Annotated in this window: 50 protein-coding genes; 21 read left to right on the top strand and 29 right to left on the bottom strand. The window is 48.4% G+C overall.

Translation table 11 applies throughout. The features are described from left to right. A partial coding sequence (locus P8P30_07035; protein ID MDG1287306.1) for an IS1595 family transposase occupies positions 1-102 on the top strand: 102 nt, incomplete at its 5' end. Positions 103-350: 248 nt separating this feature from the next. Here the strand turns inward: P8P30_07035 and P8P30_07030 are convergent. Beyond that, positions 351-839 (bottom strand): GNAT family N-acetyltransferase, encoded by a 489-nt coding sequence (locus P8P30_07030; protein MDG1287305.1) that lies wholly within the window; start codon positions 837-839, stop codon positions 351-353. 190 nt (positions 840-1,029) lie between these two features. Here P8P30_07030 and P8P30_07025 point away from each other — a divergent pair, with 190 nt between their 5' ends. Then, positions 1,030-1,737, top strand: a complete 708-nt coding sequence (locus P8P30_07025; protein MDG1287304.1) for a hypothetical protein — start codon at positions 1,030-1,032, stop codon at positions 1,735-1,737. Between the two features lie 50 nt (positions 1,738-1,787). Here the strand turns inward: P8P30_07025 and cysD are convergent, their stop codons facing one another. From cysD to P8P30_06995, 6 genes are all read right to left on the bottom strand, one after another. Next, on the bottom strand, positions 1,788-2,645 hold the full coding sequence (cysD, locus tag P8P30_07020; GenBank protein MDG1287303.1) for a sulfate adenylyltransferase subunit CysD: 858 nt from the start codon (positions 2,643-2,645) through the stop codon (positions 1,788-1,790). A gap of 238 nt (positions 2,646-2,883) precedes the next feature. Continuing rightward, complete coding sequence (locus tag P8P30_07015) at positions 2,884-3,612, bottom strand: phosphoadenylyl-sulfate reductase (GenBank protein ID MDG1287302.1); 729 nt, start codon at positions 3,610-3,612, stop codon at positions 2,884-2,886. Continuing rightward, positions 3,605-4,153: an NAD(P)-dependent oxidoreductase gene (locus tag P8P30_07010; GenBank protein MDG1287301.1), complete on the bottom strand. Its 549-nt coding sequence runs from the start codon at positions 4,151-4,153 to the stop codon at positions 3,605-3,607. The genes P8P30_07015 and P8P30_07010 overlap by 8 nt, the downstream gene beginning before the upstream one ends. Next, positions 4,153-5,883, bottom strand: coding sequence for an NADPH-dependent assimilatory sulfite reductase hemoprotein subunit (locus tag P8P30_07005; GenBank protein MDG1287300.1), 1,731 nt, complete (start codon positions 5,881-5,883; stop codon positions 4,153-4,155). Before P8P30_07005 ends, P8P30_07010 begins: the two co-directional genes overlap by 1 nt. A gap of 79 nt (positions 5,884-5,962) precedes the next feature. Next, complete coding sequence (locus tag P8P30_07000) at positions 5,963-6,511, bottom strand: hypothetical protein (protein MDG1287299.1); 549 nt, start codon at positions 6,509-6,511, stop codon at positions 5,963-5,965. Positions 6,512-6,520: 9 nt separating this feature from the next. Next, entirely contained in the window at positions 6,521-6,913 is a 393-nt protein-coding gene (locus tag P8P30_06995) for a response regulator (protein ID MDG1287298.1), read from the bottom strand. Between the two features lie 149 nt (positions 6,914-7,062). On the opposite strand from P8P30_06995, the gene P8P30_06990 reads away from it, so the two are divergent. From P8P30_06990 to putA, 5 genes are all read left to right on the top strand, one after another. After that, positions 7,063-9,966: a hybrid sensor histidine kinase/response regulator gene (locus P8P30_06990; GenBank protein MDG1287297.1), complete on the top strand. Its 2,904-nt coding sequence runs from the start codon at positions 7,063-7,065 to the stop codon at positions 9,964-9,966. Next, positions 9,959-10,456: a chemotaxis protein CheW gene (locus P8P30_06985; protein ID MDG1287296.1), complete on the top strand. Its 498-nt coding sequence runs from the start codon at positions 9,959-9,961 to the stop codon at positions 10,454-10,456. Before P8P30_06990 ends, P8P30_06985 begins: the two co-directional genes overlap by 8 nt. Before the next feature lie 92 nt (positions 10,457-10,548). After that, positions 10,549-11,160: a CheB methylesterase domain-containing protein gene (locus P8P30_06980; GenBank protein MDG1287295.1), complete on the top strand. Its 612-nt coding sequence runs from the start codon at positions 10,549-10,551 to the stop codon at positions 11,158-11,160. A 7-nt stretch (positions 11,161-11,167) separates the two neighbouring features. After that, the gene (locus P8P30_06975; protein MDG1287294.1) at positions 11,168-11,992 is read left to right on the top strand and encodes a CheR family methyltransferase; all 825 of its coding nucleotides are present in this window, start codon (positions 11,168-11,170) and stop codon (positions 11,990-11,992) included. Between the two features lie 50 nt (positions 11,993-12,042). Further along, complete coding sequence (gene putA / locus P8P30_06970) at positions 12,043-15,102, top strand: bifunctional proline dehydrogenase/L-glutamate gamma-semialdehyde dehydrogenase PutA (GenBank protein ID MDG1287293.1); 3,060 nt, start codon at positions 12,043-12,045, stop codon at positions 15,100-15,102. Between the two features lie 65 nt (positions 15,103-15,167). On the opposite strand, the gene P8P30_06965 is transcribed toward putA, so the two are convergent. From P8P30_06965 to grpE, 5 genes are read right to left on the bottom strand one after another with little or no spacing between them, the layout of a single operon-like run. Then, complete coding sequence (locus P8P30_06965; GenBank protein ID MDG1287292.1) at positions 15,168-16,826, bottom strand: glycosyltransferase family 87 protein; 1,659 nt, start codon at positions 16,824-16,826, stop codon at positions 15,168-15,170. Beyond that, positions 16,810-17,514 (bottom strand): lysophospholipid acyltransferase family protein, encoded by a 705-nt coding sequence (locus tag P8P30_06960; GenBank protein ID MDG1287291.1) that lies wholly within the window; start codon positions 17,512-17,514, stop codon positions 16,810-16,812. Before P8P30_06960 ends, P8P30_06965 begins: the two co-directional genes overlap by 17 nt. Beyond that, on the bottom strand, positions 17,486-18,112 hold the full coding sequence (locus P8P30_06955; GenBank protein ID MDG1287290.1) for a YdcF family protein: 627 nt from the start codon (positions 18,110-18,112) through the stop codon (positions 17,486-17,488). The genes P8P30_06960 and P8P30_06955 overlap by 29 nt, the downstream gene beginning before the upstream one ends. Positions 18,113-18,146: 34 nt before the next feature. Then, entirely contained in the window at positions 18,147-19,049 is a 903-nt protein-coding gene (locus P8P30_06950; GenBank protein MDG1287289.1) for a hypothetical protein, read from the bottom strand. A 6-nt stretch (positions 19,050-19,055) separates the two neighbouring features. Next, the gene (gene grpE, locus P8P30_06945; GenBank protein ID MDG1287288.1) at positions 19,056-19,793 is read right to left on the bottom strand and encodes a nucleotide exchange factor GrpE; all 738 of its coding nucleotides are present in this window, start codon (positions 19,791-19,793) and stop codon (positions 19,056-19,058) included. Between the two features lie 121 nt (positions 19,794-19,914). Here grpE and rph point away from each other — a divergent pair, with 121 nt between their 5' ends. The 4 genes from rph to P8P30_06925 are packed head-to-tail and all read left to right on the top strand — an operon-like array spanning position 19,915 to position 23,862. Then, positions 19,915-20,652 (top strand): ribonuclease PH, encoded by a 738-nt coding sequence (gene rph, locus P8P30_06940; protein MDG1287287.1) that lies wholly within the window; start codon positions 19,915-19,917, stop codon positions 20,650-20,652. Next, complete coding sequence (rdgB, locus tag P8P30_06935) at positions 20,653-21,249, top strand: RdgB/HAM1 family non-canonical purine NTP pyrophosphatase (protein ID MDG1287286.1); 597 nt, start codon at positions 20,653-20,655, stop codon at positions 21,247-21,249. Between the two features lie 5 nt (positions 21,250-21,254). Further along, positions 21,255-23,261: a protein-disulfide reductase DsbD family protein gene (locus P8P30_06930; GenBank protein MDG1287285.1), complete on the top strand. Its 2,007-nt coding sequence runs from the start codon at positions 21,255-21,257 to the stop codon at positions 23,259-23,261. A gap of 1 nt (position 23,262) precedes the next feature. Continuing rightward, a complete protein-coding gene (locus P8P30_06925; GenBank protein MDG1287284.1) occupies positions 23,263-23,862 on the top strand; it encodes a redoxin domain-containing protein in 600 nt (199 codons plus the stop codon). A gap of 3 nt (positions 23,863-23,865) precedes the next feature. Here the strand turns inward: P8P30_06925 and P8P30_06920 are convergent, their stop codons facing one another. From P8P30_06920 to P8P30_06900, 5 genes are all read right to left on the bottom strand, one after another. Further along, positions 23,866-25,719: a hypothetical protein gene (locus tag P8P30_06920; protein ID MDG1287283.1), complete on the bottom strand. Its 1,854-nt coding sequence runs from the start codon at positions 25,717-25,719 to the stop codon at positions 23,866-23,868. After that, complete coding sequence (locus P8P30_06915) at positions 25,716-26,762, bottom strand: hypothetical protein (protein ID MDG1287282.1); 1,047 nt, start codon at positions 26,760-26,762, stop codon at positions 25,716-25,718. The genes P8P30_06920 and P8P30_06915 overlap by 4 nt, the downstream gene beginning before the upstream one ends. A gap of 4 nt (positions 26,763-26,766) precedes the next feature. Beyond that, positions 26,767-27,849: a hypothetical protein gene (locus tag P8P30_06910; GenBank protein MDG1287281.1), complete on the bottom strand. Its 1,083-nt coding sequence runs from the start codon at positions 27,847-27,849 to the stop codon at positions 26,767-26,769. Further along, a complete protein-coding gene (locus P8P30_06905) occupies positions 27,849-29,165 on the bottom strand; it encodes a hypothetical protein (protein MDG1287280.1) in 1,317 nt (438 codons plus the stop codon). Before P8P30_06905 ends, P8P30_06910 begins: the two co-directional genes overlap by 1 nt. Positions 29,166-29,281: 116 nt before the next feature. Then, on the bottom strand, positions 29,282-30,952 hold the full coding sequence (locus P8P30_06900) for an AAA family ATPase (GenBank protein MDG1287279.1): 1,671 nt from the start codon (positions 30,950-30,952) through the stop codon (positions 29,282-29,284). A gap of 93 nt (positions 30,953-31,045) precedes the next feature. On the opposite strand from P8P30_06900, the gene P8P30_06895 reads away from it, so the two are divergent. The 4 genes from P8P30_06895 (at position 31,046) to P8P30_06880 (ending at position 36,027) form a co-directional block, all read left to right on the top strand. Further along, on the top strand, positions 31,046-33,907 hold the full coding sequence (locus P8P30_06895; protein ID MDG1287278.1) for a PD-(D/E)XK nuclease family protein: 2,862 nt from the start codon (positions 31,046-31,048) through the stop codon (positions 33,905-33,907). Continuing rightward, a complete protein-coding gene (locus tag P8P30_06890) occupies positions 33,908-35,116 on the top strand; it encodes a hydrolase (GenBank protein ID MDG1287277.1) in 1,209 nt (402 codons plus the stop codon). It abuts the gene before it with no gap. Positions 35,117-35,173: 57 nt separating this feature from the next. Beyond that, positions 35,174-35,791 carry a helix-turn-helix transcriptional regulator gene (locus P8P30_06885; protein MDG1287276.1) on the top strand — a complete coding sequence of 206 codons (618 nt, stop codon included), beginning with the start codon at positions 35,174-35,176 and terminating at the stop codon, positions 35,789-35,791. A 107-nt stretch (positions 35,792-35,898) separates the two neighbouring features. Continuing rightward, positions 35,899-36,027, top strand: coding sequence for a hypothetical protein (locus P8P30_06880; protein ID MDG1287275.1), 129 nt, complete (start codon positions 35,899-35,901; stop codon positions 36,025-36,027). Between the two features lie 22 nt (positions 36,028-36,049). On the opposite strand, the gene P8P30_06875 is transcribed toward P8P30_06880, so the two are convergent. Together P8P30_06875 and P8P30_06870 are read right to left on the bottom strand one after the other, a co-directional pair. Then, positions 36,050-36,814, bottom strand: coding sequence for a DUF4332 domain-containing protein (locus P8P30_06875; protein ID MDG1287274.1), 765 nt, complete (start codon positions 36,812-36,814; stop codon positions 36,050-36,052). A 10-nt stretch (positions 36,815-36,824) separates the two neighbouring features. Next, positions 36,825-37,562 (bottom strand): OmpA family protein, encoded by a 738-nt coding sequence (locus P8P30_06870; GenBank protein ID MDG1287273.1) that lies wholly within the window; start codon positions 37,560-37,562, stop codon positions 36,825-36,827. Positions 37,563-37,744: 182 nt separating this feature from the next. On the opposite strand from P8P30_06870, the gene P8P30_06865 reads away from it, so the two are divergent. Continuing rightward, positions 37,745-37,960 (top strand): cold-shock protein, encoded by a 216-nt coding sequence (locus P8P30_06865; GenBank protein ID MDG1287272.1) that lies wholly within the window; start codon positions 37,745-37,747, stop codon positions 37,958-37,960. A gap of 36 nt (positions 37,961-37,996) precedes the next feature. Here P8P30_06865 and P8P30_06860 read toward each other — a convergent pair whose 3' ends face one another. The 4 genes from P8P30_06860 to P8P30_06845 all read right to left on the bottom strand — a co-directional run bounded on the left by P8P30_06860 (position 37,997) and on the right by P8P30_06845 (position 41,608). Beyond that, positions 37,997-38,632: an outer membrane lipoprotein carrier protein LolA gene (locus P8P30_06860; GenBank protein MDG1287271.1), complete on the bottom strand. Its 636-nt coding sequence runs from the start codon at positions 38,630-38,632 to the stop codon at positions 37,997-37,999. Next, complete coding sequence (gene ispG, locus P8P30_06855; GenBank protein ID MDG1287270.1) at positions 38,622-39,833, bottom strand: flavodoxin-dependent (E)-4-hydroxy-3-methylbut-2-enyl-diphosphate synthase; 1,212 nt, start codon at positions 39,831-39,833, stop codon at positions 38,622-38,624. The genes P8P30_06860 and ispG overlap by 11 nt, the downstream gene beginning before the upstream one ends. Beyond that, positions 39,827-40,528 carry a helix-turn-helix transcriptional regulator gene (locus P8P30_06850; protein MDG1287269.1) on the bottom strand — a complete coding sequence of 234 codons (702 nt, stop codon included), beginning with the start codon at positions 40,526-40,528 and terminating at the stop codon, positions 39,827-39,829. Before P8P30_06850 ends, ispG begins: the two co-directional genes overlap by 7 nt. 87 nt (positions 40,529-40,615) lie before the next feature. After that, entirely contained in the window at positions 40,616-41,608 is a 993-nt protein-coding gene (locus P8P30_06845; protein ID MDG1287268.1) for a nitronate monooxygenase, read from the bottom strand. Positions 41,609-42,017: 409 nt separating this feature from the next. Here P8P30_06845 and P8P30_06840 point away from each other — a divergent pair, with 409 nt between their 5' ends. Then, positions 42,018-42,830, top strand: a complete 813-nt coding sequence (locus P8P30_06840; GenBank protein ID MDG1287267.1) for a M48 family metallopeptidase — start codon at positions 42,018-42,020, stop codon at positions 42,828-42,830. Here P8P30_06840 and P8P30_06835 read toward each other — a convergent pair. From P8P30_06835 to P8P30_06825, 3 genes are read right to left on the bottom strand one after another with little or no spacing between them, the layout of a single operon-like run. Then, the gene (locus P8P30_06835) at positions 42,827-43,993 is read right to left on the bottom strand and encodes a prephenate dehydrogenase/arogenate dehydrogenase family protein (GenBank protein MDG1287266.1); all 1,167 of its coding nucleotides are present in this window, start codon (positions 43,991-43,993) and stop codon (positions 42,827-42,829) included. The genes P8P30_06840 and P8P30_06835 overlap by 4 nt on opposite strands. Further along, on the bottom strand, positions 43,993-45,069 hold the full coding sequence (gene hisC, locus P8P30_06830; protein ID MDG1287265.1) for a histidinol-phosphate transaminase: 1,077 nt from the start codon (positions 45,067-45,069) through the stop codon (positions 43,993-43,995). Before hisC ends, P8P30_06835 begins: the two co-directional genes overlap by 1 nt. Next, positions 45,062-45,793: a chorismate mutase gene (locus P8P30_06825; protein ID MDG1287264.1), complete on the bottom strand. Its 732-nt coding sequence runs from the start codon at positions 45,791-45,793 to the stop codon at positions 45,062-45,064. Before P8P30_06825 ends, hisC begins: the two co-directional genes overlap by 8 nt. Positions 45,794-45,824: 31 nt before the next feature. Here P8P30_06825 and P8P30_06820 point away from each other — a divergent pair, with 31 nt between their 5' ends. Continuing rightward, complete coding sequence (locus tag P8P30_06820; GenBank protein MDG1287263.1) at positions 45,825-46,979, top strand: homoserine O-acetyltransferase; 1,155 nt, start codon at positions 45,825-45,827, stop codon at positions 46,977-46,979. Continuing rightward, positions 46,976-47,581, top strand: a complete 606-nt coding sequence (metW, locus tag P8P30_06815; protein MDG1287262.1) for a methionine biosynthesis protein MetW — start codon at positions 46,976-46,978, stop codon at positions 47,579-47,581. The genes P8P30_06820 and metW overlap by 4 nt, the downstream gene beginning before the upstream one ends. Here metW and mutY read toward each other — a convergent pair. The 3 genes from mutY to zapE are packed head-to-tail and all read right to left on the bottom strand — an operon-like array spanning position 47,538 to position 50,669. After that, positions 47,538-48,572 (bottom strand): A/G-specific adenine glycosylase, encoded by a 1,035-nt coding sequence (mutY, locus tag P8P30_06810; protein ID MDG1287261.1) that lies wholly within the window; start codon positions 48,570-48,572, stop codon positions 47,538-47,540. The two genes, metW and mutY, sit on opposite strands and share 44 nt — an antisense overlap. Continuing rightward, positions 48,559-49,536, bottom strand: coding sequence for a 4-hydroxy-3-methylbut-2-enyl diphosphate reductase (gene ispH / locus P8P30_06805; protein MDG1287260.1), 978 nt, complete (start codon positions 49,534-49,536; stop codon positions 48,559-48,561). The genes mutY and ispH overlap by 14 nt, the downstream gene beginning before the upstream one ends. Before the next feature lie 20 nt (positions 49,537-49,556). Further along, positions 49,557-50,669: a cell division protein ZapE gene (gene zapE / locus P8P30_06800; protein MDG1287259.1), complete on the bottom strand. Its 1,113-nt coding sequence runs from the start codon at positions 50,667-50,669 to the stop codon at positions 49,557-49,559. A 5-nt stretch (positions 50,670-50,674) separates the two neighbouring features. On the opposite strand from zapE, the gene panC reads away from it, so the two are divergent. Next, on the top strand, positions 50,675-51,529 hold the full coding sequence (gene panC, locus P8P30_06795; GenBank protein ID MDG1287258.1) for a pantoate--beta-alanine ligase: 855 nt from the start codon (positions 50,675-50,677) through the stop codon (positions 51,527-51,529). Then, on the top strand, positions 51,522-52,115 hold the full coding sequence (gene pyrE, locus P8P30_06790; protein ID MDG1287257.1) for an orotate phosphoribosyltransferase: 594 nt from the start codon (positions 51,522-51,524) through the stop codon (positions 52,113-52,115). The genes panC and pyrE overlap by 8 nt, the downstream gene beginning before the upstream one ends. The last annotated feature ends 139 nt before the right edge of the window (positions 52,116-52,254 follow it).

Raw genomic sequence — 52,254 nt, 5'->3', positions numbered from 1 at the left:
CATTTTAATCTGTTCTTGAAAGAATGTGAGTGGAGGTTTAATATGGGCACACCAAGTGACTTACTGGCAGACCTGAAAAAGTTGCTCAAAGAATATTATTAGGTGTCAGCCCCAAAAATAATAAAAATAAAAAGAACTGCTTCCATCACATTAAAATGAGATAAAAGTTAGGATTTGGTACCTAGTGCAGTGTGACCATCTTCATAATTTTTCCAATACGCGCTTTACGGCGAATATATTTAGGAGAGCTACATAGTTGCAGCTAAAAATCGGGTTTATGAAGAATAAAAGACCAAGATAATTGAGAGGATTATAGCCGCAAGCGGTGAAAAAGTCATGTTACAGAATGATTACAATAGCGATTTAAACATAATATGAGCATCCACATATTCCACCTGCTGTCGGTGATAGGCTTTATGAATGGTACCGATAATTTCAAAGCCGAGAGACTGCCAAAGTTTGATCGCAATCATGTTGGTGCTGACCACAAAATTAAACTGAATGCCGTGGTAGCCTTGTTCTTTGGCGCGTGCGATAGAATGTTCGCCCAAATGCCGTCCCACGCCTTTGCCGCGCACATCTGGTGAGACAACATACCCGCCATTGGCGATATGATCTCCCAAGCCTTTTTGATTTGGCCGTTGATGATAACAGCCCAAAATTTCACCCTCTTCTTCCAGCGCCCAAACTTCGTAAGTGGAATCACCAAATAGGTAATCTTCCATTTCACTTTTATGCGCATCCCAAGGCAGGGTGAGGAATTCCTCTGCCGCAATAATGTGCTCTAACATGTATTGCACTTTCGGAAACTCAGCGCGGGTGATGATGCGGAAGGTCATAGAGTTTTGTAACAAATTTTTGAGGCGCTTTCAAACGAGTGGAAAAAATGCTATAATAGCGTTTAAATAACAGATAGTTATGTAGGAGGTTGAGATGCAAGTAGTGTCTTCCATACCCCAGTTTTCGGGGCTAAGTACCATATTGCAGGGCTTAAATGCTCTTAAGAATGGTGTATTTGAAACAGCGCAAATGAATGAGTTTACGGGCAGTACCGTTGAAGATATTATCGATATTAGCTCGGATTTGTTTCAGCAATCGCGATCATCTCAAAATTTAGAGATATCAAGTGATGCTGAGGCCACAGTGAATGATCAGGCTATTTTGGATGCTTATGCAGGGTTTGAGAGTCAAGTTTTTCAACTATTCGAAGATGTTTTTTCCAAAGCGAAAGAGCTTTTTGAATCGGGAGATATGGCTCAGTTCCATTTTGACGTGGCTGCTGCTAAAGAAAGTTACTTTGAACTTAGAGTCAGCTTGTCAATTGAAGTGACAATTCTTATTCCGGTTGAGGTGCCTGAGCCTCAGCTCCCTACGTTAACACAGCAGGCGCTTAGCACGGTTGGCAATGCAAGTATTTCAGACCGCGATAAAGAAGCGCTTATTAGCATGATTGCGATGATTGATGAGTTTGTAAAAACAGCGGCTCATGATCATTTGATGCGTAGCGTTATCCTCATTGTTCCGCTAATGGAGCAAATCACTCCTGAGACGGAAGATTTCTCCGTTATGCTTATGGGGCAAATGGAGTCACTTTATTGGAGTGAGCGTTCGGAAATGCGAGAATCTACAGGGGTCATAGCGGAAAATTATCGGAGGGATGATAAGAGCTTCATTGCCTACTCGATGTCAATGCAAGTGCAAACCCAAACACGTGTCTCTTTTAGAACTGAAGCTTAGAGCTCAACGAACTTTAGGCTGCTAAAAGCATCTTTGTGAAGTGATAGGAACTACATATATCCAGCAGCGCGCAATCTTTCAAAGCTACTTTCATCTTCGTCAGCACCCATCGGGCGGCCAGATCTCTCACTCACTTTGGTTGTGCGGAGTTCTGCGATGATTTTATCGATCGTGTCGGCCTCAGATTCTAACGGCCAAGTGATGCCGCGCTCGCCTAAGCTACGGAAGCGCATGCTTTTCCCGCCAAAGTCTTTGCCTTCAAATTCATCGTATTTCTTTGCGTAATAGAGCGGCACAATCGGAATGCCTTCGCGTTTGATATAGAGCCAAACATCCAGTTCCGTCCAATGTAGGAGTGGGTGGACGCGGATATGCGTGCCGGGTGGGAAGTCGGTTTTAAACTGATCCCAGAATTCAGGTGGCTGGTCTTTGACATCCCATTCGCCGCTCAGGCCGCGTGGGCTAAAATAGCGTTCTTTGGCGCGGGTGCCTTCCTCATCACGGCGGATACCGGTGACGATGCCGTTAAATTTATGCTCTTTGATCACCGCTGCTAGCCCCAGCGTTTTACGCGCGGCGATGCGAGCGGAATGCGGAAGAGACTCATCGGTTTCCTCGAGCGGTGGGCAGGTTGGAGAAAGGAAATTGACGTCCCATTCCTTTACATATTTATCGCGAAACGCGTAAACCTCCGGCATTTCCAATTCGGTATCACAATGCACTAATGGGAACGGAATTTTGCCAAAAAACGCCTTACGCGCGAGGTGGATCATCACGTTCGAATCTTTGCCAAAGCTCCATAACATCGCCATATTATCGATCTTGTTGAACGCCTCACGGAAGATGTAGAGGGATTGGGACTCGAGGGAGTCTAAGTGTTGAGTTGTTGAGTGGTTAGGAGTTGTCATTTGGGGTGATTCCTATCATCCGTAAGTAAGCGTTCAACATTTTCTGTGGCTTTAATAATCCGTAAATCCCGCAAAATATGAATACGGGGAATATTGAATAAAATACAATCATTAAAAACAAATCTAGGTCGGGTGTGTTCAATGTTTCTTCGTGAAATGGTTTAAACAACAATGCGGCGAAAATAATTAAAACGACCGACCAAATTCTTACTAATAAAATCATCATTTGATTGTCTCTCTATACCGACCAGTTTGTGTTATTAGCCGCCACGTGCAAGCCGCATTCGGTTTTCTTATCATCGCCGTCAAAGGTGTGCATCCAACGGCCAGCGCGTTCATCTTGCCCCTCTTTTACAATGGATGTGCAGGGTTCGCAACCGATGGATAGGAAGCCCTCGGCGATAAGTGGATGGGTTGGTAGACCACGGCGCTCAGTGAATTCCTCCAATTGCCCTTTGCCCCAATGGCTAAGCGGGTTGATGCGGAATACGTCTTTTTCATCTTGTTCAATCGTTTCCATATTGGCACGTTGAGCGGTTTGGTAACGTTTTCGCCCCGTAATCATGGCTTCGATTTTATAGTCTTCCATTGCGCGCTCTAGCGGTTCTACCTTACGCAACCAGCAGCAGCGGTTAGGTTGGTCTTTCCAAAGCGTTCCGTCTTTATCGATATTGCCGAGTAGCGTTTCATCCGGTTTGAGCCATATGACATTGGTGAGCTTGAGTTGTTCCGTTAACTCGCGCGCAAAGTCGAGTGTGGCGGGAAAATGTTTGCCGGTGTCTAAAAAGAAGATAGGCAGGTCGGGCTTCACATCAGCAATCAGTGCCAGCAGGACAGCAGAATCCGCCCCGAAAGAGGTGAGCGAGGCAATCTTTCCCTCAAATTCCTTATTCGCCATCACACGCAAAAGTGCTTGGGCTGAGAGATCTTGGTAGAAGGCTTGTAGGCGGGATAGGGATTTAGACATTACGTTCCGCTTTCTCAAAACATGGGCAGCTAACATCTAGCCAGCCTTCGTCATCAAGCAGCTTATCGGTGTTCTCAGCCAGTTCGGTGAAGCTTGCGCCGTTCGCTTTCCACTCATCGCGCTTGGTGGAGATGGTTTGCAAATTCTCTGCCCAGCTTGCGGGGAAGAGCTGTTCTAGCATCATCCGCAAACGGCGAGCGAGGCGAGGGCTACCGCCGCCCGTAGATACGGTCAGCAATAATTCACCCCGGCGTACCATGGCGGGCACGTGGAAGTCACAATAGTGTTTTTTATCTTCCACATTGACGAGGCAGCCAGCCAACTTGGCTTGATCGTATAACGTGCCTGAGGTGAAATCGTCAAAGTCAGCGATGAAGACCACGCCTGCACGCGAAAAGGTGCTTTGGGCGATATCGTCATCTTCGATATGTTCAAAACTCGTACACGCCGCTTCGAGTAATTCGATGCGGCGTGTAGTGGCGGCGCCTTCGCCGATGACGAGAATATCGGTTTTCTCTGGGTTTAGGATAATTGGGAACATTAGGCTGCCCACTTATAGTCGGTTAAGTGTGGCAATGCTTGCGCCTTCAGATCATCCCAGCCAATGCGGTGACAGAAGTCGCCAAATTTTTCACCTTCGGAGCGCTCCACAACGAAGCGTGCGAGGATGGGGTCTAGCGCATCGGTGATTTGCTCGAGCGGTACTTTATCGAAAGCGGCGGTGCCTAGGCGGGTGCCGTTATATTCGCCGCCAAGATAGAGTAGGTATTTCCCAGGCATGCGGCCAACAATACCGATCTCGCCACCATAAGGGCGCGAGCAGCCATTAGGGCAACCGGCGATGCGAATCGCGATTTCTTCATGTATCAGCCCGTGTTTGTCGAAAAGCTTTTCCAACTGCTTCACCAGTGGAATCTCAACACGTTCGGATTCTGCCAAACCTTTGCCGCACGTGGGGAGCGACACGCAAGCGTGGAAATGGCGGGCGATGTGAGTGATGTCTTCATTCAAGCGGATACCGTGATCGCGCAATATGTGTTCAATCGTCAGTTTATCGGAGGCTTTGATATCGGTCAGGATGATGTTTTGATCTGCCGTAAGGGTCAGATTCATTTGATATTTGGAGATTACCGCATGTAAGCCCGTACGATATTTCGCGCCTGCATATTCGCCGGATTCAATATCAATGATACGCCCCGAAGGGATCGGTATCCCGAGGAAATAGTTGCCGTCATTTTGAGAATGCCAGCCCATATGATCGCAGATGGATAATTTAGGCAATGGGCGTATGGGTAAGATCTCACCCTCGAAATAATCCGCTAATTTCTTGCGAACCCAGTCATTGCCATTTTCCGCTACGACATATTTGAGGCGCGCATGTTGACGATTTTCGCGATCACCATAATCGCGTTGTAGCTTCACTACGGCCTCGGCCATCGCCTGCGCATCTTGTGGTGCGATGTAAGTAATCGGCGTAGCAAGGCGCGGGTAAGTGGCGGGAGTGTTATGCTTCATCCCCATGCCGCCGCCAATCACAACGTGATAGCCGATGATTTTCTCACGCTCGATATCGGCAATGAAAGCGAGATCGTTAGTGAGTGCGTCCGTGCAATTATCACGCGGATCAATCACCGAGATTTTAAACTTACGCGGCATGTAAGTGTCGCCGTAAATATCTTCAGTCGTTGAATCAGTTTCTGGGTTAAACGGATAATTTTGCTTCTGGCCATCGACAAACATATCCCAATAAGCATCTGTGCGTGGAGCGAGATGTTTGGCAAGCTGGAGAGCGAGCGTTAGCATTTCTTCATGCAATCCGTCTTTAATCGGCGCGGGGCAGGCGGTGATATTACGCACCACATCGCCGCAGCCACCCATAGTAGAGAGAAGCTCTGCACTAATCTCTTTGATGAATGGTTTTAAATCACCTTTGAGAATCTGGTGGAATTGGAATGTCTGACGCGTGGTGATGCGGAGCGAACCATTCGCACGTGCATCACAATATTTATCGAGTGCGAGATATTGCTTCGCCGTCAAACGTCCCGCAGGCATTTTGAGGCGGAGCATGAACTCCCATTCCTTCTCCAGTCCTTGCTTCTTACGTGGGGTGGCGGTATCGCGGTCATAGCCTTGATAGCTGCCGAAAAACTTGAGGAGTTCGTAGGATTCATCCGATACAAAACCCGATGAAGTGTCATCCAGTTCACTCGCGATATTGCCACGTAAGCCGAGACTTTCGCGTTTATAGCCTTCTTGTTTACTCTCACTCATAGGCAGGATATAGTAAGTTTAGGCTAATAAAGCAATAGAATTGTGTGAATTTAAACAATTAACAAGTATTTATTGTTAATTAAAAATCATTCAGCATGGCATCGACTTCTGCTTGGCTTAGGCCTTTGCCTTCGAGTTGAGGGCCGTTCTTTAGTTCTTCATCGGTCAATTCGTGGTCTTCGTCGACCTTGCCCTTTGGTGTATCCTCTTGTGCGGGGGTGCCTTCTTTATCGAAAAACCCTTTGAGGCTTTTAATAAGCACGAGTGTTTTCTCCTCTACTTGGGCGAGGTAAGAGATTACCTTCGTCGCGCGCTGACCGGTGATGTCTTGGAAACCGCAGGAAGAGAAAATCTTGGCCGTTTCGGCAAGCACGGCTTGTTTTGCCACCTCATCTAAGCCTGCAACCGCCTTTTCGATGGCGTCGCACGCATCCATAATCTCGTTGCTAGCATCTTCCGATGCGGAAATAATGGCATTCAACTCTAATGTTGAGTCAGGAATGAGCGTTTCAACAATCTCATTTGGGTTGCTTGAGGCGAGATTCCTGCGCCCGGATTTAATAAAGCTGCCGACGCTCGCTAGCGCCGCTTGTAGCTCTTGATACTCTTTAGACTTTTCGATGCTCATGGAGATCTCCTAAAGTTGTACGTTGAAAACCGCGCCAATTTTTAATTTCATGGTTTCAAGATTGAATGGCTTAATAATATAGTTATTTACGCCGGCCTTTTTCGCCATCACCACATTTTCGGCTTTGGTTTCAGCCGTGACCATCATGAAGGGGATATCTTTATAATATTTATCGGAGTTGCGAATTTTTTTGAGAAGTTCGTAGCCAGACATAGGTTCCATATTCCAATCTGAAATCACAAAATCAATTTTTTGAGTGTTGAGGATTTCAAGAGCCTGAGTTCCATCCATGGCTTCATGCAGGTTAGTGAAGCCGATCTGGCCCAATAAATTCTTAATAATACGGATGACTGTCTTATAGTCGTCTACAACCAGAATGTGCATATTCTTGCTGAATGCCATATGTTGCTCCTTTCACGCGAGTGGGGCGCTTTTTGTTTGTCAGGCTAACGGAATATTAACCTGATGATGATTAAATCTCTTATCTAAGGCATAGATGATAAAGGTTAACAATCTACAAACGACAGCGCCTTTATTAAGGGAAAAGTACAATGGATGACTTGATTCAGGAATTTATCGATGAAACGCAGGAGAGTCTTGCGATCATTGATACGCAATTAGTGGATCTGGAAAAAGGTACGGGTGATAAAACAATCATCAATAACATCTTTAGGTTGATGCATACGGCGAAAGGAACCTCAGGGTTTTTGAGTCTTTCTAAGCTTGAAAAAGTCGCGCATGCGGCTGAAAATATTATGGATGGTTTGCGCGAAGATGATGTTGTGCCCACAAAAGCACAAGTCGATGTTATTTTTAAATCGATTGATGTCGTGCGCGATATTCTCGACAGTGTCGCAGGAACCGGGGAAGAACCTGATGCGGATTATTCCGCGCTTATTGATGAATTAAATGCCAATGTTATTGGTGTCGCTCCGACGACAGGTGCTCCGTCTGCGAGCGAAGAGCCAGCGACCGAAGAAGACGGTACGGTCGGACAAGATGTTTACGATCAGATCGAAGCTGAAATTGCGGCGTTAGAAGCGGCAGAAGCGGCAGAAGCGGCTGCGGAAGTTGCGCTAGAAGCAGAAAGAGAAGATGACGGTACGATCGGGCAAGATGTTTACGATCAGATCGAGGCTGAGATTGCAGCCCTAGAAGCGGCAGAAGCTGAGAGAGAAGCCGCAGAGCAGAAAATAGCTGCAACGGTTGTTGCTAAAAAGGAAATAGCGCTAGCGAAGAAGGCTCCTGCGAAGAAACCTCCCGTACCGGTGCAAAGCCTGCGTGTAAACGTCAATGTATTAGAAGATTTGATGACGTTGGTTTCCGAGTTGGTGTTAACGCGTAATCAACTATTACAAGTGTCTCGTGGTCGTGTCGATGGCGAGATGGTTGGGCCGATTCAGCAACTCAATTACGTCGTCTCTGACTTGCAAGAAGCGGTGATGAAAACACGCATGCAACCCGTCGGAAATGCTTGGGCGAAATTGCCGCGTATTGTTCGTGATATTTCGCACGAACTCGGTAAGAAAATCGAATTGGTGATGGAAGGCGAAGATACAGAGCTTGATCGTCAGGTTCTCGAACTGATTAAAGATCCTCTGACGCATATGGTGCGCAACTCGTGTGATCATGGAATTGAAGCGCCTGCGGAGCGTGCAGCGGCGGGGAAGCTAGAGACAGGGACGATTCATCTCAATGCCTTTCATGAAGGCGGACAAATCGTGATTGAGATTTCGGATGATGGTAAGGGCTTAAATAAAGATGCGATTGTGAATCGTATTTTAGACAGAGGTTTGGCGACAGAAGCTGAGCTTGAAGCGTTTTCGGATCAGCAAATTTATATGTTTATCTTTAAGCCGGGTTTTTCAACGGCAGAAGCGGTGACAGCTGTATCGGGCCGTGGCGTGGGGATGGATGTGGTGCGCTCTAACATCGAAAAAATTGGTGGGAGTATTGAACTGAACTCAACGCCAGGTGAGGGTAGTGTTTTCCAAATTAAAATCCCGCTGACCTTGGCGATTGTCTCTGCATTGATTGTTGAAAGCGCGCATCAGCGTTTCGCGATTCCTCAAGTGGCAATTCAGGAATTGGTACGGGTGGCGAAAAACCATGCAAACCGTATCGAAACCATGAATGGGGTGCCGGTATTGCGCTTGCGTGATGAGTTATTGCCGGTTCTGGATTTAGGGAAAATCCTCACAGGCGAGCAAAGTGAATCTGCTCCGGATGCTAAGCATGTTACGCAAACGGATGAAGAAATTAAGAACCAATATGATAGCGCCTATGTTGTGGTGATCACGGTCGGTTCGTCTGCTTTTGGTCTGCTGGTAGATGTGGTGTTTGATACGGAAGAGATCGTCATCAAGCCCACCTCGCCAATGCTCAAGGATATCAGTATCTTTTCTGGAAATACCATTTTGGGTGACGGGAGTGTGATTATGATTCTTGACCCGCAAGGGCTTGTCCGAATCTCGAATAAGAGTGCGATGGCCAGAGGAAACAGAAAAGCAGCGGAGGCCGTGAAGAATGATGCGGTTCGCCGTACGGGTGAGAAAACTGCCTTGCTTGTCATGCGCAGTTCAGCTGATCAGGAAATTGCAGTGCCACTGGCTCTCGTAAGTCGTCTTGAGAAGTTCAAAGTTGAAGATATTGAGCACACGCAAGGCGGAGCGGTGGTCCAATATCGTGATTCTCTCATGACTCTGATGGAGGTGAGTGGCGATACGGCAGTGAACCCAGGTAAGGCGGGGGATAAATACGTGAATGTTGTCGTGTTCAGTGATGATCGCTCTAAAAATGATCTGGGAATCGTGGTAGAAGAGATTGTGGATATCGTGAATGATCACCTTAATTTGGAAACCGAGGGCGTAAAAGACGGATTCTTGGGAAGTGCCATTATCACAGGTAAAGCTGTTGATGTGCTCGATACGGCTTTTTATATGAAGAAAGCGGGAGGTGACTGGTTTGGTCGCAGTGATTCGCAATTGCCTTATAAGGAAGCGATTTCACGTGAAAAGTCAGAAAAAGTAGGTGCTTACAGCACTGAAGAGATCAAAAATGTAAAACCGCGAGCGATGATTGTCGATGATAGTGCCTTCTTCCGTGGCTTGATGTTACCCATTATGGAAGGCGCCGGTTTTGAAGTGACCGCGGCGAATGGGGCGGGCGAGGCGTTGAAATGCTTCAGCGCAGAAGAGCCTTATGACATTATCGTGAGCGATATCGAAATGCCGGAAATTAATGGATATGAATTTGCCAAAATCATCAAAAAGGATGAACAGTTGAAGCGTATTCCCCTTATCGCCGTCTCATCGCATGATACGCCTGAGGATGTTGAATATGGCTTAAGCCAGGGCTTTGATTTCTATCTGGAAAAATTTGATGCCGTTAGCTTCAAAAAAGCGCTTTACGATGCGCTTAAACTAAGACCCAAGGAGGCGGTTTCCGATGAATGATCTTGTAGTTCATGAAGATGGTTATGCGGAAGATAAGGATGGTATCATCAATGATTATCTTATTTTCCACTTAGGGAATCAGGCCTTTTGTATTCATGTCGCGCAGGTGCGAGATGTGTTGCGTTTGCAGAAACTTACCCATGTGCCTTTGTCTGAAGAAGGTATCGCAGGGGTCATGAATCTTCGCGGGCATATTGTGACCGCGATTGATGCGCGTGTTACTTTGGGTGTGCCTCTTTCCGATGAGGTTGAAGATTTAAGTGTTGTGGTCGAATTCGAAGAGGAACTCTACAGTATTATTGTGGATGGTGTGCGTGATGTATTTACGTTTATGCCAGATGAGATGGACACAAACCCTTCCATTTTGGAAGGCAAATTGCGTGAGGTTGCTAATGGTGTGATTAAGCGTGATAACGAGCTAATTGTCTGCCTTGATGTGCCGAAATTATTTCATATGGTGAAGCCACTCGCAGAGGAAGTTGAAACTTAATGTATGTGATGTGCTCTCAAAAACCTCGTACGCTGTTAGCCTTAGGGTTGCAGCCGAAACAGTTTAACCGGCTGTAAGAGGATATTCCATTGATGACGCGCCCCTATCCCAAACTATCATTATTACCTAAAGTTCTGGCGATTGGGAGTTCGACGGGAGGACCACAAGCATTGATGAAAGTGCTGAAACCGTTATATGGAAAGTGCCATGTCCCCATTATTATTACCCAGCACATGCCCGCTTCTTTTACTGGTATATTTGCCAGCCAAATAGAAGAAGAAACTAGGTTCGAATCTTTTGAAGCGAAAGACGGACAAGCGCTTGAAATAGGAAAAGTCTATTTGGCGCCAGGTGATTACCACATGTGCTTTAAGCAGATGCTGAATAAGGATGTGCAGGTGAGATTGAATCAGGATCCTCCTGTCAATTATTGTCGTCCAGCCGTAGACCCTATGTTTGAATCGATTGGCGGTATCTATCCCCATAACACCTTGGCGGTGATCCTGACAGGGATGGGGCAGGATGGTTTAGAGGGGGCGCGCCAAATTGTTGAAGAGAGCAATAGCAATATACTACTTTCGCAAGATAAAGAGACAAGCGCGGTATGGGGTATGCCAGCGGCCGTCGCTGAAGCAGGATTATCGCATGAAATTTTGCCTTTAGGGCAAATTCCTCACAAAATTTTAACCATTTTAGGGCAATAATAACATTATGCTAACTGCTACCATAAATACTGGAACTTATAACTTCTATCGCGATTTCCTTTTTCAACAGTCGGGCTATGTGCTGACAGAAGAAAAGAAATATTTGTTGGATAGTAAGCTCGAACCTGTTTTGGAACATCACGATATTCCTAGCGTGACTGAATTGGCGAATCGCCTGCATACGCTCCCAACTCATATCCTCAAGCAGGATGTGATCGATGCGATGACGATTAATGAGACTTTTTTCTTTCGCGATAAATCTCCCTTTGAGGTGTTTGAAAGAGTGGTCTCTGAGGTTTTTATCAAACAGCAAGAGCGTACGACATTGAATTTTTGGTCTGCTGCATGCTCAAGCGGGCAAGAGCCTTATTCCTTCGCTATGGTGATGGAGAAGATTTCAAAAGAGGTGAAACCCATTAACTATAAAATGCTGGCGACCGATATCTCGACCGAGATTATCGCAAAGGCAAAAGCGGGAATCTATAATGATTTCGAGGTGAATCGCGGGCTTACCGATGTGCAAATTGCGTCCTATTTTGAAAAGGTGCCCCAAGGGTGGAAGATTCGGGATACTTTAAAACGCCACATCGAATATAAAGCCGGAAATCTCATTCGTGACTTTTACGCAGGTGGGCCGTTTGATGTGATCATGCTGCGTAACGTGCTTATCTATTTTGATGTAGCAACCAAGACGCGTATCTTGGAAAAAATGCATCGAATTATTGCACCGAAAGGCTATCTTGTTTTGGGCGCACCAGAGACGGTAATGGGGCTTGGAGATTATTTTTCACCCGTTCCTGAATTTAAAGGATTCTATAAGCCGAATCACTAGGGTCTTCGACTTCGCTTGACAGTTTGTCACACGGGTGGCATTAGCCGTTTATGACAACAATTATTCTGACCCCTGAACATAGAGCCATCAGCCAAGCAGCCTTTGCAGATGAGTCTGATATTTTACGTAAACTTTCCGATAGCCTCCCGCGCTATGAGAAGCTCGTACCACGCGTGATACAAGGGGCTGAGAAGATCGTCGAGAAGTTGCGCAAAGAAGGCGCTGGTCACGGTGTTGAAGCCTTCTTGCAGGAATATGGCCTCAATACCAAAGAGGGTATCGCCATTATGTCGTTGGCAGAAGCGTTGCTACGTATTCCTGATAGCCACACGGCAGATGATTTGATTCGTGATAAGTTCGATGGCCGCGAGTGGGATAAGCATCTTGGGCAGAGTGAATCTATTCTCGTCAATGCCTCTAGCTGGGGCTTGTTGCTAACGGGTAAAGTATTGGAATTCGGTAGCCCTGAAGGCCAAAAATCAAGTTTGATGCTACGCAAACTTGTTGGGCGCTTGGGTGAGTCAACGGTGCGCGAATCTCTGCGTCAAGCGGTGCGCTTTATCGGAACGCAATTTGTGATGGGTACGACCATTAAAGAAGCGATGGCACGGGCAAAGTCGGCGCATAAAAGGGGCTATATGATGTCTTACGACATCTTAGGCGAGGGCGCGCGTACCGCCAAGCAAGCTCAGAGCTATTACGAAGCCTATACGGGTGCGCTAACGGCGATTGCCAGTGCAAAAGGCGGCGGGGCAATCCAGCCGTCGCTTTCGATTAAACTCTCGGCGCTACATCCTAAATATTACACGGTGAAATATGAGCGCCTTGAAGCGGAACTCTTGCCGAAGCTGAAGGTGCTTTGTGCGCAAGCAAAAAAATCAGGTGTTATGATTTCGCTCGATGCGGAAGAAGCTGCGCGCCTCGATATTCATATGAAGCTATTTGAAGCTCTGGTGATGGATGAAGAGTTTAAAGGCTCCAATTGCATAGGCTTTGTACTGCAGGCGTATCAAAAACGTGCTCTGATGGTAGTGGAGTGGTTACAGAATCTCGCAAAGCGCAGTGGAAGTCGTATCCCCGTTCGCCTTGTTAAGGGCGCCTATTGGGATACAGAAATTAAACTCTCGCAACAGGGCGGGTTAGAAAATTACCCCGTATTCACGCGTAAAGCGAATACGGATCTTTCCTATCTTGCCTGCGCGGAGGCCATGTTGAACGATAAGCAGGCATTCTATCCACAATTTGCGACTCATAATGCGCATACCTTGGTTGCCGTACGCGAGATGGCCTCAGATGCCGGTTGGAAGACTGGAGAATTCGAATTCCAACGCCTGCATGGTATGGGCGAGAAGCTTTACGATCAGCTTATTGGTGATATTCCGTGCCGTGTTTATGCGCCGGTTGGTCGTCATAAAGATTTGTTGGCCTATCTGATCCGTCGTTTGTTAGAAAATGGTGCAAACTCCTCCTTCGTAAATCAACTGATGGATGATACTTTTCCGCTGGAAGTGTTATTGGGTGATCCGCTAGAGAAAATCCGGAATCGTCAATTTGGCTCACACCCTGATATTGTTTTGCCGAAAGACATTTACGCGGATCGTCAAAACCCTAAAGGCTATGATCTAGGGAATGTAGCGCATTTGGAATATCTTAAGGAAGCGATCCAACCGCCTCAACCGAAAGATTTAGGCGATAAGCCGGCGACTAACCCAACCACTGGTGCAGAGCTTGCGAAGCTTAGTTACACGGATGCTAAGGGTGTTGCAAAAGCGATAGAGAGTGCCAATAAAGCGCAAGTTGATTGGAATAAAACTCCTGTCAATGAGCGCGCGATGGTGCTCGATAAAGCAGCAGAATTGATGCTGGAGAATGAGGCGGAGTTGCTTTCGCTTTGCGTATATGAGGCCGGAAAAACGCAACTTGATGCAATTTCAGAGCTGCGCGAAGCGGTCGATTTCTGCCGTTATTACGCAAATCAATCTCGTAGCCAAATGGTGCCGCAATTATTGCCAGGGCCAACGGGTGAGAGTAATGAACTGCATTTCTTCGGCCGGGGTACATTCGTGTGCATTAGCCCTTGGAATTTCCCCCTCGCGATCTTTACGGGGCAGGTGGCTGCAGCACTCGTCGCCGGTAATGCGGTCGTTGCAAAGCCCGCCGAGCAAACACCGCTCATTGCATTACGCGCAGTCGAGCTCATGCATGAAGCGGGCATCCCGAAAGATGTGCTGCAATTGCAAATTGGTAAAGGCAGCGTCATTGGCCAAGCGATGATCGAACATCCTGATATTGCAGGTGTGTGTTTCACCGGTTCCGTTCCTGTAGCGCAAGGGATCAATCAAACGCTTGCCGCTCGCACTGGTGCCATCATCCCCTTGATCGCCGAAACTGGCGGACAAAATTGCATGATTGTCGATTCGACCGCACTTTTGGAGCAAGCGGTGGATGATATTATCTTATCTGCGTTCGGCAGTGCAGGGCAGCGTTGCTCGGCGCTTCGCGTGTTAATGGTACAAGATTCGATTGCCGACGAATTACAAGGCATGCTCGAACAGGCAATGGATGAGCTGAAAATCGGCAATCCGCTAAACCCTGCAACCGATGTTGGACCGGTTATCGACGTCCGGGCGCGTGAAGGTTTGTTGGCGCATTGTGCGGAAATGGAAAAGCAAGGCAGAGTCATCAAGAAGCTAGAAGCGCCTGGGCTGGGCGGCAGCTTTGTACCGCCACACCTGATTAAGCTCGATAGTATCGATCAGTTAGAGAAGGAACATTTCGGCCCGATTTTGCATGTTATTCGCTTTAAAGGGAAAGATTTTGAAAAACTTTCTGAGCGTATCAATGCGACAGGCTTTGGTCTGACATTCGGTTTGCATAGTCGTATCGAAGACCATTGGGAGCATGTGCAGAATACGATTCATGCCGGAAATCTTTACATTAACCGTAATATGACAGGTGCGGTTGTTGGAGTGCAACCTTTCGGCGGAGAAGGGTTATCTGGAACGGGGCCGAAAGCGGGTGGACCGCATTACTTGCATCGTTTCATGACAGAGCGTACGATCACAATCAATACCGCTGCAATTGGCGGCAACCTTGATTTATTGAGCTGATACTATGAAAATGACTGCCTTACTTGTGCTGACAGCTATTTTGCTCGCGGCTTGCGATGTGCCCTTTATTCCGGGAATTTAACATCCCAGACTTTGATGGTTTGTATCGCCTCGCCTAGCGGGTGAGGGGAGAGCCATGAATGTGCGTTATTCAGGTAGCTATTCTTGCGGATGTAATTCGGGCAGGCGATGACCCTATCAATCTTACGTTTTCGGATAATTTCTTTGGCGAGTGCTGGATTGTTGCTATAAAAAATACGGAGTAAATCACCCAACCCATCTACATTACGATGATTATTTGCTGATAGAATCCGGTGAGGGGTGAAGAATAAAACCTCGTAACCACGATTTGCATTAATGGCCAGAGTGAGTGGTTTATCTCCGAGTAAATTATCCCGGATGAGGGCGGTCATTTCTGTATTGCAAGGGTGTGCGCGGCGTTTTTTTTCTTCTGTGCCTTTGGCGGTGATTAGGGCGAGTGGAAGAATGATAACCGCGAAAATAATTAGCATTCGGCCAATGCGCCGGTCTTCCCATTTTGTGTCACTTAAGCCATAAGCGAGGAGCAGTAATGCGGACGGGACAGCGTAATAGGCCCAACGAAGTGCATCGAAAAATAGCACATGCATTCCGATAGTCATGAAGATAAGTGAGAGAGGTGCTAAGGGCCAATGCTCTTTTCTCATACGCATGAAAGCGAGCGGCAATGCGAGCAGTAAGGGAATAAAAGGCGAGATGTTATACCCCGCTTCGATAGGAGATTTGAGTTCACCAATATTATTGCCAAAATGTTCAACCAAGAGCGGGTCGGTCATGGTGACAAGGCTGAGTTCTAGCAATTCAGGGAAGCCAAGGAAGGTGAGCAAGAAGATTGCGACAGCGAGAAGGCCTGCCTTAATGCCGCGCCAGAGTAAGCTACATTGCCATGCTGCTTGCAGTGAAAGTAAGGTTGCAGCAATGCAGGTGAGTGTAATCATGACGAAATGGGGCCATGAGAGGCTGTCAATAATAACGCTCGTGAATTGGAGAGCGGGGCGTTCCATTAAAATTCCAAGCGCCATGCTGCATAGCATCAGGGTAAAGAAACGTCGTGGAACTTTGTGATAGTGCTCTGGGTGTTGTAACCAGCATACTCCCAGCCATAGGCTGGCAAAGAAGAGGGGAGCGAAGAACTCGATGCTTACCCAGACTCCAAGGCCTGCCAATATGCCCGCCGTTCGAATACGCTCCGTCAGCAGGTTATAAAGTACCCAGATGCATAAGGTGGCGAGCAGCGCATGATGGTCGACGCGCCCAGGCGCGAAATAGGAGAGGATGTAAGGGTTGCAATAAATGGCGAGCAAAATGCAAGGCAGTACAAGGTTTTGCAATGTTCCGCCGAGTCTTACAGTGGTGAGCGCCATTGCCCATGTGAAGGCTAGAAGCAAGGTGAATTGATAGATAATACTGGCTTTGAGCATCGGCATGATACTCGCGAAAGGTAACATGAGGAGGTCAACTGGGCGCGTCCAATGATGCTTTAACCCATGGGGCCAATTGGTACGTTCAATCAGGTGGTCATACCAGTTAGCCCCTTGCAGCAGCTTATCGAGCGTTAGAAAACGAAGGTAACTATCCGTGCCAATAATATCGGCGACAGTATTAATATCAAACCCGCTACGGCCAGCGGTAAAGACAAGGCTGAGAAGGACGATACAACAAAAGATGCTACGTGGATAAGGCACGGCTCTCGGTTTCAATCAGTGTTTGGAGCTTAGGCAGAAACTCACCGGGTTTTAGGGTGCCCACGGCAATGGCTTCTAACATCACAAGCTTAATGATACCCGCTTGTTTGGTGAAAGCGTTGCGCTGCCAGTAAGTGCCTGAGTTTAACGCAATCGGCACGACCGGACATTTAAGGAATTTGGCGAGTGCGGCGACACCGGGCAGGTAATCTTTCGTCTCCCCCGGAGCCATCCGCGTGCCTTCAGGAAAGATAATCAGGTTATAGCCTTCTGCCATGCGTGCTTTTGATTCTTTAATCAGCTTCTTCACAGTGGAAGCGCCGCCACTACGATCAATGCCGATATTACCCGCACGCCATATCCACCAGCCGATCACCGGCAGCCAATAAAGTTCTTTTTTCATCACAAAGAGTGCGTTGGGTACGAGCACCCAGAGCGCAATCGTTTCCCATGCAGATTGATGTTTGCTGGCATAGATAGCCGCTTCTTGCGGGAGTTTGCTTTTGAGGGTTACCTGATAATCCAACCCAAGTACCACACGCATCACCCATAGATACATATAGACCCAGCGGTGGATGCCCCAATGCGTGCTACGCACTGTCAATAGGCACGGAAGCATAAGCGTCGCGTAGAGGATGCTTCCAGGATAGAAGAGTAGATTAAAGAGGATTGTCCGCAAGAATTTCACTTAACTTTGTCTCCTGTGCGACCAATTTCATCACGTAGCTGATGGCTAATTTATGATATTCACTGACGAGTAATAGGGCGCTATCTTTATTGCGCCACCAATCTGCTGGGAATTTGGGAGAGAAGGCAGGCTCAGCAATGATGCGATAACTATCCGGTAAAACGCGACGGAACTCGTGCAAACTACGTGGCATATGGTAGTTGGTCGTAATAAGCATGATGGATTTGGTGCGAGGTTTTCCTTTTAGAAATTCCTTTACTTCCAATGCATTGCCACGGGTGCTTCGTGCTTTGCGTCCGATGTGGATTCTTTTTTGGAAGCGCTCATAGAGGCGTGACCCGAGTGGGTTTCCGGTATTGGCGAAGAGTTGCTTATTGCTGGTATTCTCGTTCACACCCGTAATTAAAAGCTGCGGTACGCGCCCCTCATAAAGCTTGATTAAGCCGTGAATGATACGTCCTTGTCCACCGGTGAGTACAACGCCTAATGAGGCTTTGTCTTGTGAAATAGGAGTGCCGAGTGTTTGTTTCGGAACTTGTCCGATAAACGATACAAAGCCAACCACCCAAAGCGTAGCAGCGAGTAATGATAGTATCATTAGAAGAGAAAAAAGGCGTCTCATGAGAACAGGCTTAAGCCATTTGCCTTAGCATTGCTAGTACCGTTTTACGTGCAACGAACAAAGCGAGCAATCCGGTCAGGGGGGGGAGTAAAAGCCACACGACTAGGTGCATAAGGGTAATAGGGAAATTGGGTAAGAGGCTGGTGTTTATTTCATTGATGGATAGGCCAACAAGAAAGAACAGCATAGCGGCAATCGCGACTCCCACCAGCCCTCCACGCATGCCTAACAGAAAGGCATTAAACTGGAATTGTCGTGCGATATAATCATCTTCCGCGCCCACTGAGTGTAACAGTTGAATCGCCTTCGTATGTAGTTTGAGTGCAGTTTTAGAGGTGAATATAATAATCACTGTGGTCGCGGCAACCACTAATAGCGCCAGTAAATAAGCGCCGATCTCTAAAATACGGATAAAGTTTAGATAATGTTCTAGCCATTGCTCGTGTGTATCAATTTGCACATTGGGGAAGGGTTTTTTGAGAGATTTTGTGAGCTCGTCAATGTTAAAGCGACTGCGATCCTCTAACTTTACTTCCAGCACTTTAGGGATATTCAAGGTTTCAACTAATGCCGTATCATTGCCAAACCAAGGCGAGATCATTTCTGCAACATCTTCGGTTGCGAGTAATCGAGTTTCGCTCACGCCGCCGGTCTTTTTGATGAGCCGTTCAAGGGACTCGTATTTCTTATCGCTTATATCTGCTGGGATTTGCACGGTCAGCCATTCGGAGAAATCTTGTTTTTTATCTTCCAACAAGGTGCCCACCGTAATTCCACCTGCTAAAAAGAAGGCGGCGAGAAAAATCATCAAAGCGATGAAGTACGGCAAGTAGCGATTCGCATCATCACGCGAGAAGGAGATATCGAGCCGAGGCGCGATAAACCGGCGTATTTGGCGTGTGGTGGAAGCCATGTACTTTTACGCTTCCGTTGAAATGGATTCAGCTTTATTTCCACCTTTAGCCACCGTCACCATCGCAGGCCGCAACAGGCGATCATGGATGATGTAACCGGCTTGCAGTACTTGTGTTACGGTGCCGGGTTCAGCCTCGGCATCTTCTACTTGTGCTACGGCTTGATGGTGGTTGTGGTTGAATTTCTCACCCACTGGGTCAATACGCACAATGCCATTGCCTTGGAAGATGCGGATCAACTCATTGAAGGTCATCTCCACGCCTTGCGCAAGGTTATTGAGCTTATCGTCAGATTTGCGATCTTCCTCAGAGATACTCTGTAAGGCGAGCTGAAGATTTTCAACGATATTCACCATGTCACGTGCAAAGCCGGTAACTGCATATTTACGTGCATCAGCCAATTCGCGGTCAGTACGTTTACGGAGGTTTTCCATTTCAGCCATCGCGCGGATAAGCTGATCTTTCATCATTGCGGTTTCATCTTCTGCCTTAGGCACCGCTTCGAGGGTTTCTTCACCTGCTCCAGCGAGTGCTGCAGCGATCGCTTCTTGTACATCCGCGATTTCTTCAGGCGAAGGAGGTGTTCCTTCCTCTACTGTAGGTGCTTCAGATTGGTTCGCCTGATCTTCTTCCTTGGCCGCATGCAGTGCTGCATGCATTTCCGCCGAGAGGGGATCGTTGCTAATGGAAGGTTCTGCCGAATCATCTTCAGGCATTTCAGGGGTTTCTTCTGGATTATTCATGATCTGTACCGCTCGTGATTTTTACGTTACTGACAATATCGTGATATTCGCCCAAGTTTCAAGTGCACCGATGGATAAAATTGCGTATAGCTAGTGGCAAATAATCATGAGAGAGCTTTTTATGTCTACACGTCCTTCAGGTCGCACCAATGATTCGATGCGCGAAATTACCATTATTTCTGATATTAGTCGCTATGCAGAAGGTTCATGCGAAATCCGTTGTGGGCATACCGTAGTGCGCTGTACAGCCAGTGTTGACGAGAATGTCCCTGGCTGGATGCGTGGTAAAGGTAAGGGCTGGGTGACGGCTGAGTATGGCATGCTACCACGCTCAACCCATACCCGTATGGGGCGTGAAGCTGCTCGCGGTAAACAATCGGGGCGTACTCAAGAAATTCAACGTCTTATTGGCCGTAGCTTGCGTGCTGTCGTCGATATGGAAGCACTTGGCGAGCGTCAAATCGTAGTTGATTGCGATGTGATCGAGGCAGATGGCGGCACGCGTACTGCTTCTATCACCGGTGCTTATGTCGCGCTTTACCAAGCGCTTGCACTTCTCGTAAAGCAAGGTGATCTGAAGACGATGCCATTGCGTGAGCCTGTGGCCGCTATTTCTTGCGGTATCTTAAACGGTGAATGCATTCTGGATTTAGAATATTCCGAAGATTCAATCGCTGAAGCAGATGCTAACTTTGTGATGACCGCTTCTGGAAAGCTTATCGAAGTGCAGGGAACCGCGGAACAAGATCCGTTTACCCGCGCACAGTTCGATACATTGCTGGATCTCGCAGAAAAAGGCGTGAAGGAACTTGCTGTTTTGCAAGAAAAAGCACTCGAAGCGCAAAGTTTAGCGGCGTAAATGACAGCGCCGTTCGAACAACTCGTTATCGCTAGCCATAATGCTGGCAAAGTGCGTGAGATCGATGCTTTACTCGCGCCAATGGGAGTGCAGGTTAAGTCTGCCGCTGAACTCGATTTACCTGAGCCGGTGGAAGATGGCGATACGTTCGCGGCGAATGCGCTCATCAAATCGCAATCCGCTTGCGGTAAGAGCGGTCTGGCATCTCTGGCGGATGATTCTGGTTTGGCCGTGCCGATGCTGGATGGCGCGCCAGGTATTTATTCCGCACGTTGGGCCGGGCCGAATAAAGATTTTGATGTGGCTATGAAGCGCTTGCAGACGCAAGGCTGCGAAACGGGAACTCCAGCTTATTTTATCTGTGTGCTGGCTCTAAGTCAGCCAGATGCGCAAGATGTGGTGTTTGAGGGGCGGGTCGATGGCACGCTTACTTTCCCAATGCGCGGCGAAAAAGGCTTCGGTTATGATCCGGTGTTTGTGCCGCAAGGTTATGACACAACGTTTGCCGAAATGGATGCGCAGGCGAAGCAGAGTATAAGCCATCGTTCGCTGGCATTTGAAAAATTTGTAACATTCATAGAGGCTCCAACGAAGTAATTATTATGCCGGTTTTATTCGCCCTTATATTCACGTTATTTAGTGTCTCGTTACAAGCAGCACCGTCTGCGATGACCGAACATGCGAAGGTCACGTTAGTGAGTGAAGCAGCGGCTATCACGCCCGGTCAGCCTTTTAATGTCGCTTTCGATTTCGAACTCGAAGATCACTGGCATATTTACTGGAAAAATCCGGGCGATTCCGGTCTTGCTGCCACCGTCCATTGGGAGCTGCCGAGCGGCTTTGCTGTAGGCTCGCTACAATGGCCAACCCCTGAGAAAATTGCCGTTGAAGGCTTGATGAATTACGGCTATGAGGGCAGCCCGAGCCTCATCCAACGCATGATACCTCCGAACGGATTAGAGGGGGAAGCCTTTAGCCAAGAGGGTAATGAAGTTATCCTAACCGCCAAGCTGGAATGGCTTATTTGTAAAGAAATTTGTATCCCGGAAAGTGCCGAAGTTTCGCTAACATTGCCAATCTCTACGAAGTCTTTGGTCAATGAAGGCAGTTTTGATGCGCGCCTTGCCATGCTGCCAGCGCCGCTATCTGATACCGCTTATTTCGAGCAAAAAGACGATGCCATTTATTTGCAGTTGCCTTATGAAGTCAAAGAAGGCGCGTATTTCTATCCTGAAGTGGGCGGCGTGATTGAACATGTTGAACCGCAAACTTTATTGAAGGGTGAGGGCGTAAGTGTACTCAAACTCAGCAAAGGGATGCACGAAATTGATGGCAATCTGGGCGGCGTATTAGTCGCGGCGGCAGATCGCTTTGCGGTGCAAGCCGAGCCGGGCATGGTCGTGGTTCCCCAAGCGGCAGCGCCGGTGGAAAGCTTATCTCTGGTGACGGCATTACTTTTTGCGTTACTTGGTGGGGTGCTGCTCAATGCCATGCCATGCGTCTTCCCGGTCTTATCGCTCAAGGCGCTTTCCATTTCGCGTAAAGCGCAAACGGCAACGACAGAAGTGCGTAAGCAAGGACTGGCTTATTTGGTTGGGGTTGTCGTTTCATTCCTTGTTTTAGGGGGTGTAATGATTGCTCTCAAAACGGCAGGACACACCCTGGGCTGGGGCTTCCAACTGCAATCACCGGTTTTTGTCACGGCGATGTTGTTTATATTCTTTCTGCTTGGCCTATCGCTCGTGGGGATGTTCCATCTGCCCGTATTGATGGGTAATGCCGCGCAAGATGCGGAACAAAAAGAAAGCACAAAAGGCAGCTTCCTAACAGGGGGGCTTGCGGTGTTAGTGGCGACTCCGTGTGCAGTGCCCTTCATGGCACCGGCAGTGGGATATGCCTTTGCACAACCCACGACTATTACGCTATTGATTATGGTGCTGCTCGGTGTGGGCCTAGCCTTGCCTTATCTGCTACTGGCATGGTTTCCTGTGTTGCATAAGCGTCTACCAAAGCCGGGCGCATGGATGAACAGCTTTAAAGAATTTATGGCATTCCCGATGTTCGCATCGGCCGCATGGTTGCTTTGGGTTCTGGCACAGCAAGTATCACTCGATATTCTGGCGGTTATATTATTTGCTTTGGTAGGGCTCGCTTTTCTTATTTGGATTGGTAAAGCATGGGCGAAGCTACTCGCGTTATTGCTCGTTGGTTTTACCTTATATTCAACCTATTGCGCTAGCTGCAGTAGTAATGTTGACAGTTACAAAAACTTATCCGAGCCTTTTACGCCTCAGCGTTTGAGCGAGCTGCGTGCGACCGGTAAGCCGGTATTCGTTAATGCAACGGCAGCATGGTGTATCACCTGTAAAGTGAATGAGCGGGTGGCGCTTCGCGACCCTAAAATTGCGGAAAGTTTTAAGGCGCAAGGCATTACCTATTTGGTCGCTGACTGGACGAATCGTGATGATGCGATTACGGATTGGCTGACCCGTTACGGTCGCTCCGGTGTGCCGCTTTATGTTTATTATCCAGCAGATGGGGTGCAAGAAATTGTGCTGCCGCAACTGCTAACGACCTCAACCATACTCGACATTATTAAGGAGAACTAAAATGAAAACTCTATTGAACCTAGTTGCGACTTTCGCATTGATTCCCTTTGTCGCTTTTGCAGAGGTAGAAATCGGTAAAGCCTCCCCTGATTTCAGTGCGGTAGATACGAATGGCGCGAAAGTCACTCTTTCTGAATTGAAAGATGAGATTGTTGTGCTGGAATGGACGAACCATGGTTGCCCGTTTGTGAAAAAGTTTTACAGCCAAGGCGATATGCAAGCGACGCAAAAAGACTATACCGCCAAAGGCGTGAAATGGGTGCGTATCATTTCATCGGCTGTCGGTAAGCAAGGTCATGTGACGGATATGCAGGCCAATGAAATTGCGAAAGAGCAGGGCGCTGCCGCGACCCATACGATCCGTGATGAGTCCGGTGAGATTGGCCGCCTATTCGGTGCCAAAACGACGCCGCATATGTTTGTGATCGATAAAGCGGGTAATGTGGCCTATCAAGGCGCAATGGATGATATTCGTTCGCCAAGTGCTGAGAAAATTGCCGAGGCGACGCCGCATTTGAAGAATGCGTTGAATGATTTACTCGCGGGCAATACCGTGCAAGTGACATCAAGCCAACCTTATGGCTGTTCGGTTAAATATTAGAGATTAGTGGATAGTGGCGCCTTTAGGAGTGACTTCATCATTTGCTAAGAAATCCTCTGGTTTAATCTTACCGTCTTTACCGGCGGGTAGATTATCGAGAAACCTTTTTGCAACTTTGGCTTCTTTGGGGCGCGCTGTTTCGGTCGGGGCAGCACTGGCTTTAGGCGCCGCGTTTTGATCCGTTTGATGGTCTGCTGAAACTAGGACCTCTGCGTCTTTTTGAGTGTCAGGTTGGACTTTAATGATAACCTCTAGCGGCTTATTGTCTTTGCTCGTTACTTCAGTTTCGCCTTCCTTTAGCGCGAAGAGTGCATGGGATTCAAGCTCCGTAAGCTTTGCTTCTAGCATCGTGCGTATTTCGGCACTTGTGAAATCAAGCTCGTCTAGGCTTCCGGCATAATGTGATGCAATGTTGATGATCTCCGCACGGTCTTGCGGTGGTGTGATCAGCACTTCGCTGGCAACGGCAGAGATAAACTGTTTACCGAGAAGTTCTTCACTGTTGCTGCGGCCAGATTTGGAACTGATGCCGTAAAGTGTGTTTGCAACGAGGAAGAGTAAGCCTTGAGCAAGGTTAAATATCCAGAATTTACTCGCTGCGCTTTTATTATCATAGCGTCCTTTCAGAACGGAATCTTGTTCGCCTTTGAGTTTCGTGAGTTCGTGTTGAGCCTCTCTTAGCTCTTCAGAAAGCCCAACGGCTTTGCTTGGTGCAGTCGCTGTGTCCAACTGCTGGGAGAGACGGTTTACTTTCGAGTAAGCCGTCTCATTTATATTTTTGAGTTTGTTGACTTGCCCAGCATCACTGGTGATAGTTTCGTTCATCTTTTTAGGCTCTCCGTTTAAGCCATCGGTTTTATTGCCGATTTTGTTCGCAATACTGTGCTTCTGCCAGCGATGTTTGCGCTCATCAAATGCGCCTATAATCGAAGAAACGTTATTTAGGCCAGCGAAAAAGCCAGAAATAAGGAGTGGCATTTGCTGCACTTTATAACTGAGGCGTTTCCATAGAGATAAATTTGCGAGAGCCTCTTTTGCCTCGGCTGGGGTGGTAACACCTAAATCTTCACGAATTTCAGAAGAACTTTTTTCTGGAATACTCGCACCTAAGGCAAAGCCAGAGCTGACTAAGATACCGGCTGCTTTTTTGTAAGGGTTGCTTTGCTTTTGTCCTGCGATGGCGAGGGATATTCCTGCGGTGACTTCAGAGGCAGATTTAATGGCGATGACTTTATTATGCATAAAGTTACGAACGCCTTGCCATCCACCTTTGCTGCTATGTAATCCTGTCGTGAATGCACTGCCAAAAGAAGGAGCAATACCATTTTGTTTTAAACTATCACCAAAGCCTTGCATCACGGCATCGTGTTTTTCTTTGTCGCTACGTTTACCAAACATAAGCATGGCAGTGTCCCCAACCGAGAAGGCCAAACCGCTGCGTAATTCATCATTATCGCGACGGAACCAACCACTTAATGCAGTTGCAACGTTTCCGAGTTGGTAAAATACGGCAGAGAGTACAAGGCTGTTCGCACGAACTTTTTGCAACATCGTGGGTTCGATTTCTTGACCGCTCGCTGATTTTTGGCTTTCGCCTTTGACCGCTTCGGTTTTTTGTAAGGTGGCTAGGACTTCTTTTTCATGTTTGAAATTGCCTATGCGTAAGACAGATTGCCCATCAATCAGGTCATAGCTGAGGGAAAAGCCTTGATCGACCAATGCGGTATCAAGTGTGGTTGTCTTAATGTCTTCTTGTGGGCGTAAAACAATAACAGCCTCAGCCGCGCGCCCTTTTTTAGCGGGCGTGAAGCGAACTTCTTCAACAAGTGAATCGGGTTGATTCCATTGGTATTTCACAGAGGTACCCCGACTTCATCAACAGGGTCATAATTGCGGTCGCCCCAGCGCTTCTTATCTTCCGCTGTTTCTTGCTCATCGTAAAAACGAGTAGCACCGCTAGCAGCGGCTTCATCTTTAGGGGCAATGCTTTCTGTAGTTGCCGTGACCTCACCCTTAGGTGCTGCATTGCCAGTAGTATTGGCGGCGATAGGTGTTTCTGCAAGGGTGTGATCTTTTTTATCACTCCATTTAATCACCTTTTCCATTACGGTAGACGTAATCGCCGTACACCATGTGTCAAACATGATTAACTCTGTCCAATAGTTAGTTCGCTTTGCCGCCATATCAGACATGGCTGGTTTGCCTTGGGCTTTAAGTGCTGCATTTTTTCTGTCAGTGATGCCGTTGGCGACGTAATTACCTGCAGCGCCGGTTATACGGCGGAAGCCATATCGGCCTTGGGTCGGGGCGTTCCCCATTCTTTCATCAATCGTTTCTGGGATTTGGTTGAGGGCCATACTGGCCACCATACCAGAGACACGCCCTGCAATGACTTCAGTCCATGTTTTGATGGGAGAATTTTTGACTATTTCGTAACGTGCTTCACGGCGATCAATTTCAGCTCGATCGGCTTTTGTGCCGGTGAAGGCATCGATCCAGCCATCGAAGCGTTTGCTTAAGCTTGCGCGATTATTTTCAAGTTTTTTGACAAAAATTGCGGCGATATGTCCGCCGAGATTAAGGGTGGCAACGGCGCCTGCGGTTTTGCCAAAGGTGTTATCTAATGATTCTTGTGTTTTGCGTAACCAGTCAGAACTTTTTGTCGCCCACGGTTTGTTGATTTTTTCAGCAAAGTAACTGGTAGGCTTATTAGGATTTTTCTTATCCGGCGTGCTGCCTAGAAATAAATCAACAATGGCAAGAGATAGGCCTAAATTTCCGGCAAAGTTGAGGGCTTTGTACGTAATGAAATCAAACAGGCGCTCACCGCGCGTCGGCTCCTTAGCCGTAAGAGTGCTCGCCGCCCATTCTTGTGTGGTTTTGGTTCCTTCTTCGACCATCGCTTTATCCGCCTACTTGTGTAGGGGTTAACGATTCTTCAGCGGCGACTATGCGCTTGGTATTTTCTTCGGCATAACTTGCTTCACGTGGTTGAACGTTATCACTATGCGGTTTGCGCGGCATAATGTTCGCCTCGGCTTTGACTGCAGTTTTCACCTCAACGGAAGCGGCGGGCGCTTGCACGTCATCTGAAATGTGCGACGGTGTAGCTTTCGGGGAGGGGGAGGTATTTTCTGCACTTCTTTTAGCAAAAAATTTACTTCCGACATAAAGAATAGCGATGGCAGCAATATCAGCAAAGAAATCAATTGAAGCGATTTCACCAAAAAAATAGGCACGCTTATTGTTCTTACTGCGTGTGGCGTCGGGCCCACGATCGACGCCAGGTTTGGGTTTGTCTGCAAGATTTAACTTTGCGGCAGCATCTTCAAATAGGATACCTGTCTTGTTCATGAAGTTAGGCAATGCTTTAGGACGAAGCTTATCTAGCGTGGTTAAGCTGCTAAACACGACCAACCATGCCACAACACGTCCTTTTAGCAAGCTACTCCAGCTTTGCATTGCTTCGCTTTTTGTATTCCATTCACCTATTTCTGTATCGGAAGGGGTTTCCCCTTTTGCAGGTGCTCCATACTTCTCATTATAGTTCTTAACGAGTCCTGTCTTACGTCTTTCCATCCAGCGGATCGGTGCAAGAGCAAGGTTGCCGGGCATCATGAGCGCGGTAGTCATCAAGGCATTTTCGACGTTTCCATTAACACGGTTCTGTTTCCCCGTTTTTTTGTTAATTTGGGTGTCTAATTTAAAGAAGTTGGTAATTTTAGCACCTACATTTTCCCAACCTTGAGCCCATGTGGTATCCTTCATGCCAGGAATTTTTCTGCTACTATATTTTAAGCCATAAGCTAGACCAACGCTGGCAATGAATACTAATACATCGCCAATGCCGATATAGGCGATGCGGTCAAAGATTTTTTCACCAATAGTTTTCTTAGGTGTATAGCCCGCATCTTCGGCTTTAACAGCCCATTCAGGCTTTTTATCCGCATCGGTTTTAGGCGTTATATTTTGTGGGGCATCTACCATTAGATCATTTGCTCCGCGACGACGTCCTGCGATGTGCTGGTTTTATCTTGATAGTTTTCGCCGGTAGGTTGGTTCTTTTCACGGTAACCGGCAGTCTTTTTCAATTCTGTATCTGTAGATGCTTTAGTTGTTTTAGGTTGTGTTTCTTTTTCGACAGACGCTTTCGGTGCTGGGCTGGTATTTGCCTTGCTCTGTGCTGTGACAGGAGCTTTAGGGGCTGCCTTTGATTTCGTAGAATTTTTATCTTCATCGCCAACGTTAGTTTTAGGCCCAATGCCTAGGAATTCACGCATCATGAGGTAAGCGTACTGTACGCTTGTTGTGAGGCCTGTACCTAGAATTTCTGTGACGGTTTGGTCGGCAAAATAATTAGCGCGTGCGGCTGCCACGGAAGTTTTGTCCTGACTGAGCATTCCATAATCCGCTTTATAGCCTAGGGCACGAGCACCTCCTTGGTGATACTGAGCGCCTTTAAAGAAAGCCTGACTACCACGTAGGATACCTGTTTTTTGTTTTGATGGGTCTGCGTTAGTAGCTGCAACATCAATTGCTTCTGCCACTGAGGCGACGCCGATGACGCTTAAGATGCCTGCAAAGCGAGCGCCCCAAACCCCTTTAACTGATTTACCTGCCAGATCAGAGTCAAGTTTTTTGTAAATCTCTGCGCGTTTGCTGAGTTCTTCTTCGGTTGGTTTTTGACCTCTGAGGCTATTGAAGCCATCGATCAATTTATCAAATGCACGCACGAGTTTAGGCTTAATGTTAGGGCTTTCGAGCAACCACATGATACTGTTGGTGACATGTCCACCCCAAGCAAGGAATAAGATGCCGCCAGTATATTTTCCAAGTGGTTCTAAGAGGTTTTTAACCACCGGTACTTTGTTCAGTCCTTTTTCACCGAGATAGTCAAAGAAGGCGACTGATTTTGTATCAATTTTATTGCTGAATTCATAGAAGTTGAATTTTTTAACCCCTAAGAATGGAATATTGATGTCAGATAGATAAGATTTTCTGCGATCTTTCTCTGAAACGTTCAATTTACTGGTGAAAACACCGCTATCAGTCACCTTTGTGCCGTTTTTTTTCGCATCAATGAGCTGGTTGACCTTATAGTTGGAACGGTCTCTTACCATTGCTAAGGAAGCGGCGATGTTGCCGACACCGTTGATGCCGCCATGCACGAGTGTATCAAACAACCACCAGCCACTTGTACGCACTTCTTTAGACTTATTTTTAGTCGAAGCAGCCCAATCGTCGCCTTGCGCTGCATTTTTCGCCTTGGCTTGTGGGGTTATGTTATCTATTTTTTCTACCATAATTTAAGTCCTGAAACAAAATGTATCTGTCTCATTAGGGTTAATATAGCAGAAACAAGGGGGGGGGAGTGTTAAGGTTGTGTGACGACTTCAAACTGTCACAATTACTTAAGTGCCTATTCGGCCTTACTTTTTGTGTCATTTTCGATCGTTTCACGAATTTCGCGTAATTCATCGGCAGAAGCCTCCCAAGTGCGGACGCCTTCAGGAGCAGGCAGTTGAACTAGATCAAGGCGGTCTGGGTCGCGCACAAATAGGCGTTCGCCTTGTATGGAACCAAGGTTAGGGGGGATGTTATTCTTCGATAACCCAATGACCGTATAAGGCCCTTCGCGCATCATGCCGAGTACGGCACGCGGACGATCAATAAACACTTGAGAACCACGTAATAGATCGTAAATATCGCGTGTGTCCTTCGGGTGGGCGTTCTTCACGAGGTGATGAACCACCACCATGCCGCAATTTTTGGTGATAGCAAATTCTTCGATGGCTTCAAAAAACTCACTCACGACCTCAGAATTATCCTCATCGCCGGTGAGATACTTACGTGCCGGGTCAATGACCACCAATGAAACATCCGGTAATTTATGCAATCGGTTAAGGAAGTCTCCGAGATTAGATTTACTACCATCTTCATTTGTGCCAAAGCCACTGCGTTGCAGCATTAAGCGAGATGAACGACCTTCAGGGTCCATCAAGTTGGCGCGTGCATTGACGATCGCCGCACTATCCTCACCTGAGAAATAGATCACAAGGCCTTTAGCATATTCTTTATTAATGGGTTGGCCGAGCCACATGGGTTGTTCGTGCTCTTCCCAATCAATCGAGCATTGAATTGCAAGTCTATGGGAAACCGAGCTTTTTCCGGTTCCGCCTGTCGCGCCCACGACCGTAACGGACGCTTTAGGAATCCAGCCTTCGACGAGGAATTCGAAGTTGTCTTCTTTATCTTTACGGTCAGAGCCTGTCGCTTCAAAGAGGGTGATGTCATGTGCCACCATGCGGAAGAAGCGCATATTATGGTCAATCTTTTTAGGATCGATGCCGAACTTATCGTAAAGCAACTGATGGCGATCATATGCGTTCCAGCAGATGGCTGCTTCTTCGATCTTTTTGGCCGCAATCGTGTGATTGGCAATGTCTTCAATTTTGAAATTTTCCGGTAACATAGAGATAAAGCTAGTGTGTTGGAATGAACCGTTCTTTGTGAGATATTCTAAATCAGATAGCGGATAAGCTTTATGGTAAGCCTCGCTTTCGGTATCGGCGATTTCGTAGAGGGGTTCATTCCCGTCAATGACGTGTGTGCCAGGAATAACGGGCAGCCTCGCATTGGCAAAGGCAATAACCTTTATGCCTGCCTTCTTATTTTCGCCGCGTACATAGGTGCCGACAAAAGCGCCAAGATCTTTTAAGCGTGTGACGGAATCTTCATCTAAACGGTCAATCCCAAGGGTAAAGGCGGTGGTCCACATCATACCCGAACCGACCGCTTCGTAACTACCTGTCTCATTAATCTGGTGGACAAGCGGGTTAAGCAGGAGTGGAGAGTTAGGCAAGTGCCCATCATTATAGCTGGCGCGAATTTCGCGAACCATATCCATAATTTCTTTGTCAGAATCGCCAAACCAGAATTTTAGAGTTGGGTTAAGCGCACGCCAAGGGTCTTGCTCTGGCTGAGTATAAAGACACATCTTGCCGCTTAGGCCGACATTTTTATGCGCCGCCCAAATAATTTTGAGCTCGTTGCTAATGCGGTCAAATATTTCATCGGTAAAATAGGTCATATTGTCTCAAGTATATAGTGAAGAAAGCGCAGCTTACAGTAAAGATGTGACAAAACGTTGAACGTAAAGCCTAGTAATTCTAGTTTGTCACTTATGTTCTACACCGTACCTCCTTCAGACCCCCTTGCCGAGCGGTTAGCTAGCTGGTTATTGATGCAATATGCCAATAATCCGCAAAACCTAGCGGAGGTTTTGATCTTTTTGCCGTCACGTCGTGCGATTCGTACGATGAAGGAGGCATTTTTGCGTGTAGGGGAAGGCAAGGCCCTTCTATTACCGCAACTTGTAGCGACCGGTGATGTTGATGAAACTCTAATTCTACGTCACGCGAAGCCTACGACTCAGGTCATTGAGGCGATGGCGGCGTTATTACCGGCACCTCCAGCGATGGAGCGACTGCTTATGCTGCAAGAGCTGGTGTGGGAGCATGGACAAAAAATGATCCCGCGTTTGCATGATCGCGAGGCGGCGCTGGATTTAGCGGTGAATCTTGCCGAGTTGATGGATGAGATGGACCGTGAATATGGCGATTGGGCAAAGCTGGATACGCTCGTGCCAGCAGATTTCGCCGAACATTGGCAGCAGACGCTAGAATTTCTCAAAATTATTCGTGAATATTGGCCGCAACTTGAGGCCGAGCAGGGATGGATGCGACCGTGGGAGCGCCGTAATGCGCTCTTGAAGCTGTTAGTCGAGTGCTGGGGCGATAATCCACCGCAACATCATGTGATTGCCGCCGGTACGACCGGTTCGATCGCTGCGGTCGCGCAATTATTGACGACCATCCATCAATTGCCGAAAGGGAGCGTTGTCCTGCCTGGGTTTGATCCAGATTTGCTGGAGGGCTCGCTTCCCTCAACCCATCCGCAGGCAGGGATGCAAGAACTGCTGATTGAATCGGAAGTCGCGCCGCATGAGGTGCAAGAACTTCCCGGAGAGTCGATTCGAGCGCAACTGCAGCGTCATGATTTACTATCGCTCGCGATGGCACCCGTCGAAAGGACGCTAAATTGGCGGCAAGCTCAAGTGACACCGCCAGAGTCATTCTATTATCTCGAAATGGAAAATATGCAGGAATCGGCTTTAGCGGCGGCATTGCTCATGCGAGAATCATTGGAAGAGAGCCACAAAACTGCGGCCTTTATTACACCGGATAGGCAGCTGGCGCGTGCTGTCGCGGCCCGATTGGCGCGTTGGGAAATTGCAGCGGATGATTCAGCTGGGCAACCTTTGGCGCAGATACCGCAAGCGGTATTTCTCTTCTTGTTATTAGAAGCCGTACGTTATGGGGTGAAGCCTGTCTCGCTGTTATCGCTGATGAAGCATCCGCTTTTCTTTATGGGGCATGCAAAAGCTAAAATCTATCAGGCGGTGCGCGAGTGGGAAGTGAAAGTCCTGCGCGGTATGCCATCGCCGCATTGGCCAAAAGTGAAGCAAGAAACCGCTAAGGAGCTGCCTGAGTATTTGCCGCTATTGGAAGAGTTGGAAGAAAAGCTCGCGCCTTTATTGAAAGCCTTTGCAGATACGCAGAGCCATAGTTTCCAAGACTTAATTGCGCGGGTGATTGAAACGGCAGAAGCGCTCACCCAAGATAACGAGGGTGAAAGTCAGCTCTGGCACGGAGAGGGCGCTACAATTCTCTCGGGTTTCTTTAGTAAAATCACAGCGGTGGAGGCAGTTTCCGATATTTCTGCCGAAGAATTACCCGGCATGTTACGTGCTTTAATGCGTGGCGAGGTCGTGCGCTCGCATTACGGAACCCACCCGCGCTTGCAGATTCTTTCGCCGATGGAAGCGCGTTTTCAGCGTTATGATCGCGTGATTTTAGCCGATATGAATGAAGGCGGTTGGCCCGAAATTCCCGATGCAGACCCGTGGATGAATCGCGAAATGCGTCATAAGTTAGGGCTGCCTTCGCCTGATAAACGGATCGGTCAGCAAGCACATGATTTCATCCAGCAAGCGGCAGGCGGCGAAGTGCTGATGCTTCGGACAGTGAAATCTGGCGGGGCAGAAACCGTGCCTAGCCGTTTTATCCAGCGCATTGAAGTGTTGATGGAAACGACTGGCGATACCGCGTGGCGTAACTACCCCGTGCAAGCTTGGGTGCAATTATTGCTAAATCCGGTAAGTTCGCCGCCAGCAACCCGTCCGGCACCGAAGCCGCCGGTTGAGGCGCGCCCGCGTGAACTTTCCTTCACACGTGTTGAACGCCTGATGCAAGATCCGTATAGCATTTACGCGCAAAAGATTTTGCGCCTCAAAAAACTTGATATGCTTGATCCTGAACCCTCGCATCGCGAATTTGGTAGTCTCGTTCATGATGTGTTGGAGAGGCATTTTACCACGAAGCAACCCATTATGGAGTGTGCGGAGCAAGTGTTTGCCGAGGCCGATTTAGGCTATATCGCCGATTCGCTCTGGTGGCCACGCTTTAAGCGTATCGCCTTGTGGGTAAAGGGTCAGCCGGTGCCGCTCTCCATGCAATGCGAGGTTAAAGGCGAGTGGAAGTTCTCTGCACCTGCAGGCGAGTTCACGCTTACGGCTCGTGTCGATAGATTGGAAGAATCGGCCACTGGCTTCAGTATTATCGATTATAAAACCGGAGCCGCCCCAGCTGCAGAATGGATGCGTCAAGGGATTGCCAGTCAATTAACCCTCGCTGCAGTGATCGCTGGGCATGGTGGCTTTGGTGTACACCTGCAGGGTAAGCCAACCGAGGCGCTAGAATATTGGAAACTCGGCGGCAAGCAAGGTGGCGAGATCAAAGCCTTTGCCACAGAGAAGGAAGAATCTATCGAAGATGCGGTGGCGCAGGCCTATGAAGCTTTACCCAAAGTCATCGCCGCTTACGATAAGCAAGAAAAAGCCTATGAATCGATTCCCGAATATCGTTTCAAACCGCGTTATAATGATTACGAACACCTCGCTCGCATACAGGAATGGTTGGATTAAATGGATAAAGTAGAACTTCTTACATGGATTGATAGCCAGCATGATCGCATGGTGGAAACGGTGCTCGCATGGTCGCGTATCAATAGTGGCTCTTTTAATGTTGAAGGTGTGCGTGCTATGCGCGAGGTTTTGGCCGAGGCGTTTTCCCCGTTAGGCGGCGAAGCAGAAATTTTGCCTATCGCACCATTGCAAACCGTCAATGCTTCCGGTGAAGTGGATGAAATCCCTCTAGCCGAAGCGCTGCGCATTCGTAAGCGCCCTGATGCACCGATGAAAATCGTGCTGTCTGGCCATATGGATACGGTCTTTCCTAAGGATTGCGATTTTCAGGAGCCGGTATGGCTCGATGATAATACCATTAACGGCCCTGGCGTAACTGACCTGAAGGGCGGCCTTGTTTGTATGCTAGTGGCGTTGGAGGCTTTGGAGCAAAGCGAATTTGCGGATCAAATCGGGTGGGAGATACTCCTCAACCCGGATGAAGAAATTGGCTCGCAAGGCTCTAGTCCTTACTTAGTGGAAGCGGCGCAGCGCAATGATGTAGGTATGATTTATGAACCCTCTTTAGCGGATGGTACCTTGGCCGGCGCCCGTAAAGGCAGCGGTAATTTCGTGTTCGTTGTTAAAGGTAAAGCTGCACATGCCGGGCGTGAATTCGATAAAGGCCGTAACGCGATTGCCTTATTGGCCGAAATCATCACTGCGCTTTACGAGATTAATGGTCGGCGCGATGACGTTACCCTAAATCCCGGTAAAATCGAAGGGGGAGGGCCTACGAATGTGGTGCCTGACACGGCGATTTTGCGTTTTAATGTGCGCATGCCGGAGCCTGAAGATCAGGTGTGGTTACAGTCGGAATTCGATAAGATTGTCGAGAAATTCTCAAGTCGTGAAGGATTCAGTGTCGGCTTGCATGGCGCCTTCACCCGCCCACCAAAGCCGCTCTCAGAAGAGAATACGCGTTTGTTTGAGCTAGTGCGTGATTGTGGTGTGGAGTTGGGGCAACAGATACGATGGAAAGCAACCGGAGGTTGTTGTGATGGCAATAACATGGCGGCGGCTGGATTACCTAATGTTGACACACTCGGTGTGCGCGGTGGTGCGATTCACAGTGACGAAGAATTTCTGCTGGTAGGCTCGCTCACCGAGCGTGCAAAGCTTTCGCTCTTAGTGTTGATGAAGCTTGCTGAAGTAGGGTGGAAACAGTAGATAAGTATCTAATTCGGGTACTAGCTTTATGGTTTCCGAACTGGAACTATCCAGTCTATGTCTAATCATATTAAAGCACGTCGTAAGTATTTGAAATTAACGCAGCAAAAGATTGCGGATGCAGCCAATACGACCAAAGCAACCGTTATGAAGCTTGAAAAAGGCGACATGCAATTAACCGAAAATTGGATGAAGCGGTTGTCCGTGCCATTGCAGTGTAAACCAGAGGATCTCATTGCAAGTGAGTGGCCAGCAGAAGTGCCCATTATCGGTGAAGTAGGTGATAAAAGTATCGTAAAGTTTTTCTGTGATTTACCTGAGATGGGTGCTGCTGAGCCTGATCCAACTTACTGGGATAAAATGCAAAAAGCCCCGCGTCCGCCAGAGGGTGAATACCGTGAAGCGATGGCGCTAAGGGTAACCGATGATGCGTTGGAGCCGCTGCTTTCTACCGGAAGTCTCGTCTATTATTCTGAGCGACTCACGCAAGATTTTAATGCTTATATTGGCCTTCTTGTTGTCTGCGAGTTGAGTAATGGTGACGTACATGTTGCGCGTTTACAGCCCGGCTATAGTTTCGGAAATTATAACCTGTTGAAACCAAGTGGTGCACTGATGAGTGATGCGACATTAAATTGGTGTGCGAAGATTATTTTCTTTAAGCCTGCAGAATAATACTTGCATAAGTATCTATTATAGATACTATAGGTTGCATGGAACACCTGTCTTTTAACCGACTCTTAATGCATCAGACTCTCATCGCACATGAATTGGGAGGGTATATGAATGATAAACTATATTTGCCACAGCCCCGTGAACTCTTGCTTTTAGACGGGGTTCGTTCTCGTAGCGAAGAAACAGAACAAACCTGCGAAAAACTTAAAGATGAGTTTTGGAAGCGTATGGCCTAAGTAAAGCTCGCGCCTAGGTTTATTACGCCTTAACCACTGTCTTCATGCTTTTAGCTTGAGTAACCCAGCTACTTACACTGTCGTTAGAGGGAACCTCAGGAGCGATAGATCGTTTACCCGCCGTATTCACTTCTTCCATCTTTGTAATGAAGCTGGCGCTATCTTGCTTCGCTAGGTCCGCAACATTTTTCAAGCCGCTTTTATGCATCAGTTCAGCGGCTTGGTGGTCAACACCATCAACACGCAAGAGATCAGACATGCTCGCCCAACTATCAACCATTTTCGGGCGGACAGCGATTTTTGCTGCAATATCTGAGCGTTGAGAGGCGAGATAGGCATTCGTTAGGAAGCCGGCAATGGTGGTAATGCCAATGTCACGCAACGCCACGCCTGTTTTGGGGCCGACGCCTTCAAGTGTTTCAATTTCATAACCGCTCCCACCTAGGTTAACGGCACTATCGAGGTCAATATCACCACTGGTTGCTTTGGTCGAACGAATCGGCTTTGGGGGTGGTGGAGCGACGATACGGTTTTTTGTTGCCATAGGCGGCGGTGGCGGAGGCGGCGGTGTTGCCGTCGTAGCAGCTGCAAAACTACTTGAAGAGTTTGATGGCATTATTGGAGGAGGGGGAGTCGCACTTACCGTTTTAACAGGTGCTGCCAGGGGTGCCGTTTTGTTGTTGCATTGCTGACATTTGCCGCATCCGCCTAATAACCAACCCAGCAGAAGGCCAAGTGATAAGGCAATGAATAGGCAGAATAGAATTTGTAAAATCAAGTAAGTCATAAGTATCCTTTTATTCTATCGCTAGAACATTAAATTCGATGCGGCGGTTCTGAGAGCGCCCCTGGGGTGTGTCATTGGATGCAATCGGTGTCGATGGGCCATGACCCACCGCCTCAATTGTTTGCGGTAGCTGCGCCGTGTTGCGCAAGTAATCAGCAACCGCATTCGCTCGTTCTTGGCTGACACGTTTATTGATGGCTTCAGAGCCGATATTATCCGTATGGCCGTTCACGATAATGCGTGATTGAGGGCAGTTTCTTGCCGTTGTCGCGATCTCTTCGAGCAGTGCAAGGCTGGTTGCATCAACCGTGGAGCTGCCAGAGGCGAAGAGGATGGTTTTTTCTTTCATTACGTAAGCAAGGTCTTCTTCGCATTGCTTATTTATTTCTTCAACCGTGATTTCGGGAGCCGCGATTGCATCTGCAATCTCATCTTCTACGATAGCTTCCGGTTCTGGTAGGGTGGGGGGTGCTACCATAATTTGGTTTTTCACGGAGCGGATACCCTCAACCGAACGGGCGATCTCTTCGGCATGTAATTGTGCTTTTTGCGTTTCAACGATGCCGGTTAAGGTAATGTCGCGACCATCAATTGTGGTGCCAATAGCCTCGAGTTTCTGGCTGGAAAGAGCGGCCTCTGTGCGTGTTTGAATGTCTGTTGGGATGGTTTGAATATGCGTTTGTACGCAGAAATAAGCGAGGATAACAGCCACTATAATGCCAAAAAATAGGATTAGTGCTCTGCTCATTTATCCATTCCTATCTTATTATTAAACATCATCTTTTCAGTTTGTTAACATAGTCGTTTAACAATGCATAATGCTTTCGTGAAATTCTTTTCTTTGCGTGAAGAGAAAAATTGCGCTAAGAGGTACTCCAAGTTTGCGGATTACCCGTGACTATAACTACCGCAGTATAAGGATATTATAATATGGCTACGGGTACAGTAAAATGGTTCAACCCTACTAAGGGTTACGGTTTCATCACTCCAGATTCAGGTGGGAACGATGTGTTTGTTCACATCAGCGCTGTTGAAAAAGCGGGCCTACGTGCTCTCGATGAAGGACAAAAAATCACATTTGAAGTAGAAGAAAATCGCGGCAAAGAAGCAGCGACTGAACTTCAACTGATCGAAGCGGCTGCATAAGCCTTTCTTCTTTTAGAGATTAAAAACCCTCGGAGATTATTCTTCGGGGGTTTTTTCTTGGATGGATTCTGAACCAAAGCGATCAGATTTTTTGTTCTTCCCGCCGATGCGCGGGTCTGAAAAATTAAACACGGCATCTTCCAGCGTAACGCCTTGTTCGATGTTACTTAAGGTAATCTGTGTGACTAGTTGGGTTGTGTCTGTCACGACGAGATGCGTTAACTGCATCGGATCGGTCTTAAATACCATGCCAAGGCTGCCTTGCTCTGGTGAATCTTTCTGTTCAAGCGTGACGGTGATAAAGCCCTCTTCTTCAAAATGCTCGGATACAATGATATTCGAATTTTCAAAATCAATATCTTGGCGCGAGAGAATGCCCAGTAGCGTATCATCCAGTGGAATATCGCTCACTTGGTTTAGCTCATAGTCATAATAGGTGAGGTAATCGTCACGTGTGACCATAAGGATGGGGGTGGGCGGGTTATACTGCCAGCGCATTTGCTTTGGGCGCTTGAGCTGGAATTTACCGGTAGAGATCGTGCCATCCGGTGCCAGCTGTTTGAAATCGGCGACCATGGTTTTTAGCTCGGTGAGGTATGTCTCTACCGCCGCGACAGAGGCTTGCGTGTTAAAGGCGAACAGGGAAATCAGTAAAAATAAGCTAAGCCGCATTTTTTGCTCCGTAGGTTTTATCTATATATTCTACGACCATGGCTTGGAAATCCTTCGCAATATTATCACCACGCAACGTGGCAGTCTTTGCGCCATCGACGAAAACCGGCGCTGCAGGCGACTCATCTGTGCCGGGTAAGCTAATGCCGATATTAGCATGTTTGCTCTCGCCCGGGCCATTGACGATACAGCCCATCACGGCGACCTGCATGGTCTCAACGCCTTCATATTCGTCGCGCCAGAGCGGCATCTGTTCGCGTAACCAGCTTTGAATATCATCGGCCAGAGACTGGAAGAAAGTGCTCGTCGTGCGACCGCAGCCCGGGCAGGCAGTCACTTGTGGCGTGAAGGCACGTAAACCCAGCGCTTGCAGTAATTCCTGACAGAGGAGTACTTCGGTCGTACGATCGCCGCCCGGCTCCGGTGTGAGTGAGGCGCGAATGGTATCGCCAATGCCTTCTTGCAACAGAATGCCCAGCGCGGCGCTTGTGGCGGTGACGCCTTTAACGCCCATACCGGCTTCAGTCAGTCCGAGGTGGATTGGCCATTTTCCGGCTTTAGCTAATGCGCGATTGGTGGCGATGAGCTCTTGCACCTTGCTGATTTTAGCGGAAAGGATAATCTTATCAGATGGTAAGCCGATTGCTTCTGCCATCCGTGCGCTTTCTGTTGCGGAACGAACTAGCGCCTCGCGCATGACCTCGTCGTTACTCTTCGGATTGCCGGCGGCTTTATTCTCATCCATTACGGCCGCGAGCATTTGTTGATCTAGGCTGCCCCAGTTTACGCCGATGCGTACCGGCTTATCGTAATGGATCGCCGCTTCAATCATCTGCTGAAATTGCGTGTCGCGCTTACCTTTAAAGCCGACATTACCGGGATTGATACGGTATTTGCTTAGCGCCTTTGCCATCTCTGGATAATCGGCGAGCAAGCGATGGCCATTATAGTGGAAGTCACCAATAATCGGATTATCGACCCCGTGTTTGCGCAAGGCTTCGACAATCTCGGGCACGGCGGCGGCGGATTCAGCGCGATCAACCGTGATGCGGATAAGTTCAGAGCCCGCCTCAGCCAATTCGATGCATTGTTGGATGGTGGATTTTGGGTCAGCTGTATCGGTATTGGTCATCGATTGCACGACGACAGGAGCTCCGCCCCCCACGGCGATATCGCCCACTTTGACTGAATAAGTTACCATGATGTTCTCCAAATGGGGTAAAATGTCGCGCTTTTCAAGAGGAATGAGGGCAGTGTGGTAGGGTTTGCAAAGCAGGGAGCTAATGTTTTTGAGGGAATGTTCAAGCAGGTTGCTTCCACATTATGTTGCACCGGTGCTGCCGTGATTTTAGAGATGCGCATTTCGGGGGCAGGAATATTTGTTGCGGCTGCCTCGATAGGTTCCGGAATCGAACTGGTGCGATACCAGCCCCAAACCGCGAATACAATCATCAGCGCAAAGACAGAAAGCCATAAAGTGCCGCGCGCAGGCGTTTCCTGTGTTGAGACAATATCGAGATAGTGCAGTTTAGAATCGACCTTGCCCTGAATACGCTGGCAGCAGGCTGTTGCTTCCTCTGGCGAGAGTTTTAGATATTCAGCATATTGGCGCAAATAACCGCGCCCATAAGTATCACTCGGAAGTTTTGACCAGCTTCCGGATTCAATCGCTTCTAAAAACTCAGATTTTAAATGTAAGTCTGTTGCGACTTGCGCTAACTCGATTTTATACGCGACCCGCACATCGCGCAGCATTTTACCAAGCTGAGACAAATCCTCCACCCGCGCAAAAGGCGAGGTGTTTGATAAAGGGTTATCGAGCGTTTGATAAGCGACGGACATAGCGAGGAGCCTAGCAGAGTTAGTCGGTTTTGTCATGCCGTCGAATGCCGGCATTCGGAATTAATTGAGAGCTCTCGGTTTGTTTCCAGACTCCGTCATTCGACGGGGTGACAGCAGGAACGACATAATGACAATTAGATATTAGCCAAGGAAGCTATTCGCTTGCTCTACCAGTTCATCGACAATCTCTTGCATGGGTTGGATTGCTTTGACCATGCCAACGGATTGACCGGCCATAACGGAGCCATGTTCGACATCGCCATCGATGACGGCTTTGCGCAGAGCGCCAGCCCAGAAATGTTCGATCTCTAATTGCGCTTCCATTTTGTCTAATTCGCCCGATTCGTGGCGTTTGATGGTGTCGAGCTGCATGCGGGTGAAGGCGTCGGTTGCCTTATTTTCAAGTGCACGAACCGGAATCACCGGGAAGTCAGGATCCACTTGAACCGATGGCGTTGCGTTGCGGGCATTGCCTTTAATGAAGGCTTGTTTGAAATTATCATGCGCGATGCATTCTTCGGCACAGACAAAGCGTGTGCCAAGTTGAACGCCGCTTGCACCCAGACGTAAATATTCCACGATCGCTTCGCCACGGCCAATGCCGCCTGCAACAAAAACGGGGACTTGATCAATATGCGGTAGGATCTCTTGCGCAAGGATGCTGGTCGCAACAGGGCCAATATGGCCGCCTGCTTCCATGCCTTCAATCACAAGTGCATCCGTACCAGAGCGTATGAGTTTTTTGGCAATGACAAGGGCAGGGGCGAAGCAAATCACTTTCGCGCCGCCTTCTTTAATCGCCTTGATCGTACTGCCTCTAGGCAACCCGCCTGCCAGAACTACATGCGTGACTTTCGCGTCAAGACAGACTTGCACGAGTTCATCCAGCTGTGGGTGCATGGTGATAAGGTTGACGCCAAAAGGTTTATCCGTCAGCGCTTGCGTCGCTGCGATTTCTTTTTTCAAAAGTTCAGGAGGCATAGAGCCACAAGCGATCACACCAAAGGCGCCACAGTTGCTCATGGCAGCCACTAAGTTGCGTTCTGAGACCCAGCTCATTGCGCCGCCCATAATGGCGTATTTGCTGCCTAAAAAGTCCGTGCCGCGCTTCATGAGCATCTCTAAGTTTTTCATATCAAAATTATGCCTTTTAACTAGCGCCAGAAGCAAAGGTGACTATCAAAATACCGAAGCACATCCAGCAAAGAATTCCTGTCACTAGTGAATACAAGCATTTATGTGCATTGCAATCTTTACTGGTGAAAACTGCTATTATGCAGGTAAAAAAATGGGTCATACTCACAAAACATGCTGCAATTCCTGCTATCAAAGTGCTGAGAGGAACGAGGTTGGCGAGTCCTCCGTCCATTTGAACATTCATATAACGTAATATTTGAAACAGACTGAAGCACAGAATGAAGGTGATAAATGTTATCAGATTTATTTTTGAAAAATTCATAATTTAACCTAATTCATCCAAGCTTCTTTTTAAAATGGAAAATAGGGCTACACGTTGTGCATAATTACCGTTAAACTTGTTGGCATGTATAGAAATAACTACAGACAGCATGGTCGCTCTATCGGGCGCGGCGGCATGAAAATGCGCTTGTTGATTGGTTTGGCACTCGCTGGCTGGGCCGTATTTTCCTATTTGGGCTCGTCCGAATATAATGAGATTACGGGTGAGACGCAGCGTGTGGCGATGTCTCCCGATCAAGAGATAGCGCTCGGATTGCAATCGGCACCGCACATGGCGCAACAGCATGGCGGTGTCCATCCCGATCCGCGAGCACGGGCGCATGTTGATGGAATTGGCAGGCGTTTGGTGAAGCGCAGTGTTGCGCGTGATACTGGCTGGAACTGGGAGTTCCATCTGCTGCGCGATTCTGACACGGTGAATGCGTTTGCGCTCCCCGGGGGGCAGGTCTTTATGACGGCGGCGCTTTATAAACGTTTAGAGAGCGACGATCAGGTGGCTGGCGTGCTCGGGCATGAAATAGGCCATGTGATTGCGCGCCATGGCGCGGAACATATGGCGAAACAGCAGCTCACCCAAGGTTTGACGGGTGCGGCGACGGTCGCCGCTGGTAGCGAAGGTATGGGGCGTATGGCTCAAATGATCGGCCAGATGGTGAATATGAAATACGGTCGCGCCGATGAGCTGGAATCCGATAAGCTCGGCGTACGTTTCATGGTGGAGGCGGGGTATAACCCTGTCGCGCTGATTCGTGTGATGGAAATTCTGGCAGAAGCTTCGGGTGGTACTAGCCGGCAGCCTGAGTTCTTTAGCACTCACCCGAATCCTGAAAATCGTATTGAGAAGATCAAAGAAGAGATCGCGAAATATCGCCGCTAAGCCGCCGTGGTTAATTTTTCTGCTAGGTCAGTATGGGCGTTACGCATCTCATGCAGTGCTTCGGTGAGTTGCTTTGGTTGATTGCTTTCAATGGCAATGGCCAGCATATCTAAATGCTTCTCATAGCGCAGGAGTAGAGCATTGACGGCCGCATAATGTTTGGAAATTAGCTCCATATCCCCATCCGGTGCTTCGGATGCGGGCGAGGCGACATCAGCGAAACCTGCGCCGCTATAACGGGCAAAACGTTGGCCAGATTGACGCTCTAGCATCGAGACGGTGGCAATCAAGCAACTTGCGGCGATACGTGGGAAGAGAACTCGCGCCGCCGTGCCGCAATCTTCAGTGTCTGCCATTTCTTCCTGTTGCTCTTTGCCTTCGCCCAGCTCTTCACGAATATGGCTAATCATGGCGATGTAGTTTTTTAGTGCCGCGAGGACATTAGGTTGATTGTTAAGCACAATATCTGTCCAAAGCGGCGGGTGCGAATCTCCGATACGAGTGAACCGAGACAGTACGCCATCTTCATCGCTCAAGCCATTGACGGTCGCTAATGTGGCCGAAGCAGCAAAGGCGACTAGATGCGGGAGGTGTGAAACATAGGCATAAACCAGATCATGGAAATCGGCTGGCATTAGCTCAATCACCGTGTCTAGGTGGTTCCAAAAAGCCTGAACAATTTGTAAGGCCGGATCGTCAATTTCAACACCCATGGGCGGGGTCAGCATCACGAGCTTGCGTGTAAACATATCCGTGCGGGCATGTTCAGGGCCAGAGCCTGTGCCGCCTGCAATGGGGTGGCCCGGTACGAAGTTGATGGATTCATCGGCAATGGTTTCGAGGTAATTGAGTACCGGTAGTTTCACGCTGGCGACATCGGTGAGGACGGTATCGTCTTGTAAATTCGGTTTTAATAGCTCGACCACTTCGCCCACGCAATGCGGGGGGACGGCAAGAATGATCAAATCGCAATCGGCAGCCATTTTCTCTAATGGCACCACGGCATCGATTATTTCTTCGGCTTGGCAATAGCGTAGTGCCTCCTCGTTTATGTCTGTGCCATAGAGCGTTACGCACAGGTTAGCATCTTTAATCGCGAGTGCGAGGGACGCGCCAATATTGCCGAGACCAATAATACCAATAGTAGAGAAGAGAGCGTCCATTATCCGCCAAAACTCGCAAGAGCTTCGAGCAAAATATCATTTTCTTCGGGTGTGCCGACAGAGGCGCGCAGGCATTGCGGTAAACCATAAGCCCCTATTTCGCGGATAATAACGCCGCGTTCGGTTAGGTGATTATTCGCAGCGGTTGCGCGTGCCGGAGAACCGAAACCGATCATCAGGAAGTTGCCGTAACCCGGATGAACCGTAAAGCGATCTTGCAAGGCTTCGGTAATACGCGTGCGCTCTGTGCGGTTTACGTCGATAATGTACCGTGTATATTCCGTGTCGCGAATGGCGGCGATGGCGGCGGCAAGGGCTGCCGAGTTCACATTAAACGGACCACGAATACGGTTGAGAATATCGATCATACTTGCCGGTGCGTAAGCCCAGCCAAGGCGTAGTGCGGGTAGGCCATAGGCTTTAGAGAAGGTATGCAGAGTGATAGTATTTTCGCTTACTGCGACCAATTCACGGCCATCCGTATAATCTTCTTCTTCCATATATTCGGCGTAAGCGCCGTCAATGGCGAGGATAATATGATCGGCTAATCCATCACGCAGGCGTTTCACTTCAGAGGCCGAAATATAACTGCCCGTTGGGTTATTTGGGTTGGCGATGAAAACGATTTTCGTTTTCTCTGTAACCGCGGCGAGGAGCGCATCTACACTGGTCGTAAAGTTATCCTCTGGCGCAGTACGTGGAACCGCACCGTGGCTGAGGGCATAGATCTTATACATGAGAAAACCATGCTCTGGATAAAGTACTTCGTCGCCTGCATTTGTGTAAGCTTGAATTAGCATACCGATGAGTTCGTCAGAACCGGCGCCGCAAATGAGTTGATCTGCGGGTAGGTTCTCAACATCAGCAATCGCGCTATGTAAATCGTTATGCCCCGCTGGGTAGCGAAAGAGAGAGTCGCTCTGCGCCGTAAATGCTTCAATCGCTTTCGGGCTAGGGCCGAGTGGGTTTTCATTGGATGAAAGCTTGATGATGCGCGTCGCACCAGCACCCCCAGTTTTGCCTGCCACGTAAGGGCGGATTTTATTAATACTGTCTTTAGGGGCTGGGTTAGTCATCTTTTGATACTCCAATTGGTCTTCCGTAAGTTCCAAGCCATTGCTTATGGCTATTTATTGAGCCATCCGCAACCGGATAGTGCGTATGATAGCCATCTACTTCTTCAATGGTGCCTGAATCATCAATAAATAGGCTAATATCGTCTCGACTAGGTTCCGGCATCAGGTTTGCTGCTGCAAAGGCTTGGCGCTCCGAGCCTATAAACGGAAGTATCCCAAACACCTTCAATGTAGGCGGTGCCTTCTGCGCGAAAATTTGCCAATAGTACGAATCTTCTTCCCAAGGTGGCATAATTAGAATGCCTGTTGGGTTATCAGCAAGTATTTTAAGCGCATCCCGCGCATCATCAATATAGCTGATTGGCATGAATTGTCCGAAATAGGTTTTGGCCACCGTCTGGCGTTCTTCTGGTGTAATTAGACGCATTTGCGATTCATGTTGGGTGGAGGCGGAAATAATTTGCCGCCAGATAGCCACGGCGGCTTCGGGATGAAATTTTGATCCCTCAAACTGCTTGTAAATATCGCGCAGCATGTCAGCCTCGCGGCCAGAGCGGATGAAACATTGTAGCGTATCATCGCTGCGTTTAAGCTTTCCGACTTCGCTTACGATTTCGATTCGTCTTTTGAGCCGAGCAATAAGCTCGTTATCCAGCGCATCAATCTCTGCGCGGAATCCATTTAGCTTCTCTTGAGCTTCATCTGTTAAGGTGCCTGTTGCCATTTCTATGGGAATATGCCTATCTGCAAGCCTTATGGCAATCACAGAAACAATAACACAGCATTTTGGTGCCGATCAGCAACCGTTCGAGGTCGGGCGTATTGCTATACTGGCACAGGATGCTCCATTAAAACTCGATTGTGGTAAGGAAATTTCAAATTTTCCCCTCGCGTTCCAAACTTATGGCGAGTTAAATGATGATAAATCGAATGCGATTTTGGTTTGCCACGGACTGACGGCAGACCAATATGTCGCGAGCGAGCATCCTATCACCGGCAAAGAAGGCTGGTGGGATTTGATGATTGGCTCCGGTAAACCGATTGATACAGATAAATTCTACGTGATTTGCGCAAATGTACTGGGCGGCTGCATGGGCAGCTATGGCCCGCGCAGTCTAGATGAAAACGGTAAGCCGTTAGGATTAAATTTCCCTGTCGTGACCATGGGTGATATGGCGCGGTCACAGGCGTTGTTGCTAGATATTTTAGAGATCGAAACACTCGCAGCGGTGATTGGTGGTTCCATTGGCGGCATGCAGGCGTTGGCGTGGGCTGCGCTCTATCCAAGCCGCTTCCGTCATTTTGTAGGGATTGCTATGGGCGGCTCGCTTTCGCCGCAAGGAATTGCCTTTAACGAGATTGGCCGCCAAGCCATTATGGTTGATGAAGGCTGGCAAGAAGGCGATTATGCCAATAAAGAGACATTCCCATCGAAAGGCTTATCCGTCGCACGTATGGCTGCGCATGTGACGTATCTTTCGGAGGCCGGCCTGCACAGTAAGTTCGGGCGTGACCTGCAAGAGAAAGACGATGTCAGCTACGGTTTCGATGCGGATTTCCAGATTGAAAGTTACCTGCGTTATCAGGGGAAGAATTTCGTCAATCGTTTTGATCCGATCAGTTACTTCTACATTACTCGTGCGATGGATTATTTTGATATCTCGCAATATGGAAAGCTCAGCGAGTTATTCGCGCCCTGCCGCGATAAGCGTTTCTTGCTGCTTTCTTTTTCCACCGATTGGCTCTTCCCGACCGAAAAAATGCGTGATTTGGTGCGTGGCTTGAATGCCGCAGGAGTGCCGGTTAGCTTCGCGGAGATTGAAACCGATAAAGGGCATGATGGCTTCTTGTTGCCTAATGATGATTATGAAAATGCCGTATCCGGTTTCTTGAAGGGAATCGAATTATGAGCCAACTCCGCGCCGATTTACGAGTGATGGCGAATCTCGTGCCTGAAGGTTCAACTGTGTTGGATATCGGTTGTGGTGGGGGAGAGCTGCTCGCATGGCTGATCGCGCAACGCAATGTGGATGGACGCGGGCTAGAGCTTGCGATGGATAAGGTGAGTGAGTGTATTGCTCATGGCCTCTCTGTCACTCAAGCAGACGCGCAAATTGAACTGCCATATTTTGCTGATAATGGTTTTGATATCAGTATTCTAAGTCGGACCTTACAGGCGATGCAAGATCCGGTGGAGGTGTTGAAACAAGTGACACGAGTCGGTAAGCAAGCAATCGTTTCTATCCCCAATTTCGGCTATTGGCGCAACCGTGTGCATTTAGGGCTAACCGGCCATATGCCAGTGACCAGCACGTTACGGTATCAATGGTACGATACGCCCAATATTCATTTTTGCACGATTCGTGATTTCATCGAACTCTGCGCGCAATTGGACATCACCATTAAGCGCCAAGTATTCCATAATTCAGCGGGTAAAGAGGCGTCGTATTTCGGCAATGTACCGCTTGCTAACTTGCTTGCTGAGCAGGCGACGTTTCTGATTGAGAAATAAGCGCGAGAATCTTCGTCTCTGTGCGTGATAGTGGGAGGCTGGAAATCTCCTCAGCCGTCTTCCATTGCCATTCATTATGGGTCTCAGAAGTATCAAATTGATGGATGTTCGCCTCTAAAATAAAGTGGCTATAGGCGTGAGATATTTTCCCAATAAAATTATTTGTATCAATGGAGTGAAGTTTAATATTAAACTGATACTTTAATTCAGATTTTTCAATTTCTGGAAACTCCCATAACCCATGTAAAAAGCGTGTCTCCCGCGGACGAATGGCGTAACGGTTTTGCGTATCGCGTAATAATAAAATGTTCTTTTGACGGGTGGGTATCGCCTTCTTAATTTTCTTCTGCGGATAGCTTCTAGGTGAGCTTTTCCCCTCGCAAATCACATTGGCGGGGCAGCGATCACAGGATGGATTTTTAGGAGTGCAAATAGTGGAACCCACATCCATCATCGCCTGATTATAATCGAATGGATGTTCCGCATTGAGCAGGCTTTCCGCTTTTGCCCAAAGCTCCTTATCGCTAGGTGTTTCAAGCGCGAAAATGCGGGCTACTACGCGTTTCACATTTGCCTCTAATATCGCGACAGGCTGATGGAAGGCGAAAGCCGCCACGGCACGCGCGGTGTTTTGTCCGATACCGGGGAGTTTGATAAGCGCATCTGGTTCAGCTGGCAGGGTGTTGAGTCCGGCGGCAGCGATTTGTTGCGCTGCTTTGTGGAAATTCTTCGCACGGCTATAATAGCCAAGCCCCTGCCACAGTTGCAGCACATCCTGTAAATCTGCTTCAGCGAGGGTGTGGATGCTGGGGAAGCGCTCTAGGAAGGGGAAGTAGAAGCGCTCCAGAACCGTCTTCACCTGAGTTTGCTGAAGCATCACCTCGCTTAACCAAATGGCGTAAGGATCTTCCGTTTTACGCCAGGGTAGTTCATGGCGGCCATTAGCCTGATACCAGGCATCTAGCGCTTTATGGAATTTATGCGTTTGCACGATTATCAGGGAATTCCGGTAATTTGCTGCGTACTTGTTTGGGCAAGTTGAACGTCATCGTTTCCGCTTCGCCCTTTTGCAGCTGTACGGTTGCGGGGCGTTTGGACTTAATATGTTCAATCAGCTCATCCATCAGAATTTCAGGCGCAGAGGCTCCGGCGGTAAGGCCGATCATTTTAGGAGATTCGAGCCACTCATTTTTACATTCCGATGCGTCATTTATCAGGTGAGACGGGATGCCCATTTCCTCGCCTAAGTCACGCAAGCGGTTGGAGTTTGAGCTATTCGCCGCGCCGATGACGAGGAGTAAGTCTACGCTGCCGACCATCTCTTTAACCGAGTTCTGACGGTTTTGTGTCGCATAGCAAATGTCTTCCACATCCGGCCCATCAATATGCGGGTAGCGTTTGCGCAAGGCAGTCACGATGCCGGCTGTATCATCGACACTCAGCGTTGTTTGTGTCACGAAAGAAAGCGGCGTACCCTCAGGGATATCAAGCTTGGCAACGGCTTCGACCGTATCGACTAGGTGCATCGGTTTGTCGACGCGCCCCATGGTACCAACGACTTCAGGATGTCCCTCATGTCCGATAAGGATGAGCGTATGGCCTTCTGCTTCATAGCGGCGCGCTTGGTAATGCACCTTCGTGACTAGCGGGCAGGTCGCGTCAATTGCAGGCATATTACGGCGTTCGGCCTCCAGTTCTACCTTGCGGGCGATGCCGTGGGCGCTGAAAACGGTGATGGCATTATCGGGTATTAGATCAAGCTCTTTTACGAAAATGACGCCCTTGGATTTTAAATCTTCGACGACCCATTTATTATGTACGATCTCGTGGCGCACATAAACAGGGGCGCCGTAAAGCCTCAAGGCTTCTTCTACAATGTCGATAGCGCGTACAACGCCGGCGCAAAATCCACGCGGTTGAGCGAGGAGGAGGGTGACAGGTTCATTATTCATCATGGGGCGTAGTCTAGTACGAGTTACGTCTCATGAGAAGCACCAAGATAGGCGCTAGATTGCATTTCCATCAATCGCGAGACGGTGCGTTGGAACTCAAAGCTGCCATCGCCCGAAGGGTAGAGCTCCTCCGCCGGCGCATCTGCACTGCAGATAAAGCGTGCTTTATGCTCGTATATCGCATCAATCAGTAGCACGAATCGTTTGGCTTCATTGCGGTTGTCCGTTGTCATCTTAGGGATGTCGGTCAGGAAGATCGTGTGGAATTCACACGCGAGTGTGTTGTAATCTTCAGCGCCGAGGGCTGCTTCACAAAGTTCAGAGAAACTCGCCCATGCCATGCCATCTGCCGTTTTAGCTAAGATGATGTCGCGCCCTTTAACATGCAGAATGCTGGCTTGTGCAGAGTGTTGCGTTAGCGAGTTGAATAGCTTCTCCATCGGTTTAATGTTTTTTGCAGGTTGGAAGTAAACATCGCTTCCGCGCAGTTTTTCTAGGCGATAATCCGTATCGTGATCCAGTGCGAGAATCTCGAAGCGTTGTTTAAGTAAGGCAATACACGGCAAGAAGGAATCGCGTTGTAAACCATCTTTATAAAGCCCATCGGGTGGGCGGTTGCTGGTGGTAACGGTAATCACCCCTTGCTCTACCAGTGCTTCAAACAAGCGTGAGAGGATCATCGCATCAGCAATGTCATGTACCTGAAACTCATCAAGGCAGAGCACTTGGCACGTGCTGGCGAAATCTTCGGCGATAATGGGGAGGGGATCATCTTCGCCTGGGTTTGATTCGCGGAATTCGTACAGTGCTTCGTGAATTTCCGTCATGAAGGCATGGAAGTGAATGCGACGTGTGAGGATGGACTTGGGAACATGATCGTAAAACAAATCCATCAGCATGGATTTGCCGCGCCCGACATCGCCCCATAGGTAAATGCCTTTAATAAATCGTTCGTGATTTTCGCGATTGAGCCAGCCCATAAAGGAGAAGGGCGTTTTAGGGCGATGTTGCAAATCATACAAAAGCTCTTCAAAATGCGCGATAATTTCGCGTTGTGCGAGGTCATCTCGCCAACCGTCTACGGTTAGCAATGCTTCATAAGCTTGCGTTAGAGATTGATTTTGCGTATCAGCCATAAGGTATGGTTAAGGTCATTAATAATGTTCAATCTTTACGCGCCGAACTGGGTGAGCGCAAGAGGGCGGGTGAGTCTATCGGCTTTGTGCCGACAATGGGCGCATTGCATGAGGGGCATTTGTCACTGGTGCGCAAAGCGCATGCCCATGCAGATACAGTCGTCGTGAGTATCTTTGTCAACCCGACGCAATTTGCGCCCGATGAAGATTTTGATACCTACCCGCGCACCGTAGAGGCCGATACAGCTAAGCTGGAAGCGGTGGGGGTGGATATTATCTATCTACCAACTGTTGAGAGCTTATATCCTAATGGTGCGGTGATTAGCATAAAGGGGGAGCCGTCTTTGACGCAAAACCTATGTGCCAAATATCGCCCGGGTTTCTTCGATGGGGTGGCGACGGTGGTTTCGCGCCTATTCGCACAAGTGCAGCCAGATACGGCTATTTTTGGCGAGAAGGATTACCAGCAACTTCAAGTCATCAAGCGCATGGTGGCAGACTTAGCGTTGCCGATTGAGATTGTCGGTGCGCCGATCGCTCGTGAGGAGAGTGGCTTAGCTCTATCGTCACGCAATGCCTATTTGAGTGAGGAAGATCGAGCTATCGCGCTCAGACTCCAGCAAATGCTGCAGCAGGTGGCGGCGGAAGTTCAATCGAAGCCGGTTACCCAAGTGCTCGGGCAAGCCAAGGCGGCGCTTATTGCACAAGGCTTCCGCAGCGTCGATTATGTGGAGCTGGTGGATGCACAGAGCTTGCAGCCGATCACTGACTTAAATGATTCTGCACGCTTGCTTGCGGCGGTTTGGCTTGGTAAGACTCGCCTCATTGATAATATTGCCGTGGAGCCTACTCATGAATAAAGACCAAATTATTGCAGAATTTGAAGCGGCAGAAGCCATTTTAAATGGCCATTTTATTCTCTCCTCAGGCCGACACTCTGATACTTACTTGCAGTGCGCGCGTGTGCTGATGGAGCCAACTCGTGCGACGAAACTCGTGGCAGCTTTGGTCGAGAAAATGAAAGCCACAATCGATGTGGATGTAATTGATATCGTCGCAGCTCCCGCTATGGGCGGCCTAGTCGTCGGTTGCGAAGTGGCGCGTCAACTTGGTAAGCCTTATATTTTCTGCGAACGTGTAGAGGGTAAATTCGCCTTCCGTCGTGGATTCGATATGAAGCCCGGTGCGAAGGTGCTCGTAGTAGAAGATGTGGTTACGACCGGCCTATCGTCACGCGAGGCGTTTGACTGTATCGCGCAGGCAGGCGGCGAGGTGGTTGCGGAAGTGTCCTTGGTCGATCGGAGTAATGGGAAAGTTGATTTAGGTGTACCATTCGTTCCGCTATTGGCGATGGAAGTTGTTTCTTACGAAGCTGATAGCTTGCCAGAGCATTTGCAAGGTACCGAGGCTTATAAGCCAGGTAGTCGTGGTTTGAAGACTGCTTAATTCAATAGATTAATAAATTTTAAAGGGGCTGACACCTAACATTTAAATTGTTAGGAGTTATTGATGTATATAAAGCATTGTAAGTTATCGAGAAATAAGCAGTTAGAGTTGATAAAATATTTCATTGCGGGTTCTACGG

The organism is Rickettsiales bacterium, assembly GCA_029252805.1.
Classification (GTDB): Bacteria; Pseudomonadota; Alphaproteobacteria; order Rickettsiales; family JALZUV01; genus JALZUV01.
The sequence above is the reverse complement of the archived record's forward strand: the minus strand, read 5'-3'. Positions and strand labels throughout refer to the sequence as shown.

What these genes read in the sequence shown, in the direction of transcription:
- P8P30_07030 (MDG1287305.1), bottom strand. Translation starts at nt 839, where the DNA reads ATGACCTTCCGCATCATCACCCGCGCTGAGTTTCCGAAAGTGCAATAC.
- P8P30_07025 (MDG1287304.1), top strand. Translation starts at nt 1,030, where the DNA reads ATGAATGAGTTTACGGGCAGTACCGTTGAAGATATTATCGATATTAGC.
- cysD (MDG1287303.1), bottom strand. Translation starts at nt 2,645, where the DNA reads ATGACAACTCCTAACCACTCAACAACTCAACACTTAGACTCCCTCGAG.
- P8P30_07015 (MDG1287302.1), bottom strand. Translation starts at nt 3,612, where the DNA reads ATGTCTAAATCCCTATCCCGCCTACAAGCCTTCTACCAAGATCTCTCA.
- P8P30_07010 (MDG1287301.1), bottom strand. Translation starts at nt 4,153, where the DNA reads ATGTTCCCAATTATCCTAAACCCAGAGAAAACCGATATTCTCGTCATC.
- P8P30_07005 (MDG1287300.1), bottom strand. Translation starts at nt 5,883, where the DNA reads ATGAGTGAGAGTAAACAAGAAGGCTATAAACGCGAAAGTCTCGGCTTA.
- P8P30_07000 (MDG1287299.1), bottom strand. Translation starts at nt 6,511, where the DNA reads ATGAGCATCGAAAAGTCTAAAGAGTATCAAGAGCTACAAGCGGCGCTA.
- P8P30_06995 (MDG1287298.1), bottom strand. Translation starts at nt 6,913, where the DNA reads ATGGCATTCAGCAAGAATATGCACATTCTGGTTGTAGACGACTATAAG.
- P8P30_06990 (MDG1287297.1), top strand. Translation starts at nt 7,063, where the DNA reads ATGGATGACTTGATTCAGGAATTTATCGATGAAACGCAGGAGAGTCTT.
- P8P30_06985 (MDG1287296.1), top strand. Translation starts at nt 9,959, where the DNA reads ATGAATGATCTTGTAGTTCATGAAGATGGTTATGCGGAAGATAAGGAT.
- P8P30_06980 (MDG1287295.1), top strand. Translation starts at nt 10,549, where the DNA reads ATGACGCGCCCCTATCCCAAACTATCATTATTACCTAAAGTTCTGGCG.
- P8P30_06975 (MDG1287294.1), top strand. Translation starts at nt 11,168, where the DNA reads ATGCTAACTGCTACCATAAATACTGGAACTTATAACTTCTATCGCGAT.
- putA (MDG1287293.1), top strand. Translation starts at nt 12,043, where the DNA reads ATGACAACAATTATTCTGACCCCTGAACATAGAGCCATCAGCCAAGCA.
- P8P30_06955 (MDG1287290.1), bottom strand. Translation starts at nt 18,112, where the DNA reads ATGATACTATCATTACTCGCTGCTACGCTTTGGGTGGTTGGCTTTGTA.
- P8P30_06950 (MDG1287289.1), bottom strand. Translation starts at nt 19,049, where the DNA reads ATGGCTTCCACCACACGCCAAATACGCCGGTTTATCGCGCCTCGGCTC.
- grpE (MDG1287288.1), bottom strand. Translation starts at nt 19,793, where the DNA reads ATGAATAATCCAGAAGAAACCCCTGAAATGCCTGAAGATGATTCGGCA.
- rph (MDG1287287.1), top strand. Translation starts at nt 19,915, where the DNA reads ATGTCTACACGTCCTTCAGGTCGCACCAATGATTCGATGCGCGAAATT.
- rdgB (MDG1287286.1), top strand. Translation starts at nt 20,653, where the DNA reads ATGACAGCGCCGTTCGAACAACTCGTTATCGCTAGCCATAATGCTGGC.
- P8P30_06930 (MDG1287285.1), top strand. Translation starts at nt 21,255, where the DNA reads ATGCCGGTTTTATTCGCCCTTATATTCACGTTATTTAGTGTCTCGTTA.
- P8P30_06925 (MDG1287284.1), top strand. Translation starts at nt 23,263, where the DNA reads ATGAAAACTCTATTGAACCTAGTTGCGACTTTCGCATTGATTCCCTTT.
- P8P30_06915 (MDG1287282.1), bottom strand. Translation starts at nt 26,762, where the DNA reads ATGGTCGAAGAAGGAACCAAAACCACACAAGAATGGGCGGCGAGCACT.
- P8P30_06910 (MDG1287281.1), bottom strand. Translation starts at nt 27,849, where the DNA reads ATGGTAGATGCCCCACAAAATATAACGCCTAAAACCGATGCGGATAAA.
- P8P30_06905 (MDG1287280.1), bottom strand. Translation starts at nt 29,165, where the DNA reads ATGGTAGAAAAAATAGATAACATAACCCCACAAGCCAAGGCGAAAAAT.
- P8P30_06900 (MDG1287279.1), bottom strand. Translation starts at nt 30,952, where the DNA reads ATGACCTATTTTACCGATGAAATATTTGACCGCATTAGCAACGAGCTC.
- P8P30_06895 (MDG1287278.1), top strand. Translation starts at nt 31,046, where the DNA reads ATGTTCTACACCGTACCTCCTTCAGACCCCCTTGCCGAGCGGTTAGCT.
- P8P30_06890 (MDG1287277.1), top strand. Translation starts at nt 33,908, where the DNA reads ATGGATAAAGTAGAACTTCTTACATGGATTGATAGCCAGCATGATCGC.
- P8P30_06885 (MDG1287276.1), top strand. Translation starts at nt 35,174, where the DNA reads ATGTCTAATCATATTAAAGCACGTCGTAAGTATTTGAAATTAACGCAG.
- P8P30_06880 (MDG1287275.1), top strand. Translation starts at nt 35,899, where the DNA reads ATGAATGATAAACTATATTTGCCACAGCCCCGTGAACTCTTGCTTTTA.
- P8P30_06875 (MDG1287274.1), bottom strand. Translation starts at nt 36,814, where the DNA reads ATGACTTACTTGATTTTACAAATTCTATTCTGCCTATTCATTGCCTTA.
- P8P30_06870 (MDG1287273.1), bottom strand. Translation starts at nt 37,562, where the DNA reads ATGAGCAGAGCACTAATCCTATTTTTTGGCATTATAGTGGCTGTTATC.
- P8P30_06865 (MDG1287272.1), top strand. Translation starts at nt 37,745, where the DNA reads ATGGCTACGGGTACAGTAAAATGGTTCAACCCTACTAAGGGTTACGGT.
- P8P30_06860 (MDG1287271.1), bottom strand. Translation starts at nt 38,632, where the DNA reads ATGCGGCTTAGCTTATTTTTACTGATTTCCCTGTTCGCCTTTAACACG.
- ispG (MDG1287270.1), bottom strand. Translation starts at nt 39,833, where the DNA reads ATGGTAACTTATTCAGTCAAAGTGGGCGATATCGCCGTGGGGGGCGGA.
- P8P30_06850 (MDG1287269.1), bottom strand. Translation starts at nt 40,528, where the DNA reads ATGCCGGCATTCGACGGCATGACAAAACCGACTAACTCTGCTAGGCTC.
- P8P30_06845 (MDG1287268.1), bottom strand. Translation starts at nt 41,608, where the DNA reads ATGAAAAACTTAGAGATGCTCATGAAGCGCGGCACGGACTTTTTAGGC.
- P8P30_06840 (MDG1287267.1), top strand. Translation starts at nt 42,018, where the DNA reads ATGTATAGAAATAACTACAGACAGCATGGTCGCTCTATCGGGCGCGGC.
- P8P30_06835 (MDG1287266.1), bottom strand. Translation starts at nt 43,993, where the DNA reads ATGGACGCTCTCTTCTCTACTATTGGTATTATTGGTCTCGGCAATATT.
- hisC (MDG1287265.1), bottom strand. Translation starts at nt 45,069, where the DNA reads ATGACTAACCCAGCCCCTAAAGACAGTATTAATAAAATCCGCCCTTAC.
- P8P30_06825 (MDG1287264.1), bottom strand. Translation starts at nt 45,793, where the DNA reads ATGGCAACAGGCACCTTAACAGATGAAGCTCAAGAGAAGCTAAATGGA.
- P8P30_06820 (MDG1287263.1), top strand. Translation starts at nt 45,825, where the DNA reads ATGGCAATCACAGAAACAATAACACAGCATTTTGGTGCCGATCAGCAA.
- metW (MDG1287262.1), top strand. Translation starts at nt 46,976, where the DNA reads ATGAGCCAACTCCGCGCCGATTTACGAGTGATGGCGAATCTCGTGCCT.
- ispH (MDG1287260.1), bottom strand. Translation starts at nt 49,536, where the DNA reads ATGATGAATAATGAACCTGTCACCCTCCTCCTCGCTCAACCGCGTGGA.
- zapE (MDG1287259.1), bottom strand. Translation starts at nt 50,669, where the DNA reads ATGGCTGATACGCAAAATCAATCTCTAACGCAAGCTTATGAAGCATTG.
- panC (MDG1287258.1), top strand. Translation starts at nt 50,675, where the DNA reads ATGGTTAAGGTCATTAATAATGTTCAATCTTTACGCGCCGAACTGGGT.
- pyrE (MDG1287257.1), top strand. Translation starts at nt 51,522, where the DNA reads ATGAATAAAGACCAAATTATTGCAGAATTTGAAGCGGCAGAAGCCATT.